Origin of the sequence: Xanthomonas prunicola, assembly GCF_002846205.1 — a bacterium.
GTDB lineage: Bacteria > Pseudomonadota > Gammaproteobacteria > Xanthomonadales > Xanthomonadaceae > Xanthomonas > Xanthomonas prunicola.
The window spans coordinates 739577-784772 of sequence record NZ_PHKV01000002.1 but is presented as its reverse complement, the minus strand read 5'-3'; the positions used below and the strand labels follow the sequence as shown (position 1 = coordinate 784772).

Below are 45196 nucleotides of genomic sequence, written 5' to 3'. Positions count from 1 at the left end.
CCTGGACCAAGTGTGCCACAGCTTGAGGGAGGGAGCTTGCCCAGCGATGCAGCGGCGCGTGATGCCACCGAAGCCAACTGCAACGAGCGCAGCGCGGGAACGACGTGCCAAGGCGAAGCACCGAACTTACCGCAACCAGCAACGGTGATGACTGCTGTCCGGAGCCAACCGTATGCATGCCTGCGAACTCACCGAGGCGGCGACCACTAACGCATTTGCTCCACCACGGCCTAACGCTTGAATTAAGGCGAGTTGCGAAGCAACTTCGACTTGAATGAGTTGTTAGGCAGTGAGTGGCCGCAAAGGTTGTACGGTGCAACCATGCTCCCCAGCACTGCCGCCTGGACCGAGTGTGCCACAGCTTGCGGGATGGAGCTTGCCCAGCGATGTAGCGGCGCGTGATGCTACCGAAGTCAAACGCAATGAGCGCAGCGCAGCGATGACGGACAAGAGCGAAGCGCCGAACTTACCGCAACCAGCAACGGTGATGACTGCTGTCCGGAGCCAACCGCATGCGTGCCTGCGAACTCACCGAAGCGGCAACCACCAACGCATTTGCTCCAACACGGCCTAACGCCTGAATTAAGCCGAGCCGCGAAGCGGCTTCGGCTTGAATGAATTATTAGCCATCAGCCAGCGTGCCCTGAGTGACGACGACTTTAGAACCAACAGGAACGTCTGCTGGTGCAAGCCCGGAGAACCTGAGAAGGACGGGCGTGATAGGTGGGCTCCGTCGGTACTCGACGATAGCTGATGCCTCTATAGAGCTTCCGTCTGGACGGGTCACGTGCACCATCTGGGCAATACCGGGAGGGAATGCCGGCAGGTCCGGAGTGACAGCCACGGCGATGAAGCCAAGCTGGGAGACATGAATGACCTCTACCGCAGAGAACTCCATGGATTAACCTAGATGTCTCGTGTGATGGCTAACGCCTGAATTAAGCCGACCCGCGAAGCGGGTTCGGCTTGAATGAATTGTTAGGCGCCAAGCCCAAGTTTTCCGCGGTAGGGCGCCAAGAGCAGATCGTGCACATTGTTTACGCGAGTCAGAAGACTAGAGATAGAACCACTGCGGATCGAAAGCTCTTCCGAAAGTGCTTGAAGTTCTTCAGAACTGCACGGCTGCCGCCTGAACATCACGAGTGACGCCTGATGGGCCACGTGGTCTCGGTGAGGAATCTCGGCCTGAAGGTCTTTGACAAGCTGTGAGTCTGAGCATGTCTTAGCGAAGACTTTCAGGAGCGTACCAAGCGCTGCGTTGTCGTAGTCGCTGCCTGTGAAACCGAAGTGCAGGTCGATACCTAAGCGATGCTTGGCAATGCTGAAGTAGTTCCGCAAGTAGGTCTTTAGCAGTGCCTCAATGAGCTGATAGCCGCCAAGCGTCAGGTTGGCGATCTCTTGATAGCTCTTTGCTGCGGATGCCCGATCTGTGTCCATGGCGCCTAACGCTTGAATTAAGCCGTGCCGCGAAGCGGCATCGGCTTGAATGAATTGTTAGGCCGCAAGCCTACCCAGCCTGCCCCACGACTGGCGCAACCCCACAAGGTGCACCAGACCAATGGCTAGGCAGATCGATGAGCTCACGACCCAGAAGGAGATGCTGTTGCCCGGAAAGTAGGCCATGACCGGAACGAACGCCACACCGCGAACGATGTAGATGGCTGTGATGGCAGAAAGAACTGTGCGGCGAAGCGGCAGATGCCGAATCACGCCACCAGCTGAAAGTGCATACGCAGCCCAGATTGCCAATACAGCGGCGATCCCGAGCGTCAGCACGGTGGGGTACCAGTGACCTGCAGCGTGTAGTTGCGCGATCTGCTCTCCGGCGCCCAAGAGGCGAAAGAGTGGCGCGCCAACCACCAAGCACGCCAGATGTGCCAGGGCCGCCATGCCACTCAGCACGCCGCCGACGATCAGTAGCTTGTTGCTCGAAGCTGCCACGCTATTCCCCCCGCGGCCTAACGCCTGAATTAAGCCGACCCGCGAAACGGGTTCGGCTTGAATGAATTGTTAGGTACGCGCTGCAGCGAAAACCCAGTGTAGTGACCGACACTGTCACCAAGAATGACCATTAGCACCACAGTTGCGCTCAAGAGAATCCATGACCTCGTCTGCGGTGTACTGCTTTGCACGATATGCGTCAATGTTTGTCTGAACTATTGCACGACAATTCTTGGGCAGACCCGTCTCTCCGTAGATCGGCCTGGCATTCGGGTCGCCTTGGCAGCCGACGAGCGCTGTTGTTGCTATTAGCAGGCTAAGTATGTAGCAAATTTTCATCGCGCACCTAACTTCTATTGGACCACCTAAAAGCGGTGTTGCGCGAAGTATCGACTAAGCCCTGATATCTGTGAAGGGGGAATTCCGATTCCGTAACAATGACTTGCCGGATGGCGACCAATAGTCTCGGCATCGATGCTGCTTGCGTTATCCAATGTTCGAGCAGGCGTATGAGTTACACCCGTGACGATGCAGGCGTAACGACGCGCCTGACCCCGAAGCTGCTGGATCAGGTCCGTGGTCGGCTGCGGCTTCGCCATTACAGTCTGCGGACTGAGCAGGCGTATGTGGGATGGATCCGACGCTTCATTCTGGCCAACGGCAAATGGCATCCAGGACAGATGGGGCTAGTAGAAGTAGAGGCGTTTCTCACCGAACTGGCGACGCGGGGCCAGGTGTCGGCCGGCACGCAGAATCAGGCGCTGGCGGCACTGCTGTTCCTGTATCGCGAGGTTCTGGGCGTAGGGTTGCCCTGGATGGAGAATCTGGTGCGCGCCAAGCGGCCGCGGCGCATTCCCGTGGTGCTCTCGGCCGAGGAAGTCGCGCTTGCTGACGATGCTGGAGGGATGTTGCCGGCTGATGGTGGGGCTGCTGTACGGCAGCGGGATGCGGCTGCTGGAATGCCTGCGCTTGCGCATCAAGGACGTGGATGTAGCTCGCAGCGAGATTGTGGTGCGCGACGGCAAAGGGGGCAAGGATCGGCGGGTGCCGCTGCCGCACAGTCTGCGTGGGGAATTGATGCAGCAGCGCGAACGGGCGTTGCTGTTGCACGCCGCTGATCTCGCCGACGGCGCAGGACGTGTGTTCCTGCCACATGCGCTGGCGCGCAAGTATCCCAATGCCGATGTCGAGCCCGGCTGGCAGTATCTGTTTCCCGCCGCACGCCGCCCTGTGGATCCGCGCAGTGGGCGCGTTAGTCGGCATCACATATCGGAAGAAGTCCTGCAGCGTGCGGTGCAGGCGGCACGGCGACAGGCTGGCATTGCCAAGCCTGCAACCTGCCACACGTTGCGGCATTCATTCGCAACACATTTGCTGGAAGCCGGCCACGATATCCGCACCGTGCAGGAACTGCTCGGCCACAAGGACCTGGCAACCACACAGATCTATACGCATGTGCTGGGACGCAGTGCATCGGCGGTGCGTAGTCCGCTGGACGGGCTCAGCCGTCTTGGTGGCGAGGCGTAACGCGAGGGCAGCGACGCAGTGATCGGATGCTTGCTACCACGCCAGTAAAATCGCTCGTTCTGATACACCAGAGCGTGCGATGAGGACGGCCAATCGCCGCATTGGCTTGCAGTGACTCAGCGTTGTACTGCAAGCAAGTTGGGATGACCAAGTTGAATCATCATGTCCCACCGAATGCGTTGCATTGCGCTGGCCATCCGAAGCCAGCTCGCCACCGCATACCGCTGACCTCAGCCGTCCAGCAACGCCTTATCCCGCACCGCACCCTTATCCGCACTGGTGGCCAGCAACGCATACGCTTTCAACGCAGTGGTGACCTTGCGCGGGCGCACTTCGACCGGCTTCCAGCCGTTGGCTTCCTGCTCGGCGCGGCGGGTGGCAAGTGCTTCATCGGAAATCAGCAGGTTGATTCCACGATTGGGAATGTCGATCAGGATCTTGTCGCCGTCGCGCACCAGGCCGATGGCGCCGCCTGCTGCCGCTTCCGGCGATGCGTGGCCGATCGATAATCCCGAGGTGCCGCCGGAGAAGCGGCCGTCGGTGAGCAGGGCGCATTGTTTGCCCAGGCCCTTGGATTTCAGATAACTGGTGGGGTAGAGCATTTCCTGCATGCCGGGGCCGCCCTTGGGTCCCTCGTAGCGGATCACCACGACATCGCCGGCTTTCACTTCGTCGGCGAGGATGCCCTTGACGGCCGAATCCTGGCTCTCGAACACGCGGGCGGTGCCTTCGAACACGTGAATGGATTCGTCCACGCCCGCGGTTTTCACCACGCAGCCGTCGCGGGCGATATTGCCGTACAGCACGGCCAAGCCGCCCTCTTGTGAGAACGCGTGTGCGACATCGCGGATGCAGCCGTCGCTGCGGTCGGTATCCAGGCTGTCCCAACGCGTCGCCTGGCTGAAGGCGATCTGCGTGGGAATGCCGGCCGGGCCGGCCTTGTAGAACGTGTGCACTGTTTCATCGTCGGTCTGGGTGACATCCCATTGCGCGATGGCATCGGCCAGCGTGCGTGCGTGCACGGTGGCAGCATCGGTATGCAGCAGGCCGCCGCGTGCGAGTTCGCCGAGAATGGCCATGATGCCGCCGGCGCGATGCACGTCTTCGATGTGGTATTTGGGCGTATTCGGCGCGACCTTGCACAGCTGCGGCACGCGCTTGGACAGGCGGTCGATATCCTGCATGCCGAACGGCACGTCGCCTTCCTGCGCGGCAGCGAGCAGATGCAGGATGGTGTTGGTCGAGCCACCCATCGCAATATCCAGCGTCATCGCGTTTTCGAACGCGTCGAAGGTGGCGATGCCGCGCGGCAGGGCCGTGGGGTCTTCGCCGCCGTACCAGCGGTGACACAGTTCCACCGCCACGCGGCCGGCGCGCAGAAACAGTTGTTCGCGGTCCGCGTGCGTGGCCACCACGGTGCCGTTGCCCGGCAGCGACAGGCCCAACGCTTCGGTGAGGCAGTTCATCGAGTTGGCGGTGAACATGCCCGAGCACGAGCCGCAGGTGGGGCAGGCGCTACGCTCGAATTCGGCCACTTTTTCATCGGAAGCGCTGTCGTCGGCGGCGATCACCATCGCATCGATCAGATCGAGCTTGTGTTCGGACAACTTGGTCTTGCCAGCTTCCATCGGCCCGCCGGAGACGAACACGGTGGGGATGTTGAGCCGCAGCGCGGCCATCAACATGCCGGGGGTGATCTTGTCGCAGTTGGAAATGCACACCAGCGCGTCGGCGCAGTGCGCGTTGACCATGTATTCGACCGAATCGGCGATGATCTCGCGGCTGGGCAACGAATACAGCATGCCGTCGTGGCCCATCGCAATGCCGTCGTCCACGGCGATGGTGTCGAACTCCTTGGCCACGCCGCCGACGCGTTCGATCTCGCGGGCGACCAGCTGACCAAGATCCTTCAGGTGCACATGCCCGGGTACGAACTGCGTGAACGAGTTGGCGATGGCGATGATGGGCTTATGGAAATCGCCATCTTGCATACCGGTGGCACGCCACAGGGCGCGGGCGCCGGCCATGTTGCGGCCGTGGGTGGAGGTCTTGGAGCGATACTCGGGCATGGCGAATTCAACGGCTGATTAGCGAGCGTGGCTGGCAATTAGACCGCGTTGCGACTGTTGCTGCTGCAACCGTCGCAGGTGCGTTCCGATGGCTGGGCACGTTAGCACGCGGTGTTGTTCACGGCGGCGCTGACGTCGGGCGAGACAACCCGCTGCGCCGCTACACTAGCGCCATGTCTTCGCCACTTTCCTGCCGCCCGGGCTGCGCTGCCTGCTGCATCGCGCCTTCGATCAGTTCGCCGATTCCTGGTATGCCCAACGGCAAGCCGGCCGGCGTGGCGTGCGTGCAACTGGACGCGCAGTTGGGCTGCCGGTTGTTCGGTTCGCCGCTGCGTCCGGCGGTGTGCGGCAACCTGCGGCCGTCGCCGCAGATGTGCGGAACCTCGCGTGAGCAGGCGCTATCCATGCTTACAGCGCTGGAGCGCGCGACCCAGCCCTGAGCGGCGGCGCGCACCATGACGGCGGTCAGCTGCCGCTGGGCACGCCCAGGTACTGATCCTTGAGCCGCACATAATGTTGCGCGGAGTAATGCAGGCTTTCGATTTCCTTGTCGCTGAGCGTGCGCGCCAGACGTGCGGGATTGCCCAGCCACAACTCGGCTTCGCCGACCACTTTGCCCGGGCCAACTACCGCGCCGGCACCGACAAAGCCATAGCGCTTGACGGTGGCGCCATCGAGCACGCACGCGCCCATGCCGATCAGGCACAAGTCTTCGATGGTGCAGGCATGCAGGATGGTGCCGTGGCCCACGGTGACGTCCTCGCCGATCACGGTGGGGTAGCCAGCCTTGTTGAACGGGCTGTGGTGGCTCACGTGAACGATGGTGCCGTCCTGCACATTGGTGCGCGCGCCGATCTGCACATGATTGACGTCGCCGCGAATCACGGTGCCCGGCCAGACCGAGACATCATCGCCCAGGCTCACCTTGCCGATGATGGTGCAGGCCGGGTCGATGTAGACGCGCGCGCCCAGCTGCGGGGTGTGGTCCAGGAAGGGGCGAATCGGGGTCACGGTATCTCCGGTCAGTCAGCGTGCCGCCAGCTGCGGACACGCTGCGGATGATACCTGCGCTGCGGTTGTCGCTGCGGCAGCGCACCGCGCTGCAGTAACCAACGCACGGATGCAATGCGTGCGAGGTCGTTGGCAGACGTGGCCGGGTGGGTCGACGTTCAGTGGATCGTGTCGTGCCGGTAGATATCCAAAAGCCGCGGACAGCAGGTCACGCGGTGCATCCGAAGACATCGCTGCGCTGGCCAAGCGCAGCGGCGCATTTCCGATAAGCGCACAGCGCTGCGGTCATCGGTCTTGAACCGGCTGTGCAATGGGCTAGCGTGTGCAGGCGGTCGCAAGCCGCTGCGCATCGGTGGATTGCACGCATCGCTGCTCCGCCGCGTAGCCGGTCTCGCACACTGCGCCGTTCAACGGCCACTGCAGCGCCTTCGAACCAACCCTCTCTCACCACAGGATATGCCAATGCCTCAGCACACTGCATCGTTTGGGCATTTCGTGCTGGAGCGTATGACGCCGTTTCAGTGGAGGGCCGTCGCGGTGTGCGTGTTGCTGACGATGCTCGACGGCTTCGACGTGATGGCGATGGCGTTTACAGCACCGCACGTGTCGGCGGACTGGCAGTTGTCGGGCAAGCTGCTGGGCATGCTGTTCAGCGCGGGCCTGATCGGCATGGCGCTTGGCGCACTGGGGTTGGCGCCGCTGGCAGACCGCATCGGCCGTCGCGCGCTGACGCTAGCATGTCTGGTCATCCTGACCGCCGGCATGGGCATGTCCGCAGTGGCCAGCACTGCATGGCAGCTCGGAGCGCTTCGGCTCCTGACCGGTTTGGGTATCGGCGGTATGTTGGCCTGCGTTGCGGTCACGGCAGGGGAGTTTTCCAGCCCCCGTTGGCGCAGCACTGCCATCGTGTTGCAGGTGACCGGCTACCCGGTCGGTGCCACGCTGGGTGGCATGATTGCCGAACTGTTGATGCAGCAGTGGTCGTGGCCCGCGGTGTTCGTACTCGGGGCGGTGGCATCGTTGCTGTGTGTGCCGTTGGTGCTTGCATTCCTGCCCGAGTCGCTGGAGTTCCTGATCATGCGCCGGCCGCCTGATGCCGTCGCGCGCTTCAACGCCGTGCTGGCGCGGATGGGAATGCCGCCGCACGACGCATTGCCGCCGCTACCGCCGCAGTCTGCCACGCAGGCACAAGGCTATTCGGCCCTGTTTGACGCTGCCATGCGGCGGCACACGCTGCTGATCGCGCTTGGCTTTTTCTCGATGATGTTTACCTTCTACTTCGTGATCAGCTGGACGCCGAAGTTGCTGGTGATCGCCGGCTCGTCGGCCACGGACGGCGTCACGGGCGGGGTGCTGTTGAATCTTGGAGGCATCGGCGGCGGCCTGCTGTTCAGTGCGTTGGCATCGTGCATTCCGCTGTCGCGCCTGACGATCGGATCCCTGTTGCTGATGGGCCTGGCGATGCTGGCCTCCGGCCTGTGCAGTACGCAGTTGAACTGGGCGTTCGCCGTCGCCTTGCTCACCGGGGCAGCGATGTTCGCTGCGGTGGGCGGCATGTACGCCATTGTTCCGATCGTCTTCAACGCTGCGGTGCGCTCGACTGCGCTGGGCTGGGCAATCGGTGTGGGGCGCTTCGGTGCGATCTTGTCGCCGTTCTGTGCCGGGGTGCTGCTGGACGCCGGATGGTCGCCGGCCATGTTGTATCTGGCCTGCAGCGTGCCGTTGCTGTTCGCCATCGTCGCTGTGCTGGGGATGCGGCTGCCCAAGCGGTGAGCGGCCCGCTCACAGCCGCGTTCGGCATCACGCCCGGGCCTTTTGCCGACCCGGCCGCTGACCAAAGAAATCGTGCCATGTGCCGATAACCACGCAGACCGCCACGTTGTGGCGGGCCCTCCGTGGACATCGTGCAGACCAGCGCCGGCATGCTCAGAACCATCGACTCAGATCAACTCCGCCCCGGCATGTATGTCTACAAGCTGCTGGGCGCGTGGGTGCACCATCCGTTCTGGAAGACGTCGTTCCTGGTCGATTCCGACGATGTGGACAAGATCCACGACAGCGGCATCGAACAACTGGTGATCGATACCGCGCGCGGGCTGGATGTGGAAGTGCCCGCAAGCGCTGTCACGCACGCCGAACCGGGCGTGCCGTCGAGCCCCGAGCCTGCTCCGGAGCCCTCCGCGCCCGAACCGCCGGAGTCTGCTGCCAAGCCGCGTAGCGTGCGCACCAACAGCGTCACCGCGCAGGTCGGCATCGAAGCCGAGGTCGTGCGCGCACGCCGCATTTTCGAAGACGGCCGCGACATGGTCGAGGCGATGTTCCGCGATGTGCGGCTGGGGCGCACGGTCGACACCGAGGCGGCCTTGCCGCTGGTGGAAGCCATCAACGACTCGGTGCTGCGGCATCCGCAGGCATTGATCAGCGTGGCGCGTCTGAAGACTGCCGACGATTACACCTATCTGCATTCGATGGCGGTGGCCGGCCTGATGAGCGGGCTGGCCCGCCAGCTCGGTCTGCCGGAGGCGCAAGTGGTGGAAGCGGCGATGGGCGGCCTGCTGCACGACATGGGCAAGGCGGTGACGCCGTTGGAGATTCTCAACAAGCCCGGCCGGCTCACCAGCGAAGAAATGGACGTCATGCGCCAGCATCCGCTGGATGGCCATCGGCTGCTGGTGGCCGGCGGCGTGCAGAACGCGGTGGTGCTGGAAATCGCGCTGCATCACCACGAAAAAATGGATGGCAGCGGCTACCCGAATCGATTGGTCGGCGCACATATTTCGTTGATGTCGCGGATGGGGGCGGTGTGCGATGTCTACGACGCCATCAGCTCGGACCGCCCTTACAAACGCGGCTGGGATCCGGCCGAATCGCTCAAGCAGATGGCGTCGTGGAAGGGCCATTTCGATCCGACGATCTTCCAGGCTTTCGTACGTCGGCTGGGCATTTATCCGGTCGGCTCGTTGGTGCGGCTGGAGTCGCAAAAACTCGCGGTGGTGATCGAGCAGACGCCCGATGCGCTGCTCAAGCCCAAGGTGCGCGTGTTCTATTCGGCCAAGTTGCGCAGCCACGTGCTGGTGCAGGACATCGACCTGTCGCGCCCGGACTGCCAGGACCGCATCGCGCAGATGGAAAGCCCCAGCGAGTGGGGCTTCCGCGATCTCGAAAAACTCTGGCTGCCGTAAGCGGGCGGCGTAGGCGAGGGGCTGACAGGCGCCGCAGCGGTGGCATGCCTTGCGCCGTGCACGCCGGCCGTCGTGACACCACCCCAGACAAATAAGACAGCTGCACGCGTTGCGACTTGCTTGCCGCCGCCGCTGTCAGTCCGCAGAGCGCCCCAGCGAGCGAGCGCGACCATGCTGCGCTGCAGCTTGGCAATGTAGTTATGATCAATAACTATTCTGGAACGCAATCACTTGCCGACCGGAACCATGTCCCAGTCCTGCCCGGATCACTGCCGTCTCACCTCAGCCGCCGCGCGATGCCGCCGTTGCAAGGCGCGTGCGCGGAAGGGCGGTGTGGTGGACGCGCGGACAGCGCATGCATCTGCGGCGTGGATGTCCACATCGCCGGGCCTGGCCGCGTCTACAATGCGATGCACGCCGGAAATCGGCGTTGCGGATGGGGCGCATCGTGCGTACCGGTCCGTCCGCTGCCTTTGTCGCGAGAACCGCCATGCCCGTCACCGCCCTTGCTGCGCCCTTGCCCGATGCTGTCACCACGGTGGATCAGGCGCGTCTGCTGCGGTTGCTGGGGTATCGCATCACCCGCACCGAGTTGATGGTGCGGCGGATGTTCCAGGAGTGCGTGGCAGCATTCGAGCTCAAGCCGGTCGACTTCTCGCTGCTGATGCTGGTGGATGGCAACCCGGGTATCAATCAGCGCCAGATCGGCGATGTGCTGCACGTGTCGCCGCCGAATCTGGCGATCGTGGTGGCCAGGCTGGTCAAGCGTCGCCTGCTGCGGCAGGTACGTGGGCGGCAGGACCGGCGCATGCAGCATCTCTCGCTGACCGCAGCCGGTGCCGCGCTATTGACCGCTGCCGAAGCCGAAGTGCTGCGCATGGAGCAGCAACTCAGCGCCGTACTTGGTTCCAGCGAAGCACCGCTGTTGCGTGCCCTGGACCGTCTGGACCGTCTGGACACGCCGTAACCCGCGTCCGTCGGCCTTCCGCCCGGCAGCGATCCTCAACGAACGTTTCGATTGCACGTGCTGTGCGCAGCGCGGGGCATGCGCATGCCTGACGTTCGTGAGGTGGCACATGCCGCTATTGCTTCCCAACACTGGAGATGTCTGCAGTGATTCGATCATCGGTGATGCGTGGTGTCGGTATGGGCGCAGGGTGGCAGGTTCGCGCGCTGCTCGGTGTGTTGGGAGGGGTGGCGGCAGGCACGGCACTGGCGCAGAGTGCGCCGCAGGGCGTGCCGCAGAGCGCGTCGCTGGCCAATGGCATCAACACCGGTGGCACCAGTTTTCTGGATGGGTTCACCAGCACCACACCCGGGTTAGCGGTCATCACTTACTTGCGGCATAACGCATTGGACGCAATTAAGGATGCCCGTGGCAACGATGTACCGGTGTTCGACAACCCGCGTATCGATTCCACCGTGCTGCTGACCCAGTTCGCTTACGTCACGCCCTATCAAGTGTTCGGGGGATCGCTAGGCGTCACTGCACTGGTGCCGCTGGTCAATCTGAATGCCTCGTTCGGCCGCAACAGCATCGCCACGCTGCGCGACAACGGCGCCGGCCTGGGTGATGTGACGTTCGGGCCGTATCTGCAAATGCCGCCGGTGATACGCAACGGGCGACCGGTGTTCTCGCAGCGGTTCGAACTCGATACCGTGGCGCCGGTTGGCAAGTTCGACCGCGACCGCGATCTCAACCAGAGTTCCGGTTATTGGTCGCTCATTCCGAGCTACGCATTCACGGTCCTCCCGACGCCCAATTGGGAAGTCAGCGCACGCATCAACTACATCTACAACTTTCGCAGCGAGCGTCGTCCGAACTTGCCGCCCGGCTTCGACTTCCGGAACGGTCAGGCAGGCGATGCGGGATGGATCAATTTCGCCACGTCCTGGGAAGTGACGCCGAAGCTGCGGCTGGGCGTCAACGCGTATTACCTGACGCAATTCCGCGACAACCGCACCAACGACGAGCGCGTCGCGGACAGCCGTCAGCGCGCGTTCTATGCAGGGCCGGGTGGGGTATGGCGCTTTGATGCCAAAAACATCCTGTTCGCCAACCTCTATCTACCCGTGGAGGTCAGGAACGCGGCATCCGGCACCAACGTGAATTTCGAGTATGTCCATGTGTTCTAGCGCCGGCACAGCTGGCTCCTTCGGAGGATGGCAATGAATTTACAGAACAAGACGATCGTGGTGACCGGTGTGGCGTCGGGCATTGGTGCGGAGGTCGCACGGCTGGCACGGTTCCATGGCGCCAAGGTGATCGGTGTCGATCGCACGCCAGTGCAGATGACACTGCACGGTTTTCACCAGGCGGATCTTGGCGACCCGGCATCCATTGACGCCTTGGTGAAGGCATTGCCGGACCATATCGATGCGCTGGCAAATATTGCCGGGGTGCCGGGCACCGCGCCGCTGGATGTGGTGGCGCGGGTGAATTATCTGGGCCTGCGTCATCTGACCCAGGGACTGCTGCCGCGCATCGTGTCGGGTGGTTCCATCATCAATGTGGCTTCGATCCTGGGCGCGGAATGGCCGCACCGTCTGGACCTGCACAAGCAGCTGGCCGCGACCGACAGCTTCGAAAGCGGCAGCGCATGGCTGGCGACGCATCCGGTGCCCCACGACACCTGCTACCAATACTTCAAGGAAGCGTTGATCGTGTGGACCTTGTTGCAATCGCGGCCCTGGTTCGCCGACCACGGCGTGCGCGTCAACAACGTGTCGCCAGGCCCGGTGTTTACCCCGATCCTGGGTGATTTCGCTGCCATGCTCGGCGAGGAGCGCGTCAAGGCAGACGCCAAGCGCATGACCCGCCCGGCGTATGCCGACGAAGTGGCAGAGGGCATCGTCTTTCTCGCATCCGACGCCGCCCGCTGGATCAACGGCATCACCCTGCCGATCGATGGCGGGCTGGCTTCCACTACGCTGTAATCCCCACACGTTTTTAGCAGGAGGCTAGACCATGAATGCTCTTTCCAGCGCAGCGGCCGCTGCGACCGACACGCCCGCGTGGCACGGCTGTCTCTTCAATGGCGACTGGGTGCCCGGTCACGGCGGCACCTTGCCCGTCCATGAGCCGGCAACCGGTGCCTTGCTGCATGAAGTCGGCAAGGCAGACCTGGCCGATGTCGCTGCCGCGATCGCGCAGGCCAAACAGGCGCAGCGCGCCTGGGCCGCCACGTCGCCGCGCGAACGTGCTGCGGTCTTCCATCGCGCCGCGCACGTGATGCAGGCGCGTAGTGCCGAAGCCACGTTGCTGATTGCGCGCGAAACCGGCGGCATCCTGCCCAAGGCACAGCGCGAGGTGGATGAATCGGTGGTGTTTTACCAGCAGGCTGCTGGAATGCCGCTGCAGGCCAGCGGCCAGATCTTGCCGACATCAGCCGGCCAACTTAGCCTTGCACGCCGTCTGCCATTGGGCGTGATCGGGGTAATTTCGCCGTTTAATTTTCCGTTGATTCTCTCGCTGCGTTCGGTAGCGCCGGCACTGGCCATGGGCAATGCGGTGATACTCAAGCCCGACCCGCGCACGCCGTATACCGGCGGCGTGATCATCGCGCAGGTACTGGAAGAAGCGGGCCTGCCCAAGGGGCTGCTGCATGTGTTGCATGGCGATGCCCAGATCGGCCAGGCGCTGGTGGAATCGCCGGATGTCCCGATGATCGCGTTCACCGGCTCCACGGCCGCCGGCCGCCGCATCGGCGAAATTGCCGGACGCCATCTGAAAAAAGTGTCACTGGAACTGGGTGGCAACAACGCGTTGATCGTGCTGGACGATGCGGATCTGGACAAGGCCGCCTCGGCCGTCGCATTCGGCGCCTACATGCATCAGGGCCAGATCTGCATGGCCACCGGGCGTGTGCTGGTCCAACGCGGCGTAGCGCAGGCGCTGACTCAGCGGCTTGCCGAAAAGGCGCGGCATCTTCCGGTGGGCGACCCGGTGAGCGGCACCGTCGCATTGGGTCCGATCATCGACCAACGGCAGCTGCAGCGCGTCATCGACATCGTCAACGATAGCGTCGCCGCTGGTGCTGTGGTCGAAGCGGGTGCCACCAACGAAGGTCTGTTCTATGCGCCAACGGTGCTGTCCAACGTGCGCCCCGGCATGCGCGCGTTCGACGAAGAAGTGTTCGGTCCGGTGATCAACATCACCGTGTTCGACACCGATGAAGAAGCCGCCGAGTTGGCCAACCAGGGCGAGTACGGGCTGGCGGCAGGCATCCTGTCGGCATCGGTCTCGCGGGCCCTGGCGTTAGGCGAGAAGTTGCACACCGGTCTGCTGCATATCAACGATCAGACGGTGGCCGATGAGGTGGTCAATCCGTTTGGGGGCACCGGTGCATCGGGCAACGGCACCAGCGTCGGCGGCCCCGCCGATTGGGAGCAGTACACGCACTGGCAGTGGCTGACGATCAAGAACGAAGTGCCGCAGTATCCGTTCTGATGGAGGCGGCTCGGCGATGGAGTGGCTGACGTGGCCTCTCCATCCTCGCACGATGACGGTCTGTGCCGATCCTCGTTGACTTCGTTGCTTGTGTAGGCCTTTTACTGCCTTTTAAATGCAGCCGGCAGCACATTCTCCCTATGGCTCGCACAGCGAGTGAGTGACCTCGCTCTTTTGGCCACGTTTACTCCCCGTTGCGAAAGCGCGTCGGCGAGCAGCCGGCGTGCCGGGCGAAGTAGCGACTGAAGTAAGCAGCGTCGAAAAATCCAAGGCTCTCGGCAACCTGTTGCACGCTTAGGCTGGTGTAACGCAGTGTGCGGCGTGCCTCCAGCATGATCCTGCGGTGCAGCAGCTGCAGTGCAGAGGCACCAGCCAAGCGCTGGCACAACGCGTTGAGGTGACCGGGCGTCAACCCAAGGTGATCGGCATAGCGCGAAATCGGCCAGTGGGCGCGGTAGTGCTGATCGATCAAGCCTTGATAGGCGCGGAGATGGCGCAGTGCCGGGTCCGCCTGCGGGCTGATCGCTGCGGCGTCCTGTGCGCGTTCCAGTGCCGTGCGCGCCATCCAGATGACCAGCTGCGCCGCCGCGGCCTGTGCGGCGATGTCATGGCCGATCCGTCGGCGCGCATGGTCCTCGGCAATACTGCCGAACACCACATCCAGCCATCTGCGCACGTTCTGCACCTGCACAACTGCTGGCGTCGTCAGCACCTGTTGCAGCAACGGCGCAGCACTCAAGGTGGCCTTGACCAGTGGCATGCACATGGTGACGACGTGCCCGCGTACTGCCGGATCGAATGCGAAACCATGTACGCAAAGCGGTGGAAGCCACACCACGCTCGTGCCGCGCAGACGTTGCGTGCGCCCATCCAGCTGCAGCGTCGCCGGCCCGCGTTGTACGTAGACCAGTTGCGCCAAATCTTCGTGTCGATGCGGGACGATCTGCCAATCGTGCAGCCGGCTGCGGGCGGCAATCGATTCCCAGTGCAGCAACTCCGCAGCATCGGCGTGTTGCTCGCCATACAGGCCAAAAGCAGGGACTGCAGCAGCGCCGGTCGTAGGTATGGCCATCGTCGAAAAGTCCAAGGACTCCACGCAATCATCCCTTCAATGCGTGGGTTTGGCTACCGACACTGCATGCATCGCCATCCAGGCCAGGAGCAGTGCATGCGAACGCAAGTTGCGATCATCGGCGCCGGCCCCTCCGGCTTGTTGCTAGGTGAACTGTTGCGGCTCGCCGGCATCGATTGCGTCATCGTCGAGCGGCAGACACCCCAGCATGTGCTGTCGCGTATCCGCGCCGGGGTACTGGAGCAGGGGAGTGTGGAACTGCTGCAGCGCGCCGGCGTGGGCGAGCGGTTGCAGCGCGAAGGCCTGCTGCATCACGGTTTCGAATTATCGCTCGACGGCCAGCGCGAACGCATCGATCTGCTGCGCGGCTGTGGCCGCGGTGTCACCGTCTATGGGCAGACCGAGGTCACCGCCGATCTGATGAACGCCCGCCAGCGCAGCGGTGCGCCCACCCATTACAACGCGCAGGACGTGACCCTGTGCGATGTGGAAGGCACTGTGCCCGCCGTGGAGTTCACGCAGGACGGCCAACGCAAGCGGCTGGACTGCGATTACATCGTCGGCTGCGATGGTTATCACGGCATCAGCCGCGCGAGCATCCCCGCCGAGCGCCTGCGTGTGTTCGAGCGCGTGTATCCGTTCGGCTGGCTCGGCGTGCTGGCCGATACGCCACCGGTGCACGAAGAGCTGATCTATGCACGCCACCCGCGCGGATTTGCGCTGTGTTCGATGCGGTCGCCCACCCGTACGCGCTATTACATCCAGGTGCCTGCGAGCGCGCAGGTGGAGGCCTGGAGCGATCAGGCATTCTGGGACGAGTTGCGTGCACGGCTTCCGCCTGCGTTGGCGGCGCAGCTGGTGACCGGCGCATCGATCGAGAAGAGCATCGCACCGCTGCGCAGTTTCGTCGCCGAACCGATGCAGTACGGCCGTCTGTTCCTGGCCGGCGATGCCGCGCATATCGTGCCGCCCACCGGTGCCAAGGGGCTGAATCTGGCACTGGGCGATGTCGGCCTGCTGGCGCAGTTGTTCGAGCGTTGGAAGACGAGCGGCGATGCCAGCGTGCTGCAGCAGTATTCGGGATTGGCCTTGCAGCGCGTGTGGAAGGCCGAACGTTTCTCGTGGTGGATGACCACGCTGTTGCACCGCTTCGACGATGAAGACGCATTCACTGCGCGTCTGCACGGAGCGGAGTTGGATTATCTGCTCGGGAGCGAAGCAGGGCGCGCGACGCTGGCGGAAAATTACGCAGGCCTTCCATTGGCAGCGTTGTCCGAGGCCGCGTAGCGACTGCCCAAGACCGTGGCTGGCGTGGTTGTACGGATTCTATGTCGCCTGGCTCCGTACATGCGATAGGAGCGCACTGCAGCGCTCCCGCAAGACAGCTTGACCGCACACGGCAGTCGCAGATCCGTTGCCGTCGCTGCAGGAATCGCACAATCAACAGCAACATCGGGGCAACCCTACGCGCATTGCAGCACGTCAGTGGCTGCGAGCACACGGGTGATGTTTTTCTCACCACCTGTGCCGCAGGTGCCCAGGTGCACCTGCGGGCGGCTAGCGGGCGAGCGAACGTCACCGGTAGGGTGGCGATGACGCGTAGATCCGGCTGCAAGGACGCGTCATTCCCCCGCTCAACGGAACACCGTGCTGGCATCCCCCCGACGAGCGCAATGCCATCTTCCACCCAGGAGTACCCCATGAAGAAGTTGCTCACCCGTGCCTTGCTGTTGGTCACGCTGCTAGCGCCAGTTGCCGCGTTCGCGCAGACCGCGGTCACTGCAAATCCCAACCATCAGAAGATGCTGCTCGGCTCCACCTGGTATGAAACTGCCAACAAGCGGCTGGTCTACGATTTCTGGCGCACCGTGTTCGAAGCGGGCCAGGTGCAGTACGCACCGATGTACATGGACAAGAACTACATCCAGCACAATCCGAATGTGGCCAATGGGCGAGATGCATTCATCGCCTTTCTAACCGCATTCGTGAAGCCGACGCCGGTCCAGCCGCGCGTGCAGTTGCCACTGGTGGCCATCACGGCTGACGGTGATCTGGTGACCCTGGTGTCGGTACGCACCTTGCCTAATCCCAACAAGCCGGGCACCACGTACACCACCACCTGGTTCGATATGTTTCGGATCGAAAAGGGTCTGATCAAGGAACATTGGGACCCGGATACCATCGCCGGCCGTGCCAGTACCGGCGGCCAGTAAGTAACGCTGCAGGCAGGGCTGCATTGCGTAGCCCTGCTTGGTTCGTCCATGCAGATGATTGGCCAATCACAGCGCCCACCTCATGGTGGGCGCCGTGGTGTCGACGTCAACGATCAGCTGATGCGGAAACCCATCGTCGCGTCCACTGCCTGCTGCCAGCCGGCGTAGAGCTCTTCGCGCTTGTCGTCGGCCATGGCCGGTTCAAAGCGGCGATCCACCGCCCATTGTTTGGCGATCTCCTCGCGGCTGCTCCAGAACCCGGTTGCAAGACCTGCCAGATACGCCGCACCCAGTGCAGTGGTCTCTGCGACTTCCGGGCGGAGCACCGGCACATTGAGCATGTCGCTCTGGAACTGCGCCATGAAGTCGTTGGCGATGGCGCCGCCGTCGGCACGCAGTTCTTTCAGTTCGATTCCGGAATCGCTCTGCATCGCGGTGAGCACGTCGCGGGTCTGGTAGGCCATCGACTCGACTGCCGCACGTACGAAGTGCTCCTTGGTGGTGCCACGCGTCAGCCCGAACACGGCGCCGCGGATGTCGCTGCGCCAGTATGGCGCGCCCAAGCCCACGAAGGCCGGCACGATATACACACCACCGTTGTCGCCGGCACGCTCGGCGTAGGCCTGCGAATCGCTGGCCTTGCCCAACATGCGCAGGCCATCGCGTAGCCACTGCACCACCGAGCCGGCGACGAAGATGGCGCCTTCCAATGCGTATTCGACTTTGCCGTCGATGCCCCAGGCGATCGTGGTCAACAGGCCGGCCTTGGAGATCACCGCCTTGTCGCCTGTATTCATCAGCATGAAACAGCCGGTGCCATAGGTGTTCTTCGCCATGCCCGGCTCGAAACAGGCCTGGCCGAACAATGCCGCCTGCTGGTCGCCGGCGATACCGGCGATGGGCACTTGTTCGCCATAGAAATACTGGGTCTGGGTCATGCCATAGACCTCGCTGGACGAACGGACTTCCGGCAGCATCTGCGCGGGCACGTCCAGCATGGCCAATAGGTCCGCGTCCCATTCCAGCGTGTGGATGTTGAACATCATGGTGCGCGAGGCATTGGTGTAATCGGTGACGTGCACCTTGCCGCCGGTGAGGTTCCAGATCAGCCAGCTATCGATGGTGCCGAATGCCAACTCGCCTTTTTGCGCGCGTTCGCGGGCGCCTTCGACATGGTCGAGGATCCACTTGACCTTGGTGCCGGAGAAATACGCATCGATCAGCAGGCCGGTCTTGTCGCGCACCATCTGCTCATGCCCGGCTTCTTTGAGCTGGGTGCAGATGTCCTTGGTCTGCCGCGATTGCCACACGATGGCGTTATAGATCGGCTGGCCGGTGGCCTTGTCCCACACCACCGCGGTCTCGCGCTGGTTGGTGATGCCGATCCCGGCAATCGCGCGCGCATCGATCTGCGCGTTGTTGAGCAGCTCGGTGATGGTGGTATAGACACTGGTCATGATCTCGCGCGGGTTGTGTTCCACCCAACCCGGCTGCGGAAAGATCTGCCCGAACTCGCGCTGCGCCACGCCGGCCACCTTGCCGTGGCGATCGAACAACATCGCCCGTGAGCTGGTGGTGCCTTGATCGATCGCAAGGACGTATTGCTTTTCCATCGGAGATTCCTCGAACAATGCCGGCGCTGGCGCACGGCGAGAAAGTGGGTAAGGCACGCCGCTGCTCGAAAGGCCGATGCATCCAGGGCCTGCCCGGCAGCGGCGCCGTGCTGTCAGTCGTGCAGCAGTGCGATCAGCGCGGATCGAGCGGTGGTTTGCCGCCCTGCAGGTGCCGCACGCGTGCCGGCAGAAACGGCAGTATCAGCCATTGGTAGGCAAGCGCGCCGATCGGGCCGCCGATCAACGGTCCGACGATCGGGATCCACCAGTAATTGTCCTTGGCCGGCAGCGCTGCCTCGCCCCAGCCGGCGAAGTAAGCGAACAGACGCGGGCCGAAATCGCGCGCCGGGTTCATCGCCCACGCTTCCAGATAGCCCATCGACGCACCCAGCGTTGCCACCAGCAAGCCGATCATCAACGCGCCGGAGTTTGCAGTCGGTGCGGCTTCGTTGAATTGCTCGGTGATGGCGAAGATGCCGAAGATCAGGAACGCGGTCATGATGATCTGGTCGACCAGCGCATGCATCGGCGTGACCGCAAGACCGGGCGCGGTGAAGAACACACCGGCCGCGCCGCCGGCTTCGCGGGTCAGTTGCTGCACCTGGTTGAAATGGTCGATCACCGGCCCGTACAACTGATAGACGATGGCCGCGCCCAGGAAGGCGCCGATGACCTGGGCAATCCAGTACGGCACCACCTTTTTCCACGAGAAATCGCGGAACAGTGCCAGCGCCAGCGTCACCGCCGGGTTGGCATGCGTGCCCGATACCGAGCCGGTGACATAGATGGCCAGCGTCACCGCCAGGCCCCAGGCGATACACACGCCCCAATAGGCGTTTTGATACGGACTGGGGTCGTAGAGGATGTACATCGCCGCGACCGAGTCGCCCAGCGCGATGATGATGAACATCGCGACCGCTTCGGAAATCAACTCACCCACGAGTTGGCGGCTCATGCGCGCATGCTCGCGAGAAAATCATCGCAACGCACAGGCGATTGCGACACGCGCGTCGGCGCGCAGGGGGAATGGGTCGTGCTCATCGGGGGTGCCCTCCACAGGGTGATGCAGGCAGTGCGCCAGGATACGTTGCCGGACGACCCGTCCTCGCCGGCAACGCGGTGTGTTCAAACGGTCGCGAGCTCGGCGGAGTGAAGCGCCTGCGTCTGCAGATACGCTTGCAGCCGCTGCCGTCCGTCCGCATCGAGCCGAAGCCCGAGTTTGCTGCGACGCCACAGGATATCGTCGGCGGTCTGCGCCCATTCGTGTTGACGCAGGTAGTCCACCTCGGCCTGGTACAGATCTGCACCGAAGTGCTCGCCCAGGCCGGCCACATCCTGCGCATCGCCCAGCAGCCGTTCTGCGCAGGTGCCGTAATTGCGCACCAGCCGCTGTGCGGTCGCCGCCGGCAACCAGGGGCGGGCGGTGCGCACGCGTTCGAGCAGGCTGGCGATATCGCGCTGTTCACCGCCCGGCAGCGCATCGCCGCGCGCGGTCCATGCCGGCTTGCGTGCGCCCAGCGCGTAGGTGAGCCGGTCCACCGCTTCTTCGGCGAGCTTGCGGTAGGTGGTCAGCTTGCCGCCGAACACATTGAGCAACGGCGCGCCATCGGTGACCACTTCCAGCTGGTAATCGCGCGTGACCTCGGCGGCATTGTCTTCGGCATCGTCCAGCAGCGGGCGCACGCCGCTGTAGTTCCACACCACATCGGCAGGGCGGATCTGCTGCTGGAAATACAGGTTCACCGCATCGCACAGGTACTGGATCTCGGCCGCATCGATCTTCGGCGCGGCGGGGTCGGCCTCGTAGTCGACGTCGGTGGTGCCGATCAAGGTGAAGTCATGCTCGTACGGAATGGCGAACACGATGCGCCGGTCCGGTTGCTGGAAGATGTAGGCGTGATCGTGATCGAACAGCTTGGGCACCACGATATGGCTGCCCTTGACCAGCCGCAGCGCGTGCTCGTGGGGCACCGCGGCCACGTTGTCCAGGAAGGACACTGCCCAAGGCCCAGCCGCATTGGCCAGCGCGCGTGCCTGCACGGTGCGGCGGCGCCCCTCGCGATCTTCGAGTTCGGCATACCAGAAGCCAGCATCGCGCCAGGCACCGACACAGCGCGTGCGGGTGTGGATCTTGGCGCCGCGTTTAGCCGCGTCCATCGCGTTGAGCACCACCAGCCGCGCGTCCTGCACCCAGGCATCCGAATACACAAAGCCAGTGCGCAGCGATTCCTGCAGCGGCGCGCCGACCGGATGCGTCCGCAGCGATAGCCGGCGCGAGCGCGGTAGGCTGCGCTTGCTGCCGCCGAGGTGGTCATACAGGAACAGTCCGGCGCGGATCATCCAGGCCGGGCGCAGATGCGGCTGATGCGGCAATAGAAAGCGCAGCGGCCAGATGATGTGCGGGGCCAGGCGCAACAGCACCTCGCGCTCGGCCAGCGCCTTGCCGACCAGTGCGAACTCGTATTGCTCCAGATAGCGCAAGCCGCCATGAATCAGCTTGGTGCTGGCGCTGCTGGTATGCGCGGCCAGATCGTCCTGCTCGCACAGACACACCGACAGGCCGCGTCCGGCCGCATCGCGGGCGATACCGACCCCATTGATGCCGCCGCCTACCACCAGAAGATCGTACGTCTCGCCCATCGGTGCCTCCGTCCAGGTGCGCTATGAGCGAACCTAAGTTGTCATGTTCGAACATATTCGAACATCAAACCTTTTCGGGGCGTGAAGAAGCGAATCGCCTGCAAATCAGGGTATCTATAGATGGATCAGGCGATGGATTGGGTAAAATTGATTCAATGCATGAATCGATGCCAGGCATCCAGACGACGTCCAGAGGACGCAAACGTACTTAAACGAACAATCTCAGTTGCCGCCGTCGGCATCTGCCAGGTGGACCCGGGTGCCGGCTTCGGCCAGCACCTTGGCCAGTTCCTGCGGCGGCGGTCGGTCGGTGAACCAGTCGTGCACCTGTGCGATCGCCCCCAGCCGCACCATGGCGTTGCGGCCGAACTTGCTGTGGTCGGCGGCCAGCACCACCTGGCGCGAGTGCTCGATGATGGCCTGGGCCACGCGCACTTCCTGGTAATCGAAGTCCAGCAGGGTGCCGTCCAGGTCGATACCGGAAATGCCGATCACCCCGAAGTCCACCTTGAACTGACGGATCAGCTCCACCGTGGCCTCGCCGGTCACGCCCTGATCGCGCCCGCGCACCACGCCGCCGGCCACGATCACCTCGAAGCTGGGGTTGGCGCTGAGCATCACCGCTACATTGAGGTTGTTGGTGATCACCCGCAGCCCGCGGTGCTGCAGCAACGCACGCGCGACTTCCTCGTTGGTGGTGCCAAGATTGATGAACAGCGAGGCATCGTCGGGAATGAAACGGGCCACATGTGCGGCGATGTGCCGTTTCTCGCGTGCCTGCAGCGCCTTGCGCGCGGTGTAGGCCAGATTCTCCACGCTGGAGGGCATGCTGACGCCGCCGTGATAGCGGCGCAGCACGCCGGCATCGCACAGCAAGGTCAGGTCGCGCCGAATGGTTTGCGGGGTGACCTCAAAGCGCGTGGCCAGGCCTTCCACATCGGCAAAGCCCTGCTGCCGCACCAGCGCCACCAATTGCTCCTGGCGCGGGTTCAATGCCGGCGCCGGGACAGTCCTGTAGTGAGTCGACTCCATGCGCAGATGATCGCGCATACGTGTGAGGATGCAAACACGGTGGTGCGCGCGCAGAGGGCGCTAACGATTGATGGCCAATACCGGCCTGCAGCCATGCACGCTGAGCGAAAATGCCGAGCGCCGCGCTGCGGCTTTCGCGTGCCCGCGCCGCATGCGGCCACTCAGCAAGCTCGGCAAGGTTTCGGTGGAGGCCACCGCCTTCAATGTGCGCGTGCTGAAACGCCAACCAGTGAGTGGCCAGCAATGTGCAACGAAAGCAGTCGGCTAGGTGCCGACGGCACGCAGGCGCCACAACGCACACGCATTACACGCCCAGTCGCAACATCAGCCGCGCCCGCCAGACGACATGCGCGGCCGGCCTGGTTCCGATTCAGCCCAGCTCGCTGCGATAGCCGGTATCGATGCTGATGCTGCCGCCCACCGCGCGCGACACGCAGGCACAGAGCTTGCGATTTTCGCGGCGCTGTTCGTCGCTGAAGAACACATCGCGGTGATCGATATCGGCTGAGCTGTCCAGCACTTCCACTGCACACAAGCCGCATTCGCCACGGCGGCACTCGGCGATCAGCTCCACGCCCGCATCGGCCAGTGCGTCCAGCATCGATTCGTTTTCAGCCACCGGCACTTCCAGACCCAGGCCCGGCAACTTCACCACGAACGCCTGCGCCGGTACCCGCCCGCTGTTGCCGAAGGTTTCGAAGTGCAGCCGTGCACGCGGCCGGCCGGCCGCGTGCCAGTGCTGGCGCACCGCTTCGAGCATGCCCAGCGGCCCGCAGACATACACCTCGGCATTGGGCGACAGGCGTGCCAGTTCGGCAGCCAGATCGGGTGGGCCTGCCCTGTCGTCGCATTGCAGTTGCAGGCGCTCGCCCAGCAGCGCTTCCAGCGTGTCGACATAGGCCATCGCGCTGCGTGAGCGGCCGGCATAGAGCAGGCGAAATGCGGGATGGCGACGGGCCAGCCGTTGCGCCATGCCGATGATTGGGGTGATGCCGATACCACCGGCGATCAGCAAGATTTCCTCGCCACTTTCATCCAGCGGGAAGTTGTTGTTGGGTGGTGACATCTCCACCACATCGCCCGGCGCCAGCGTCCACATGTGCAGCGAGCCGCCACGGCTGTCGGGCATCTGTCGCACTGCAATCTGGAAGTATCCATCGGCGCGGGGTTCGCCCACCAACGAATACGAGCGGACATCGTCGCGACCATGCAGCTGCACGCGAAAATCCACATGGCTACCGACCTCGAAGCTGCGCGCGGCGGTGCCGGGATCGAGCACGATTTCGCGCACGCCAGGACAGGCATCGGCAATGCTGACTACGCGGGCGCGATGCCACTGGGTGTCTTTACGCATGAAAGGCTCCAGGCAATGAGGCGTGCCGGCCGGTGCCGGCAGGAATGGCGCTGCGAGGCGTCGCTGTGATCGATTGGAGGGCTTGGCGCATGCGGTGTGCTCAGCCCACCATGCGCAGCGACAGGTCCTGCGCGCGTTGTTCCTGCGCGATCAAGCGGTCGATCACGCGCCGCGCCCACATGCCGCCGGCATCGACGTTGAGGTTGTAGAAGGCGTGATCCGGGTGCGCGTCGATCGCACGTTGCTGCGCTTCCAGCACCGCCTCGTCTTCGCCGAACACGCCTGTCACCCCCTCGCGCGTGAGCGTGGTCAGCGACTGGTCGTGCAGCGCATAGTTGCGCATGAACGCCCAGAAGTAATGACAGGTGGTGTCGGTCTCGGGGGTGATCGTGTTGAGCACGTAGCCGTTGACGCCCTGGCTGCGATCGCCCTCTGGTGCACCGGTGCCGGTGATGGCCACGCCCACGTCGATGGCGATGGTGCCGGGTGCTTCGAAATGGATGATCTGCCAGCGATCGACCTTGCCGCGGTAATCCAGATGGCGGGCGATCTGGCTGGCCCAGAACGGCGGTGGGTCGATATTGCGCATCCAGCGCGAGACGGTGACGCCGCGATCGCCATGCACCACATCGAACGGGGCTTCGGCCACTTCGTCCTGGCCGATGCTCGAGCCGTGCACGAAGGTCTCGTGGGTCAGGTCCATTAGGTTATCCAACACCAGCCGGTAGTCGCATTTGGCGTAGATGGTGCGGCCATCGCCGGCCCAGGCCGGGTCGTGCGACCAGTGCAGATCGGGAATCAGGCGCGTATCGGCCTTGGCCGGGTCGCCTGGCCAGATCCACACATAGCGGTGCTTTTCGGCAACCGGGAAGCTGCGTACGCATGCCGAGGGGTTGATGGTGTCCTGCGAGGGCATGTGCACGCATCGCCCCTGCGTGTTGTAGACCAGCCCGTGATAGCCACACACCACGTCGTCGCCACGCAGCTTGCCCATCGACAACGGCACCAGCCGGTGCCAGCAGGCGTCCTCAAGCGCGACCACCGCGCCGGCCGTGGTGCGGTAGACCACCACGTCCAGGTTGCAGATCTTGCGTGGGCTGAGCACGTGCTTGATCTCGTGGTCCCAGGCGACGGCATACCACGCGTTGAGGGGAAACAGGGGCTTGGACTGCGACATGACCGTGACTCCTGGGTGTTGAGGCAACCTGGATGCGACGCGGCATGCGCCGGCCGGCAACGAGTTGACGCGCATGGCAACGCTGGCGTCTGCTTGCGAGCGAAGTTATGTATACACCGGAGACAATGTGGACGCGTTATGGGTCTGCCGAAATTGTGCGAATATCGATTTATATCACCGATTATCGGATTGACCGGCCCGCCGGCTGCGCCTACCGTGACTGCACGCTCACTGCGCTGGAAGGGAATGCAATGGCCGACATCGTCACTCTTGCGGACGCCGTGTCGCAGCTGATCGCCGATGGCGATTGCGTGGCGATGGAAGGCTTCACCCACCTGATTCCGCATGCGGCCGGGCACGAGGTGATTCGCCAGCGCAAGCACGACCTGCGTCTGGTGCGCATGACCCCCGACCTGATCTACGACCAGCTGATCGGCGCCGGTTGCGCGGCAGCGCTGCGGTTTTCCTGGGGCGGCAATCCGGGCGTCGGCTCGCTGCACCGGCTGCGCGATGCGGTGGAACACGCCTGGCCGCAGCCGTTGCAGATTCGCGAGCACAGTCATGCCGATATGGCCAATGCCTATGTGGCCGGTGCATCGGGTCTGCCGTTTGCGGTGCTGCGGGGGTACGTCGGCTCGGACCTGCCACGCGTCAACGACAGCATCAAGTTCCTGCAATGCCCGTATACCGGCCAAACGCTGGCCACATCGCCGGCTGTCAACCCCGATGTCACCGTGATTCATGCCCAGCAGGCCGACCGCCGCGGCAACGTGCTGCTCTGGGGCATTCTGGGTGTCCAGAAAGAAGCCGCGCTGGCAGCGCGCAAGGTGATCGTGACGGTGGAACAGATCGTCGACACACTCGACGCGCCGCCCAATGCCTGCATTTTGCCGCGCTGGGTCGTCGATGCGGTTTGCCTTGTTCCCGGTGGCGCGGCGCCGTCGTACGCGCACGGCTATTACGCACGCGACAATCGCTTCTATCTGGCCTGGGATGCGATCGCGCGCGACCGTGCGAAGTTCCAGGCGTGGATCCAGACGCATATCCTGGACACCGACGATTTCGCCGGTTTTCAGCGTGTTTACGCACAGTCGCAGCAGCAGGTGGCCGCATGAGCGCCTACAGCACCAACGAGATGATGACGGTAGCCGCCGCGCGCCGTCTGCCCGATGGCGCGGTGTGTTTTGTCGGCATCGGGTTGCCGTCCACGGCCGCGAATCTGGCCCGGCTCACGCATGCGCCGGACGTCACCTTGATCTACGAATCCGGCCCGATCGGTGCACGCCCGCAGGTGTTGCCCTTGTCGATCGGCGACGGCGAGCTGGCCGAGACCGCCGACACTGTGGTGTCCACGCCAGAGATCTTTCGTTACTGGCTGCAAGGCGGACGCGTGGATGTGGGCTTTCTGGGCGCAGCGCAGATCGATCGCTACGCCAACCTCAACACCACCGTGATTGGCCCGTATGACGCACCGAAAACGCGCCTGCCCGGTGCCGGGGGCGCGCCGGAAATTGCGGCCAGCGCCAAACAGGTGTTCATCATCATTCGCCAATCCAAACGCAGTTTCGTGCCGACGCTGGACTTCATCACCACGGTCGGGCATCTGGACGGTGGCGATGCGCGCGCGTGTGCCGGCCTCCCCGGCGCCGGCCCGACCGTGGTCGTCACCGACCTGTGCGTGATGGAGCCCGACCCCATGACCCGCGAACTCACCGTGACCTCGCTGCATCCTGGAACAACGCGCGAGCAGGTCAGCGCGGCGACCGGTTGGCCGATCCGCTTCGCTGCCGACCTCGCCCAAACCACCCCGCCCAGCACCATCGAGCTGGACGCCTTGCGCGCGCTGCAGGCACGCACCGATGCAGCGCATGGTGCCCAGGCAGCGGGAGCGGAGGCATGAGCGAGGTCTATTTGATCGATGGCATCCGCACGCCGATCGGCCGTTACGGCGGCGCCTTGTCCAGCGTTCGCGCCGACGACCTGGGCGCGGTGCCGATCGCTGCGCTGCTGGCGCGGCAGCCGCAGCTGGAGCCGGCCGCAATCGACGATGTGTACCTGGGCTGCGCCAACCAGGCCGGCGAAGACAATCGCAACGTCGCGCGGATGAGTCTGTTGCTGGCCGGCTTGCCCTCTTCGGTGCCGGCTAGCACGCTCAATCGCCTATGCGGTTCGGGCTTAGACGCGATCGGCACGGTAGCGCGCGGCATTCGTGCCGGCGAACTGGATCTTGCAATTGCCGGTGGTGTCGAATCGATGTCGCGCGCGCCGTGGGTGATGGGCAAGGCCGACAGCGCGTTCGCCCGCACCCAGCAGCTGGAAGACACCACCATGGGCTGGCGCTTCATCAATCCTCGACTGCAAGCCGCCTACGGCACCGAATTGATGGGCGAAACTGCCGAGAACGTCGCACAGCGACATGCCATCGCGCGCGAAGACCAGGATGCGTTTGCACTGCGCAGCCAGCAACGCGTCGCGGCGGCGCAGGCCGCCGGCTTCTTCGATGGCGAAATCACCTCGGTGGCAGTGGCCGCGCGCAAGGGCGGCGATGCCAGCACCGTCGAATACGATGAGGCGCCGCGGCCCAACACCACGGCCGAGATGCTGGCCAAGCTCAAACCGGTGTTTCGCCAGCCCGGCACCGTGACGGCCGGCAATGCCTCCGGTCTCAACGATGGCGCGGCCGCCTTGCTGCTGGCTTCTGCGCAGGCCGTGCAGGCGCATCGGTTGACGCCGCGCGCGCGGGTGCTGGGGTTCGCATCGGCGGGGGTGGAGCCGGCGTTCATGGGCATCGGCCCGGTGCCGGCCACCCAGCGCCTGCTGGCGCGTTTGAACTTGCGCATCGCGCAGTTCGATGCGATCGAACTCAATGAAGCCTTTGCTGCGCAGGCGCTGGCCTGCGCGCGCGCATTCGGGCTGGCCGACGATGCCGAACACGTCAATGCCAACGGTGGCGCGATCGCGCTGGGGCATCCGCTGGGCATGAGCGGCGCGCGGCTGGCGCTGACCTTGTTGCGGCAGCTGGAAGCCAGTAACGGGCGGCTCGGGCTGGCCAGCATGTGCATCGGGGTGGGGCAGGGGGTGGCACTGGCGATCGAGCGCCTGTGAGCCAGCTGTTACAACCTGCCTCGCCTTCCCTCGCACCCATGTCGTTCTAGTCGCCTTGCTGCCGACGGAGATTCAAGATGCGCGACCCAACCTCTGAAGACACTGCTATCGCTGCCGATCCGCTGCTCGGCTACCGCCGCAGCCGGCCTGGTACGCAACCGGCGTATCTGCATCCGGCATACGCCTCCACCAGGCTGCGTGGGCCCACGCGTGATCCGATCGACCTGCCGGTCACGCTGTCGGAGGTCACCGGCCCGCGACTGGATCGGCTCACCTTGGACAGGCACGCCGCCGATCTCACTGCAGGTTTCAGCGGCGCGCCGTTAGGTGAGCGCATCATCGTGTCTGGCCGCGTGCTCGATGAAAACGGCAAGCCGGTCCGCAACAGCGTCGTGGAAGTGTGGCAATGCAACGCGGCTGGTCGCTACCAGCACGCAGGCGATCAGCACGATGCGCCACTGGACCCGAACTTCCGCGGTACCGGACAAGTGCTCACCGACGCGCATGGCCGCTACAGTTTCAAGACCATCAAGCCGGGTGCTTATCCGTGGCGCAATCACTACAACGCTTGGCGACCGGCCCACATCCATTTTTCACTGCATGGCGATGGCATCGGGCAACGGCTGGTCACCCAGATGTATTTCCCCGGTGACCCGTTGCTGGCGCACGATCCTATTTACAACTGTGTCGACGATGCGCTGGCGCGCGAACGCATGGTGTCCAGTTTCGATTGGGAAAATGCGGTCAGCGAATACGCGTTGGCCTATCGCTTCGACATCGTCTTGCGCGGTCGCAAACAAACGGTCTGGGAGTGACACGATGAGCCTGCATGCCACGCCGTCGCAAACCGTCGGCCCGTATTACCGGCTTGGGCTGGAGCCGCTGTATCGCGAACAGATCGCACCCAAGCAGGCCGCAGGCACGCCGGTGCAGATCAGCGGTTGCATTTTCGATGGTGCCGGCGCGCCGGTAGCCGATGCGGTGCTGGAAGTGTGGCAAGCCGATGCAGCCGGCATCTATGCGCATGCGGCCGATGCGCGCTGCCAGGCGCACGACCCCAGCTTCGACGGTTGGGGCCGTATACCGACCGATGCGCACGGGCGTTTTTCCTTCAGCACCATCAAGCCGGGCAGGGTGGCTGGACCGGACGGCAAGCTGCAGGCGGCGCATCTGACCGTCCTGGTGTTCATGCGCGGCCTGTTGCGTGGCGCCTCCACGCGCCTGTATTTCGCCGACGACCCGCAGCTGGGCAGCGACCCGATCCTGGCGCTGGTGCCGGCCGAGCGACGCGCCACCTTGTTTGCCCAACCAGGCGCAGGTGGCGCCTACACCTGGGACATCCACATGCAGGGCGATGCGGAAACGGTGTTCTTCCGCTATTGATCGGTATGTCGATGAGGAACCGCCGTGCGCGTGCCGCAGCAGGGCGCCACGCTGTCTGCACGCTTGTGCATAAAAAGCGGGCGGCAGCCAGCTGCGGAAGTACTTGCTGCTACGAAGGCACCACGGCGTGGGCCGCGGGCGATGGACCGTGGCGCCTCACGCTGACCCACCAATGACAGCGCGCATCGTGGCCAACACGCACACGTGCTCAGTCGTGCGCATGCATCCCATCCCCACCTGGCATCACCCACATCCCCCCGGCAGTGGCAGGCGCGCAAACCGCCTTGCCCTTTCGTCTAGTTGGCACCTTGGCACATCGGTGCGATGCTGCCGGCACGCCTAGAGATGCAATGCATGAGTGCGACATCTTCGCTGTTGGGATCCTTGTTCGGCGAGCCAGCGTGCGACGCCTTGTTTGACGATGCCGCGCGCGTGCAGGCGATGCTGCAGTTCGAATCCGCGCTGGCGCGTGCGCAGGCCCAGTGCGGGGTGATTCCGGCCGAGGCCGCGCAGGCCATTGCCGCTGCCTGCGATGTCCGGCACTACGATCTGGCTGCGTTGGCGCAGGCCACAGCATTGGCCGGCAACCCCGCCATTCCGTTGGTCAAGGCGCTGACCGCCCAGGTGGCCGCGCACGACACCGCTGCCGCGCGCTGGGTGCACTGGGGCGCCACCAGCCAGGACGTCATCGATACCGGCACGGTGTTGCAGGTGCGTGCTGCGCTCGATCTGCTGCTGCCACGTCTGCATGCCCTGTGCGCCGAGCTGGCCGCGCTGGCCGAACGCGAACGCACCACCGGCTTGCCCGGACGCACCTTGTTGCAGCAGGCGGTGCCGGTCACCTTCGGGCTCAAGGTCGCCGGCTGGCTGGATGCACTGCAACGGGCGCATCAGCGCCTGCAGGCCTTGCGGCGCGATGCGCTGGTGTTGCAGTTCGGCGGCGCAGCCGGCACCCTGGCCTCGCTCCAGGAGCGTGGCCTGGAGGTGGCGCAGGCGCTGGCGAGCGCCCTGGAGTTGCCGCTGCCCGCGCTGCCCTGGCACACGGCGCGCGACCGCATCGTCGAGGTCGGCTGCACGTTCGGCCTGTTGGCCGGCACGCTGGGCAAGATCGGTGGTGATGTGGTGTTGCTGATGCAATCGGAAGTGGGCGAAGTGTTCGAGCCTGCCGCTGCCGGCAAGGGCGGTTCGTCGGCAATGCCGCACAAGCGCAATCCGGTCTCCAGCGTGGCAGCCGTTGCCGCGGCCACCCGCGTGCCCGGCCTGGTCGCCACCTTGTTCAGCGCGATGGCGCAGCCGCACGAGCGCGCGGCCGGACAATGGCATGCCGAATGGGACACCTTGCCGCAGATCGTCTGCCTCACCGCCGGCAGCCTGTCGCAGATGCAGCTGTGCCTGTCTGCTCTGGAACTGGACCGCGCGCGCATGCGTGCGCATCTGGACAGCCACGGCGGGCTGCTCTACGCCGAGGCGGCGGTGTTCGCGCTTGCGCCGCAGCTGGGCAAGCCGCAAGCGCACGCCCTGGTGGAACAGGCGGCGCTGCGCGCGCAGGCGCAGCAGCGGCATTTGCGCGAGGTGCTCGGCGAGGATGCGCAGGTGAGCGCCGTGCTCACGCACGCGCAACTGCAAGCAGTGTTCGATAGCGATAGCTGGCGCGGTATGTCCTCGCTCTGGATCGACCGTGTGCTGGCTGGATCTTCTTCCTGTTGACGGTGCTTCGATGGCCTATCTGCAATTGCCCACGCATCGCCTGCATTACCGTGTGGACGGCACCGACGAGCGGCCCTGGCTGACCTTCTGCAATTCGCTCGGCACCGACCTGCATATGTGGGACGTGCAGATCGAGGCTTTCGCCCCGCATTACCGCATCCTGCGCTACGACCGCCGCGGCCACGGCTATTCGGAGACGCCGCCGGGTCCTTACAGCGTCGCCGACCTGGGCCAGGACGTGCTGGCGCTGTGGGACGCGCTGGAGATCGCGCAAAGCGATTTCTGCGGCCTGTCGATCGGCGGCCTCACCGGCCAGTGGTTGGGTCTGCATGCACCGCAGCGCTTGCGACGGCTGGTGGTCTGCGCCACCGCGCAGAAGATTGGCAGCGCCGCCACCTGGGAAACCCGCATCGAACACGTGCACAGCGAAGGCCTGCCGGTGTTGATCGATGCCACGCTGCAACGCTGGTTTACGCCGGCATTCGCCATCAGCCACGCGCAGCGTCTGGACATGATCGCTGCCGCCTTCGTTTCCACCTCGCCGGCCGGCTACATCGCCTGCTGCCAGGCGGTGGCCGAGGCGGATTTCCGCGGTGCACTGGACGGGCTGAGCCTGCCGCTGCTGGCACTGGCCGGCGACGATGACCCGGTATGCCCGCCATCTGATTTGCGCGAGATCGCCTATGCCGCGCCGGATGGTCATTACGCCCAGGTGCCCGGCCGCCACATCTGCAACCTGGAGTCGCCGGCCGCGTTCAACGACGCGGTGCTCGGCTTTCTTCAGGCCGATTGAGCCCCCCACTTTGCAAGGACACACCATGCACGAAGACGAACGTTATCAAGCCGGCATGCGCGAGCGCCGGCGCGTCCTTGGCGATGCGCATGTCGACCGCGCGCTGGCCGCCCGTAGCGAATTCACCGAAGAATTTCAGGACCTGATCACCCGCTACGCCTGGGGCAGCATCTGGACCCGCGACGGCCTGCCGGCGCACACGCGTTCGCTGCTCACTTTGTCGATGATGGTCGCGCTGGGCCACGACGACGAATTCAAACTGCACGTGCGTGCCGCGCGCAACAACGGCGTAACGCCTGCGCAGATCAAGGAAGTGCTGCTGCAAGCGGCAATCTACTGCGGCGTGCCGGCCGCCAATCACGCCTTTGCGCTGGCCAGGCCGATCCTGGAGGAACAAGCCGCTGACACCGGCACAGCGCCAGCGGCGTAACCCGGGTAAGGTCTGCGGTCACCCAGTGCATCCCGAGAGATCGCATGACACGTCGATTCGCATGTCTTCTGCTGTTGTTGTTGCTGACGACAGCAACGCTGCAGGCACAGCCGCGGCCAGGTCCTGGCACTGTGTTGTCGCACGTGCGCGCGGACGATGGCCAGATGCTGGCGGTGTGGTCGCGGGTGCCCGCACAGCCGCGCGGCACGATTGTGCTGGTACACGGCCGCACCTGGAGCGCGTTGCCCAATTTCGATTTGCAGGTGCCCGGCGAACCCGGCGATACGCGCTCTGTGCTGGCGGCGCTTGCGCAGGCCGGCTATGCCGCTTACGCGGTGGATCTGCGCGGCTATGGTGGCAGCGCACGCGATCGCACTGGCTGGAACACGCCCACGCGTGCGGTGGCCGATGTGCGCAACGTGCTGGCCTGGGTCGCGCAGATCCATCCCGGACTGCCTCCGCCGGCATTGCTGGGCTATTCCAATGGCGCGCGCGTTGCGCTGCTGCTTGCACAGCAGCAACCGCAGGCGATGTCTGCACTGGTGTTGTTTGGCTTCCCCGATGATGTGGACGCAGCGCCCGCGCCGGCGTTGCCGGCAGAGCGACCATTGCGGGCACCCACCACGGCCGCTGCGGCCGGCGAGGATTTCATCACTGCCAATGCGGCACCGCCGGGCGTGCGCGCGGCCTATGTCGCGCAGGCGTTGGCAGCGGATCCGGTGCGCACCGACTGGCGCGCGATGGAACAGTTCTCCTTTCACCCCGAGCAGGTCGCGACGCTACCGGTTTTGCTGTTGCGCGGCGTCGACGACCCCATCGCCACCCAGGCAGACAACGCTCATCTGTACGCGCGTTTGCGCAGCGAAGATCGCAGTTGGGTGACCCTGCCGCACGCCGACCACGTGGCGCAGGTCGAAGACAGCCACGCGGCGTGGGTGGATGCGGTGGTGAGCTTTCTGCGCCGGCCGCGCTGACAGCCGCTCACACAACGACTGTGCAGCGCTCAGGCGGGCCCTGTCTGTGCTCGATGCGGCATGTGTTACTCATCACCGCCGTTCCTGCGCGCCGTCCACACCCGGCTGACGACTGCTCGCGACGATGTGTTAGCCGCTCCCAGCCGGCACGCGCGCAACAACAAGTGGCGATCAACCCGGAGGCGGCGGGTCCATGTCTTTTCGGCGCGGCGTGCTGCGCCTTGCGCGCATCTAGCATGCGCAAGGCGTGGCGGCGCTGAGCCTTGACCTTCGCGGCCAGAGCCGCTCTAGCTCAACAAGGTTCCCAGCCGCTGCGCCGCCTGCTTCAGCGGTTCCAGCAACTGCGTTTGCATGGTCTGCAAACTCACCCGCCCGGCCTGGGCGCCGATGTTGAGCGCGGCGATCACCTCCCCGCGCAGGTTGCGCACCGGTACGGCGATGGAGCGCAGGCCGATTTCCAGTTCCTGATCGGTCAGGCACATGCCTTCGCGGCGCGTGCGTGCCAGCACCTCCAGCAACGCCGAGGCCTGGGTCACCGTGCGATCGGTGCGCGGACGCAAGCTGGTGCGTTCCAGATACGCCTGCAAAGTGTCGCCGGGCAGTGCAGCCAGCAACACCCGGCCCATCGAGGTGCAATACGCCGGCAGCCGCGTGCCTGGGCGCAGCCCGATCGACATGATGCGCACCGTCTCCGAACGCGCCACGTACAGCAGATCGTCGCCATCCAGCACGCCCAGCGAGCAGGATTCGTGCAGTTGGTCGCGCAGCCCGTCCAGTACCGGCTGCGCCGCTGCGGTCATCGACGAAGACGCCGCGTACGCGCCGCCGATTCCCAGCACGCGCGGCAGCAACACGTAGCCACGCCCTTGCTCGCCCACATAGCCCAGCTTGGCCAGCGTATGCAGCACCCGCCGCACGGCCGCGCGCGAGATGCCGGTTTCCAGGCTGATCTGCGACATCGTCACTTCGCGCGCGTGCTGGGCGAACACGCTCAGCACCACCAGTCCGCGTCCAAGCGAGGTCATGAAGTCCGGGTCGCCCTGGGCGGCGGCGATCTGCTGCATCAGCTCATGCGGCAGGCCGCGATCGCTACCGGCCGCAGCCACGGCGGCGGGACGTTTACGACGGCTGGAGGCGGGCTCGGGCATAGGAGTGCGGTGCGGACAGGTCCCTGCATGGTAAGCGCTTGCGCCACTGCATGCCCCCGCTCACAGTCTGTGCGCGGGCATGTAAGCGCTTCACCCTGCTTGCCGCATAATTGCCGCTGGTTTGTTCCGGATCGGTGCTCTTAGTCCATGAAAACCCCCAAGGGCCTGCAGCCGCTGATCGACGACGGCGTCATCGACGAAGTGTTGCGACCACTGAAGAGCGGCAAGGAAGCATCCGTCTACGTGGTCAGCGCAGGCGCCGACATCCTGTGCGCCAAGGTCTACAAGGACATGGCGCAGCGCAGTTTCCAGGCGCGCGTGCAATACCAGGAAGGCCGCAAGGTGCGTGGTAGCCGTCAGGCGCGTGCGATGGGCAAGGCCACCAAGTTCGGCCGCAAGGAGGCCGAAACCGCCTGGAAGAACACCGAAGCCGATGCGCTCTACCAACTGGTGGATGCCGGCGTGCACGTGCCGAAACCGCGCGGCTACTTCCACGGCGTGCTGCTGATGGATCTGGTCACCGATGACGCTGGCCACAGCGCACCAAGGCTGGGCGAGGTGGAGCTGGAACCGGAACAGGCGCGCGTCTTCCACACCAGCCTGATCGGCGACGTGGTCAAGATGCTCTCGCTGGGTCTGGTGCACGGCGATCTGTCCGAATACAACGTGCTGGTCTCGCCCGATGGCCCGGTGGTGATCGACTTCCCGCAGGTGGTCAGCGCCGCCGGCAACAATGCCGCGCGCGACATGCTGCTGCGTGACGTGCACAACCTGCGCGACTGCCTCGGCCGCTTTGCACCGGAGTTGCTGGAGACCCACTACGGCGAAGAAATGTGGGCGCTGTTCGAAAAGGGCGAACTGCGTCCGGACAGCGTGCTCACCGGACGCTTCAAGTTCGACACCCGCCGCGCCGACGTGCGCGCCATCCGTGCCTCGATCGAAGATGCGCGCCAGGAAAACCTGATCCGCCAGCAGGGCCGCGAAGCGGCTGCGGAAGACGAGGACTAAAAGCGCCCAAAAGCCGACTGTGCCCACTGTCAGGTGCGCAGTCGGCAGCGCATTCGCTGCGGTGCAGTGCAGCAAATATCCAGCCGGCGGGACGTTGCGCAGGCACCGGCGCTCGTCCGCCAACGTGTGCCGTCGAGGCCATATCGCACAGGAATTGTGGGGTTTTGCGGTCGTTCGCGGCAGTCCGACCAAGTCGTGAAGTACTAGTTCACGATTTAAATAGTGATGATTCATAACAATCTGGCAAGCTCGACAACTGGTTATCGGAGAGTTCGTCATGTCGTTTGATCCTGATGTCGTGCGCCTGTTCGCCCAGCTTCAACAGGCGGCGCAGCCGCCCATGGAGACCCTGCCGATCGAAGGCGCACGCGCGATGATGCGCGCGGTAGGCGCGCAGTTCGGTTTCCCGCGCATAGAAATGGCCGAGGTGCGCGATCTGCAGGCCGATGCCGCCACCGGTGCAGTGCCGTTGCGCTTGTATCGCCCCACGGGGCTGGCGGCCGGCCCAGCTCCGACCTGCCTGTTCGTGCACGGCGGCGGCGGTCTGGTCGGCGATCTGGAGTCGCATGACGATGTGTGCCGGCAACTGGCGGCGCGTGCTGGTTGTCAGGTGCTGGCGATCCACTACCGTCTCGCCCCCGAGCACCCGGCGCCGGCCGGCGTAGAAGATGTCATCGCGACGTTGCATTGGCTGGTGGCCCACCCCGACACGGTCGGCGCCGATGTGCAGCGGCTTGCCATCATCGGCGACAGTATCGGCGGCGCCATGGCCGCGGTTGCCGCGTTGGCTGCACGCGATGCCGGAATTGCCTTGCGTTGCCAGCTACTGGTCTATCCGCTCACCGACGCACGCCAGGACAGCGGCGTGTATCCATCGCGCTCGCTCAACGCCGGGCTGCCGCCGTTGACTGCGGCGGCAGTGGACTTCTTCAATCGCCATCTGCTGCCCGATATGGCGGTGGCCAACGACTGGCGTGTCTCACCGATGCTGGCGCCGGATGTCGCCGGCGTTGCGCCGGCATTGGTCGTGGTCTGCGACCGCGACATGCTCTACGACGAAGGCTGCGCCTATGCCGACCGCCTGCGCGCTGCGGGTGTGGAAGTCACCCTGCATAGCTTCCCGGGCATGATCCACGGCTTCATCAACATGGGCAGCGTCTTGCGCGCTGCCGGCGAAACGTTGGACCTGGCGGCGTTGACGCTACGCCAGCGCCTGCTGCCCGCGATCGAACGCAGGGCCGCTTGATGACCTGCGGCAGCCGTGCCAATGCACGTGCTGCCGCAGCAGTGGCGGGTGGATCTGCGCGATGCGTCTTTCACTCAGCGCAGGCATGTTCGGCAAGACACGCCATGCAGGCATGCCGCCGGTCTGCGTGCCGGCGGCAATCGCGCATTGAGCGCCACGTATTGCACGACGTTTATCGGCGATGCGGATCCATTTTCTTGAATACGTCGCATCGGCTAGTCCAACCCCATCAGCGTTGCCTAAACGCACTGCTTTCAGTCCGCCTGTGCAACGCCATACAAGCAAGTGATGCTTAGAAGTTGGAGCGGAACGTGGTCATCAACACGTGGTTTTCCCGATCCACTGCGCGCGTGTTGACGAACTGATTGAGGTAACCGACGTCGGCATTGGCAATGGCATTGAATTTCCAGTTGATGCCGACGAAGACGCGATGCTGATCCAGACCGCGTCGCGCACCCCATTGCGTCTGATCCGGATTGACGAACACTTCGTTGAACGCCACCCACGACAGTTGCGGGCTGACGCCGCTCGGGCGCACCGCGCCGAGCATCTGCCGCACGCGGTAACCCTCATCGCTGAAGTCTTCACTGTGGCGCTGTTCCAGACGCGTACGGCTGGTAATGGTAATGGTGATGGTGGCGATCGGATCGAACTGGTACTGAAATTGCCCCCACCAGCGATTTTCGCGATTGGAGGACTGGCCTGCCGGATGGCTGATGATGGTGTCGTAGCCCATCCAGACGCTGGCCTTGGGGTTAAGGCGATAGAAGAAACACCGCAGGGCGCAAGATCAGTTGATCGAACTGTTCGCCTTCTTCGCGCCAGCGCGGATGTACATCCATGCTCCAGTACACATTTTCGACCGGCAGCTTTCCTTGCGCATACATGCTCAGCCAGTAACGCCCATCTTCGTCGGTGTTGGCACGGGCTGGCGAAATAGCGGCCCGTGTCAGCAGCAGAGCAGGCCGGCAATGCGAGCCATTGCCGACAGTAAGGTGCTGGAAGCGGTCATGTGCTGACATGTGTCGGCGTTGGCAAAACATGGCAACCTGGTTTGCGCTGCCTCGGGCGGCTCTTCGGCCAATCGCTCCGGTTTTTCTGCCTATCGCTTCGCTCACCGGGATGCGCCATCGTTTCACCGTGGCGCGCAACGGCGACCGAGGCTCTCAGAACGATGTGTTAGCCGCTGATCGCCGACCATTGCCCGCGATCGTTGCCTCGCTCACGCCACCCGACTACGCCGTGCGCGCTCCAGATGCACCAGCAGCAGTGAGATCGCTGCCGGGGTCATGCCCGGGATGCGTTGTGCCTGGCCGATGTGTTGCGGTCGTACGCGTTCGAGTTTCTGTTGCACTTCGATCGACAGGCCGCGCACGCTGGCGTAATCGAAGCCTTCGGGGATCGGCGTGGTTTCGTGACGTTGCTGACGCGCGATGTCGTCGCGCTGGCGATCCAGATAGCCGGCGTACTTGACGCTGATCTCGACCTGCTCGGCCACCTGCGTATCGTCCACGCCCGGCCCCAGGGTCGGCACCCGCATCAAGGCGGCGTAGGTGAGTTCGGGGCGCTTGATCAGATCCAGCACGTTGGTTTCTCGGCTGACCGCCACGCCCAGCGCATCGGCCACTTCACGGCCCAGCGCATTGCCCGGTGTGGCCCAGAGCGCCGACAACCGCGCGGTTTCGCGCTGCACGGCCTCCTGTTTGGCTGAGAAGCGCGCCCAGCGCACGTCGTCGACCAGACCCATCTCGCGACCGACACCGGTCAGCCGCGCATCGGCATTGTCCTCGCGCAGTTGCAGCCGATATTCGGCGCGGCTGGTGAACATGCGATACGGCTCGGTGGTGCCGTGGGTGATCAGATCGTCGACCAGCACGCCCAGGTAGGCTTGGTCGCGGCGCGGCGACCAGGCCGGCAGGCCCTGCACATGACGGGCGGCATTGAGCCCGGCCAGCAGACCCTGTGCGGCGGCCTCTTCGTAACCGGTGGTGCCGTTGATCTGCCCGGCGAAGAACAGCCCGCCCACCGCCTTGGTTTCCAGCGAGGCCTTGAGCCCGCGCGGGTCGAAGAAGTCGTATTCGATGGCATAGCCGGGGCGGGTGATATGCGCCTGCGCAAACCCGTGGATCGAGCGCACCAGCGCCAGCTGCACATCGAACGGCAGCGAGGTGGAGATGCCATTGGGGTAGATCTCGGCCACTTCCAGGCCTTCGGGCTCGACGAAGATCTGGTGGCTGGTCTTCTCGGCGAAGCGCACCACCTTGTCTTCGATCGACGGGCAATAGCGCGGGCCGATGCCTTCGATCTGCCCGGAATACAGCGGCGAGCGATGCAGCGCGTTGCGAATGATGTCGTGGGTGTGCTCGGTGGTCTGGGTGATCCAGCAGCTGACCTGGCGCGGATGGTCGCTGACTTGGCCCATGAACGACATCACCGGCAGCGGGTCGTCGCCCGGCTGCTCGGCCATTACGTCGTAGTCGAGCGTGCGCCCATCGATGCGCGGCGGCGTCCCGGTCTTGAGCCGGTCGATCGCGAACGGCCGCTCGCGCAGGCGCGCGGCCAGCGTGGTGGCCGGCGGGTCGCCCATGCGCCCGGCCGCGTACTGGGTCTCGCCAACGTGGATCTTGCCGGCCAAGAAGGTGCCGGCGGTCAGCACGACCGACGGCGCTTCGAAGCGCAACCCGGTCTGGGTGATGACCCCGCGCACGCTGTCTGCTTCGGACGTGCCGTTGTGGATGATCAGATCGTCCACCGCCGCCTGGAACACGGTCAGGTTGGGCTGGGCCTCGACGATGCAACGGATGGCGTTGCGATAGAGGTTGCGATCGGCCTGGCAGCGCGTGGCCCGCACCGCAGGCCCCTTGGACGCATTGAGCGTGCGCCACTGGATGCCGGCCAGATCCGCCGCGCGCGCCATGGCGCCTCCCAGGGCATCGATCTCCTTGACCAGGTGCCCCTTACCGATTCCGCCAATGGCCGGATTGCAGCTCATCGCGCCCACCGTCTCGATGTTGTGGGTCAGCAGCAAGGTGCGGGCACCGGCGCGCGCGGACGCCAGCGCGGCCTCGGTGCCGGCATGGCCGCCGCCGATCACGATGACGTCGTAACGATAGAAAGAGTCGGACATGGGCCTGGACTGATCAGCAAAGAGAAGGAAGCGGCTGCGGAAGTATCGGCTGAAGCGGTCTCATGGTCACTAAATCGAAAAATATGTGATATGAGTCACATTATTGAATCGTGGCCCTCAAGTTGGCATGTTTCGTGCGGATATCCCTACTGCACCCGTCGCGGCATTGCGACATGGGCGCAAAGGCTGGAATTGGAACAGGGGCTAGCCGCGCGTGCGATGGGGTAGCGTAAGGGTCGGTAGTCGGGGGACTGCCGACCCTTATTTTTTGCGCTTTCTGCGCATAGGTGTCTGCTTTCTTCTGCAGCAGCGCCTGTCCAGCACGATCGAAACAAAAACAAAAAGCCCCGGCATGCCGGGGCTTTCTGCGTCGTAGGCGCCGATATCCGACAGGGCCGGAACAGGGGGGATCCAGATTTCCCTGTCGGACATCGACATAAGTCGGTCCGTGGGACGGGCCGGGTCAGAAGATGACGTGGCGGGTCACACAGAGTGCCTAGCTTGCGGCCAATCGTCAGCTGAACGCAAGCCCCCAATATCGTCAATTGTGGGCTCTGTCGCAGTCAGGGACTCAGGGAATCTGTTCGCGGGTGTTGCGCGGTGCGGTTTGCCGTTGAATCTCGCGCATCACCCGTGGCGGTGCGCTGATACGCGGCGGCTGTGCGCCGCTTGCCGGCGGGCGGTTGGGTTGTTGCGGACGCGAGCCGCTGGGGCGCTGCCCATTGTTGAACGACCCGTTCGGGCGTGGCGGGCGGTACTGCGGACGACGATCGTACGGCCTGTAGTAATAGCCGCCGCCGCGGTAGACCGGGTACACCGGATAGTCGTACAGGCCGATCGAACCGGCACCGTAGCCGTACGGCATCCCGTATGGGTTGCCGTAGTAATAAGGGGAATAGCCGGGCGGATAGCGATACTGCACGGCAGGTGCGCCGCGGTAATAGCCGCCCGACCCAGCGCCGGTGTAGTCGTAGGTTGCGCAGCCGCCCAGGGCCAACAGCCCGGCGGCGAAGATCAGACGGAATTTCATGAATGGTGCCCTCCTGCAACCATGGTGTCACTTTCGAGCCGATGCATTGAATCGGTCCTTAATTGTGCGGCAACGCGGCGCTTTTTCATCGATCCAGCATGCGCGGCGGCCGTGCGTGCGACCCGTGAAGAGGAGGCGATACGTTAATCTTGCAGGCATGATCGAGACGGTCCCTCTTGCCCATTCCGATGTCCTGCAGGCCGCTGCGCGGATCGCGCCGCACTGCGCGCCGACACCATTGCTGACATCGCACAGCCTGGATGCGCTCAGCGGTGCGCAGCTCGTCTTCAAAGCCGAGCATCTGCAGCGCAGCGGGGCATTCAAGTTCCGCGGTGCCTGCAATGCCGTGTGGTCGCTGCCGGATGAATTGGCTGCGCGCGGTGTGGTGACGCATTCGTCCGGTAATCACGGCGCGGCGCTGGCGCTGGCCGCACGCACGCGCGGCATCGGCTGCCATGTGGTGGTGCCCGAAGGCGCCGTGGCCGCCAAGCTGGCCAATATCTCCCGGCACGGCGCCACCTTGTGGCGCTGCGCACCGACCATCGCCGCGCGTGAACAACTCTGCGCCGAGGTGCAGGCCAGTAGTGGTGCCACGCTGGTACACCCGTATACCAATGTCGCGGTGATTGCCGGGCAGGGGACGGCCACCCTGGAGCTGCTGCATCAAAGCGGTGGGCTGGACGTGCTGGTGGCACCGGTCGGCGGCGGCGGGCTGGCGGCCGGTGCCGCCCTGGCGCTGCGATCCGCACCCAACTGCGCGCTGGTGCTGGCCGAGCCGGCCGGCGCAGCCGATACCGCGCGTTCGCTGGCGGCCGGGCAGCGGCTGGTCGATTTCGTGCCGGACACGGTGTGCGACGGTCTGCGCGGCACCTTGGGCGCGCCCAACTTCGCGCTGCTGCAGCACGCTGGTGCGCAGGTGATCACGGTCGACGATGCCGCCGTGGTGCAGGCGATGCGGCTGGTCTGGCAGATGCTCAAGCAAGTGGTTGAGCCGTCTTCGGCAATCACGCTGGCGGCGGTGCTGGCCGAACCGGCGCGGTTCGCCGGGCGGCGGGTGGGCTTGATCCTGTCCGGCGGCAATGTCGATCTGGACGCCTTGCCATGGGCCGCGGCGTGACCAGGCGCGTGCGCAGGCTCGGCCTGTGGGGCTGGGGCTGGCGATTGTGCATGCTGGCGTTGATCTGGCTGGTGGCGGTGGCGGGCTGGATCGTGTGGATCGGCGATCGCGATCAGGCCGCGCCGGCGGATGTGATCATCGTGCTGGGTGCGGCAGCCTACGATGCGCGGCCTTCGCCGGTGTTCGAAGAACGCATCCGGCATGCGCTGGACCTGTATGCGCAGGGCTATGCGCCGCACCTGTTGTTTACCGGCGGCTTCGGCAACGGCGCGCGCTTTGCCGAATCGCAGGTGGCCCGACGCTATGCGCTGCGCCATGGCATCCCGCCCGACGCCATCGTGATCGAAACCACATCGCGCACCACCCGGCAGAATCTGCAGCAGGCGCGCGCGCTGATGGAGCGGCACGGCATGCATCGGGCGATCATCGTCAGCGACCCGCTGCACATGGCGCGCGCGCTGCGGCTGAGTCAGGAGCTGGGCATTGACGCGCTGGCCTCGTCCACGCCAAGCACGCGCTTTCGCAGCTTCCACACCAGCTGGCGCTTCCTGTTGCAGGAGGTGTATTACTTCCACCGCGATCTGGTGGTGCAAGGGCCGTGACTGCGGGCCTATGATGCGGCTTTCCCAGCGGCAGGTTCGAGCATGAGCGAGACCCATCGGCAACACGCCATCGGCCTGGTCCAGGCCTACTACGCAGCATTCAACCGTGGCGACTGGGACGGCATGTTGGCGTTTCTGGCCGACGACGTCGCCCACGACCTCAATCAGGGTGCGCGCGAAATCGGCCGCGCCGAATTTGCCGCCTTCCTGCAACGCATGAACGACAGTTACCGCGAGCAATTGCGCGATGTCGTCGTCATCGCCAACGACGATGGCACCCGCGTCGGCGCCGAGTACGTGGTGCATGGCGTCTATCACACCACCGACGAGGGCCTGCCGGAGGCAACCGGGCAGACCTACGTGCTGCCGGGTGGTGCGTTCTTCGACGTGCAGGGCGACAAGATCACCCGCGTCACCAACTACTACAACCTGCAGGAATGGATCGCGCAGGTGTCGCGCTGACTGCGTGGCCCGCGCGCGCTGCTCGGTAGGTCGAATCGATCCTTATGCAGCATCCGATAGGCGCGATGCGGCGTGGATCGTACGCTGCATCGCGCGCCTTCGCGCTTCTACGGGCGCTTGCCTGATCACTGCAGGCGTTACAGCAACACCACTGCGACCACTACCAGCACGAAGATGCTCCACTTGAGCACCTGGTACAGCGGGTTGTTGCGTTCCTTCAGTGCCTTGGCCTTGAGGCGCGCGGCATAGAAATAGCGGAACACGCGGTTGATGCCGCCGGTCTTGTCGCCTTCCTGATTGGGCGAGGCACCGGCCGAGAGCAGGCTGCGGCCGACGAAGCGGTTCACCGCCGCCGCCCAACGCCAGCGCATCGGGCGTTCGATGTCGCAGAACAGGATGATGCGGTCCTGGTCGGTGTCGTTGCGCGCGTGGTGGATATAGGTCTCGTCGAACATGGTCCACTCGCCGTCGCGCCAGCTATGGCGCTGGCCGTCGACGTCGATGAAGCAGCGGTCGTCGTTGGGCGTGGCCAGGCCAAGGTGCAGGCGCATGGACCCGGCGAACGGGTCGCGGTGCGGGCGCAGCTCGCTACCCGGCGGTAGTTCGGCAAACATCGCCGCCTTTACCGTGGGGATGGACTTCAGCAACGCGGTGGTCTGCGGGCACAACTCGGCCGCCGACGGGTGCGCGGTGCCGTACCACTTCAGATAGAAGCGCTTCCAGCCGCGGCGGAAAAACGAGTTGAAGCCGATATCGGTATAGCCGTCGGCGGCGCGGATCTTTTGCATCTGCTGCAACGCCACCGCTTCGTCGCGGATCACCGGCCAATTGGCGCGCAGCGGCGCCAGCTCGGGGAATTCCTTGCCCGGATCGATGAACGGCGTGGTCGGCACCCGCGAACACAGGTACATCAGCGTGTTGATCGGGGCCATGAAGGTGGAATGGTCCAGCAACTGCCGGCTGAGCCGGTGCCGTACGCGACCGCGATAATGGATGTAGAGCGCCGATGCGACGAACAGCGCGATGAGGAGCCACTTCAACATGGGGCAGGCCGATTGGGGGCGGGGGGCCGCAAACGTGAGAGAGGCTGCCAACAAGCGCACGCAGCAATGCTGCGCCGTGTCGGTAGCCACCATCGAACAAGGTGAGCCGCAGCAGGGACGTGCGGCCGGTAACTTCAGAATTCTAGCAAGTGTGGCCGCCGAGCCTCACAGGTGCGCGTTCGCATGGACGCAATACGCTGTGTCTCACCGGCAGTGGCTGCGCAACTTCTAGCGTTCTGTACCGCCGCTCAGTCGATGCGGCGACGGATCGGGATTGCGCTGACCGCAACGCTGGCGACGTCGTGCCCGTGTTCGCGGATGGGTGCGCCCGGTGCCGGTGCCCAGGCGTGGGCGTAGATCACTTCCCAAGAACTGGGCAGGGTGCCGTCCGGCCGCCGCAACGGTTCGTAGGCAGCGCTGGCGGCGGCAAACCGGCCGCGTCCGGTGAGCGTGGCGCGGCGATTGCTGAGTGCATTGGTCGCGCCCATCGCACGGAGTTCGCGCATCAACGCGGGCAGGTCGTTGTAGGTCAGGGTGAACAGGTCGCGGTCCAGCACCGGATCGCGGAAACCGGACATCAGCAGGGCATCGCCGAATTGGGCAATCGGCGGAAAGCGGCTGACGTGCGGGGCCGGGTCGGTTTGCGCGAAGGCCTCGCGCAATTCGATCAGCGTTTCCGGGCCGAAGGTAGAGCAAAGCAGCAGCCCGCCCGGGCGCAGCGCACGGCGGAACCCGGCGAA

Annotated in this window: 41 protein-coding genes, 1 other RNA gene and 3 pseudogenes (1 of these 45 only partly in view); 25 read left to right on the top strand and 20 right to left on the bottom strand. The window is 64.5% G+C overall.

What is annotated here, in order from left to right; genetic code table 11:
* Positions 1–622 precede the first annotated feature (622 nt).
* The 3 genes from XpruCFBP8353_RS24095 to XpruCFBP8353_RS09955 all read right to left on the bottom strand — a co-directional run bounded on the left by XpruCFBP8353_RS24095 (position 623) and on the right by XpruCFBP8353_RS09955 (position 1941).
* Complete coding sequence (locus tag XpruCFBP8353_RS24095; protein ID WP_101363054.1) at positions 623–898, bottom strand: hypothetical protein; 276 nt, start codon at positions 896–898, stop codon at positions 623–625.
* An 80-nt stretch (positions 899–978) separates the two neighbouring features.
* Positions 979–1437 carry a hypothetical protein gene (locus XpruCFBP8353_RS09960; protein WP_029819656.1) on the bottom strand — a complete coding sequence of 153 codons (459 nt, stop codon included), beginning with the start codon at positions 1435–1437 and terminating at the stop codon, positions 979–981.
* A gap of 57 nt (positions 1438–1494) precedes the next feature.
* On the bottom strand, positions 1495–1941 hold the full coding sequence (locus tag XpruCFBP8353_RS09955; RefSeq protein WP_101363053.1) for a hypothetical protein: 447 nt from the start codon (positions 1939–1941) through the stop codon (positions 1495–1497).
* Positions 1942–2450: 509 nt separating this feature from the next.
* Between XpruCFBP8353_RS09955 and XpruCFBP8353_RS24460 the strand changes: the two are divergent.
* Positions 2451–3468, top strand: a pseudogene (locus tag XpruCFBP8353_RS24460) (integron integrase).
* 230 nt (positions 3469–3698) lie between these two features.
* Here XpruCFBP8353_RS24460 and ilvD read toward each other — a convergent pair.
* Positions 3699–5537 (bottom strand): dihydroxy-acid dehydratase, encoded by a 1839-nt coding sequence (ilvD, locus tag XpruCFBP8353_RS09940; RefSeq protein WP_101363051.1) that lies wholly within the window; start codon positions 5535–5537, stop codon positions 3699–3701.
* 173 nt (positions 5538–5710) lie between these two features.
* On the opposite strand from ilvD, the gene XpruCFBP8353_RS09935 reads away from it, so the two are divergent.
* The gene (locus tag XpruCFBP8353_RS09935) at positions 5711–5977 is read left to right on the top strand and encodes a YkgJ family cysteine cluster protein (RefSeq protein WP_101363050.1); all 267 of its coding nucleotides are present in this window, start codon (positions 5711–5713) and stop codon (positions 5975–5977) included.
* A 25-nt stretch (positions 5978–6002) separates the two neighbouring features.
* Here the strand turns inward: XpruCFBP8353_RS09935 and XpruCFBP8353_RS09930 are convergent, their stop codons facing one another.
* Positions 6003–6548, bottom strand: coding sequence for a gamma carbonic anhydrase family protein (locus tag XpruCFBP8353_RS09930; RefSeq protein WP_101363049.1), 546 nt, complete (start codon positions 6546–6548; stop codon positions 6003–6005).
* An 11-nt stretch (positions 6549–6559) separates the two neighbouring features.
* Positions 6560–6769 (bottom strand): annotated as a pseudogene (locus XpruCFBP8353_RS09925) (hypothetical protein).
* Between the two features lie 241 nt (positions 6770–7010).
* On the opposite strand from XpruCFBP8353_RS09925, the gene XpruCFBP8353_RS09920 reads away from it, so the two are divergent.
* The 6 genes from XpruCFBP8353_RS09920 to XpruCFBP8353_RS09895 all read left to right on the top strand — a co-directional run bounded on the left by XpruCFBP8353_RS09920 (position 7011) and on the right by XpruCFBP8353_RS09895 (position 14180).
* The gene (locus XpruCFBP8353_RS09920) at positions 7011–8321 is read left to right on the top strand and encodes an MFS transporter (RefSeq protein WP_101363048.1); all 1311 of its coding nucleotides are present in this window, start codon (positions 7011–7013) and stop codon (positions 8319–8321) included.
* Between the two features lie 149 nt (positions 8322–8470).
* Positions 8471–9730 carry an HD-GYP domain-containing protein gene (locus XpruCFBP8353_RS09915; protein WP_101363113.1) on the top strand — a complete coding sequence of 420 codons (1260 nt, stop codon included), beginning with the start codon at positions 8471–8473 and terminating at the stop codon, positions 9728–9730.
* 436 nt (positions 9731–10166) lie between these two features.
* Entirely contained in the window at positions 10167–10697 is a 531-nt protein-coding gene (locus XpruCFBP8353_RS09910) for a MarR family winged helix-turn-helix transcriptional regulator (RefSeq protein ID WP_101363047.1), read from the top strand.
* Positions 10698–10861: 164 nt separating this feature from the next.
* Positions 10862–11866, top strand: a complete 1005-nt coding sequence (locus tag XpruCFBP8353_RS09905; protein ID WP_101363046.1) for a SphA family protein — start codon at positions 10862–10864, stop codon at positions 11864–11866.
* Between the two features lie 33 nt (positions 11867–11899).
* Positions 11900–12667 carry a coniferyl-alcohol dehydrogenase gene (locus XpruCFBP8353_RS09900; protein ID WP_101363045.1) on the top strand — a complete coding sequence of 256 codons (768 nt, stop codon included), beginning with the start codon at positions 11900–11902 and terminating at the stop codon, positions 12665–12667.
* Between the two features lie 31 nt (positions 12668–12698).
* Positions 12699–14180 carry a benzaldehyde dehydrogenase gene (locus XpruCFBP8353_RS09895; RefSeq protein WP_101363044.1) on the top strand — a complete coding sequence of 494 codons (1482 nt, stop codon included), beginning with the start codon at positions 12699–12701 and terminating at the stop codon, positions 14178–14180.
* Between the two features lie 184 nt (positions 14181–14364).
* Here the strand turns inward: XpruCFBP8353_RS09895 and XpruCFBP8353_RS09890 are convergent, their stop codons facing one another.
* Positions 14365–15252: a helix-turn-helix domain-containing protein gene (locus tag XpruCFBP8353_RS09890; RefSeq protein ID WP_101363043.1), complete on the bottom strand. Its 888-nt coding sequence runs from the start codon at positions 15250–15252 to the stop codon at positions 14365–14367.
* 96 nt (positions 15253–15348) lie between these two features.
* Here XpruCFBP8353_RS09890 and pobA point away from each other — a divergent pair, with 96 nt between their 5' ends.
* Together pobA and XpruCFBP8353_RS09880 are read left to right on the top strand one after the other, a co-directional pair.
* Positions 15349–16539, top strand: coding sequence for a 4-hydroxybenzoate 3-monooxygenase (gene pobA / locus XpruCFBP8353_RS09885; RefSeq protein WP_101363042.1), 1191 nt, complete (start codon positions 15349–15351; stop codon positions 16537–16539).
* 413 nt (positions 16540–16952) lie between these two features.
* Positions 16953–17465 (top strand): nuclear transport factor 2 family protein, encoded by a 513-nt coding sequence (locus XpruCFBP8353_RS09880; protein WP_162301000.1) that lies wholly within the window; start codon positions 16953–16955, stop codon positions 17463–17465.
* Between the two features lie 113 nt (positions 17466–17578).
* Here the strand turns inward: XpruCFBP8353_RS09880 and glpK are convergent, their stop codons facing one another.
* From glpK to XpruCFBP8353_RS09845, 6 genes are all read right to left on the bottom strand, one after another.
* Entirely contained in the window at positions 17579–19078 is a 1500-nt protein-coding gene (gene glpK, locus XpruCFBP8353_RS09875) for a glycerol kinase GlpK (protein WP_101363041.1), read from the bottom strand.
* A gap of 133 nt (positions 19079–19211) precedes the next feature.
* Positions 19212–20033, bottom strand: coding sequence for an MIP/aquaporin family protein (locus XpruCFBP8353_RS09870; RefSeq protein WP_101363040.1), 822 nt, complete (start codon positions 20031–20033; stop codon positions 19212–19214).
* A 170-nt stretch (positions 20034–20203) separates the two neighbouring features.
* Positions 20204–21718 carry a glycerol-3-phosphate dehydrogenase gene (gene glpD / locus XpruCFBP8353_RS09865; RefSeq protein WP_101363039.1) on the bottom strand — a complete coding sequence of 505 codons (1515 nt, stop codon included), beginning with the start codon at positions 21716–21718 and terminating at the stop codon, positions 20204–20206.
* 222 nt (positions 21719–21940) lie between these two features.
* Positions 21941–22768, bottom strand: a complete 828-nt coding sequence (locus XpruCFBP8353_RS09860; protein ID WP_101363038.1) for a DeoR/GlpR family DNA-binding transcription regulator — start codon at positions 22766–22768, stop codon at positions 21941–21943.
* Positions 22769–23120: 352 nt separating this feature from the next.
* Positions 23121–24104 carry a PDR/VanB family oxidoreductase gene (locus XpruCFBP8353_RS09850; protein ID WP_101363036.1) on the bottom strand — a complete coding sequence of 328 codons (984 nt, stop codon included), beginning with the start codon at positions 24102–24104 and terminating at the stop codon, positions 23121–23123.
* 100 nt (positions 24105–24204) lie between these two features.
* Entirely contained in the window at positions 24205–25281 is a 1077-nt protein-coding gene (locus XpruCFBP8353_RS09845) for an aromatic ring-hydroxylating dioxygenase subunit alpha (protein ID WP_101363035.1), read from the bottom strand.
* 251 nt (positions 25282–25532) lie between these two features.
* Here XpruCFBP8353_RS09845 and XpruCFBP8353_RS09840 point away from each other — a divergent pair, with 251 nt between their 5' ends.
* The 10 genes from XpruCFBP8353_RS09840 to XpruCFBP8353_RS09790 all read left to right on the top strand — a co-directional run bounded on the left by XpruCFBP8353_RS09840 (position 25533) and on the right by XpruCFBP8353_RS09790 (position 33808).
* On the top strand, positions 25533–26396 hold the full coding sequence (locus XpruCFBP8353_RS09840) for a CoA transferase subunit A (RefSeq protein ID WP_101363034.1): 864 nt from the start codon (positions 25533–25535) through the stop codon (positions 26394–26396).
* The gene (locus tag XpruCFBP8353_RS09835; RefSeq protein ID WP_101363033.1) at positions 26393–27181 is read left to right on the top strand and encodes a CoA-transferase subunit beta; all 789 of its coding nucleotides are present in this window, start codon (positions 26393–26395) and stop codon (positions 27179–27181) included. The genes XpruCFBP8353_RS09840 and XpruCFBP8353_RS09835 overlap by 4 nt, the downstream gene beginning before the upstream one ends.
* Positions 27178–28386, top strand: a complete 1209-nt coding sequence (gene pcaF / locus XpruCFBP8353_RS09830; RefSeq protein WP_101363032.1) for a 3-oxoadipyl-CoA thiolase — start codon at positions 27178–27180, stop codon at positions 28384–28386. Before XpruCFBP8353_RS09835 ends, pcaF begins: the two co-directional genes overlap by 4 nt.
* Before the next feature lie 77 nt (positions 28387–28463).
* Positions 28464–29201 (top strand): protocatechuate 3,4-dioxygenase subunit beta, encoded by a 738-nt coding sequence (gene pcaH / locus XpruCFBP8353_RS09825; protein WP_101363031.1) that lies wholly within the window; start codon positions 28464–28466, stop codon positions 29199–29201.
* A gap of 4 nt (positions 29202–29205) precedes the next feature.
* Entirely contained in the window at positions 29206–29769 is a 564-nt protein-coding gene (pcaG, locus tag XpruCFBP8353_RS09820) for a protocatechuate 3,4-dioxygenase subunit alpha (RefSeq protein ID WP_101363030.1), read from the top strand.
* A 354-nt stretch (positions 29770–30123) separates the two neighbouring features.
* Positions 30124–31476 (top strand): 3-carboxy-cis,cis-muconate cycloisomerase, encoded by a 1353-nt coding sequence (locus XpruCFBP8353_RS09810; RefSeq protein ID WP_101363028.1) that lies wholly within the window; start codon positions 30124–30126, stop codon positions 31474–31476.
* Between the two features lie 10 nt (positions 31477–31486).
* The gene (gene pcaD, locus XpruCFBP8353_RS09805) at positions 31487–32269 is read left to right on the top strand and encodes a 3-oxoadipate enol-lactonase (RefSeq protein ID WP_101363027.1); all 783 of its coding nucleotides are present in this window, start codon (positions 31487–31489) and stop codon (positions 32267–32269) included.
* Positions 32270–32294: 25 nt separating this feature from the next.
* Complete coding sequence (gene pcaC, locus XpruCFBP8353_RS09800) at positions 32295–32699, top strand: 4-carboxymuconolactone decarboxylase (protein WP_101363026.1); 405 nt, start codon at positions 32295–32297, stop codon at positions 32697–32699.
* Between the two features lie 44 nt (positions 32700–32743).
* The gene (locus XpruCFBP8353_RS09795; protein ID WP_101363025.1) at positions 32744–33673 is read left to right on the top strand and encodes an alpha/beta hydrolase; all 930 of its coding nucleotides are present in this window, start codon (positions 32744–32746) and stop codon (positions 33671–33673) included.
* A gap of 60 nt (positions 33674–33733) precedes the next feature.
* Positions 33734–33808: non-coding RNA, sX9 sRNA (locus tag XpruCFBP8353_RS09790), on the top strand.
* A gap of 152 nt (positions 33809–33960) precedes the next feature.
* Here the strand turns inward: XpruCFBP8353_RS09790 and XpruCFBP8353_RS09785 are convergent.
* On the bottom strand, positions 33961–34821 hold the full coding sequence (locus XpruCFBP8353_RS09785; RefSeq protein ID WP_101363024.1) for an IclR family transcriptional regulator domain-containing protein: 861 nt from the start codon (positions 34819–34821) through the stop codon (positions 33961–33963).
* 147 nt (positions 34822–34968) lie between these two features.
* On the opposite strand from XpruCFBP8353_RS09785, the gene XpruCFBP8353_RS09780 reads away from it, so the two are divergent.
* Positions 34969–35829, top strand: a complete 861-nt coding sequence (locus XpruCFBP8353_RS09780) for a PA4780 family RIO1-like protein kinase (RefSeq protein ID WP_101363023.1) — start codon at positions 34969–34971, stop codon at positions 35827–35829.
* Between the two features lie 277 nt (positions 35830–36106).
* On the top strand, positions 36107–37075 hold the full coding sequence (locus tag XpruCFBP8353_RS09775; RefSeq protein ID WP_101363022.1) for an alpha/beta hydrolase: 969 nt from the start codon (positions 36107–36109) through the stop codon (positions 37073–37075).
* Positions 37076–37367: 292 nt separating this feature from the next.
* On the opposite strand, the pseudogene XpruCFBP8353_RS09765 reads toward XpruCFBP8353_RS09775, so the two are convergent.
* The 4 genes and pseudogenes from XpruCFBP8353_RS09765 to XpruCFBP8353_RS09755 form a co-directional block, all read right to left on the bottom strand.
* Positions 37368–38087, bottom strand: a pseudogene (locus XpruCFBP8353_RS09765) (DUF2490 domain-containing protein).
* 210 nt (positions 38088–38297) lie between these two features.
* Positions 38298–40202, bottom strand: coding sequence for a tRNA uridine-5-carboxymethylaminomethyl(34) synthesis enzyme MnmG (gene mnmG / locus XpruCFBP8353_RS09760; RefSeq protein WP_101363020.1), 1905 nt, complete (start codon positions 40200–40202; stop codon positions 38298–38300).
* Between the two features lie 261 nt (positions 40203–40463).
* Positions 40464–40640 (bottom strand): hypothetical protein, encoded by a 177-nt coding sequence (locus XpruCFBP8353_RS23930; RefSeq protein ID WP_165786157.1) that lies wholly within the window; start codon positions 40638–40640, stop codon positions 40464–40466.
* A 133-nt stretch (positions 40641–40773) separates the two neighbouring features.
* Entirely contained in the window at positions 40774–41232 is a 459-nt protein-coding gene (locus XpruCFBP8353_RS09755; protein WP_101363019.1) for a hypothetical protein, read from the bottom strand.
* Between the two features lie 157 nt (positions 41233–41389).
* On the opposite strand from XpruCFBP8353_RS09755, the gene XpruCFBP8353_RS09750 reads away from it, so the two are divergent.
* Genes XpruCFBP8353_RS09750 through XpruCFBP8353_RS09740 form a run of 3 tightly spaced genes read left to right on the top strand, consistent with a single transcriptional unit; the run spans position 41390 to position 43413 of the window.
* Positions 41390–42349 carry a pyridoxal-phosphate dependent enzyme gene (locus XpruCFBP8353_RS09750; RefSeq protein WP_101363018.1) on the top strand — a complete coding sequence of 320 codons (960 nt, stop codon included), beginning with the start codon at positions 41390–41392 and terminating at the stop codon, positions 42347–42349.
* The gene (locus tag XpruCFBP8353_RS09745) at positions 42334–42951 is read left to right on the top strand and encodes a YdcF family protein (RefSeq protein ID WP_101363017.1); all 618 of its coding nucleotides are present in this window, start codon (positions 42334–42336) and stop codon (positions 42949–42951) included. The genes XpruCFBP8353_RS09750 and XpruCFBP8353_RS09745 overlap by 16 nt, the downstream gene beginning before the upstream one ends.
* A 42-nt stretch (positions 42952–42993) precedes the next feature.
* Positions 42994–43413: a nuclear transport factor 2 family protein gene (locus XpruCFBP8353_RS09740; RefSeq protein ID WP_101363016.1), complete on the top strand. Its 420-nt coding sequence runs from the start codon at positions 42994–42996 to the stop codon at positions 43411–43413.
* 137 nt (positions 43414–43550) lie between these two features.
* On the opposite strand, the gene lpxO is transcribed toward XpruCFBP8353_RS09740, so the two are convergent.
* Together lpxO and bioC are read right to left on the bottom strand one after the other, a co-directional pair.
* Positions 43551–44456, bottom strand: a complete 906-nt coding sequence (lpxO, locus tag XpruCFBP8353_RS09735) for a lipid A hydroxylase LpxO (protein WP_101363015.1) — start codon at positions 44454–44456, stop codon at positions 43551–43553.
* Positions 44457–44704: 248 nt separating this feature from the next.
* Positions 44705–45196, bottom strand: partial view of a malonyl-ACP O-methyltransferase BioC gene (gene bioC, locus XpruCFBP8353_RS09725; protein ID WP_101363013.1) — the 3' portion only. It continues 393 nt past the right edge of the window; the window shows 492 of its 885 coding nt (coding positions 394–885); its start codon lies off the right edge, out of view — the gene reads right to left on this strand; its stop codon occupies positions 44705–44707.

Coding starts and splice junctions, on each gene's coding strand:
- XpruCFBP8353_RS24095 (WP_101363054.1), bottom strand. CDS start 898: ATGGAGTTCTCTGCGGTAGAGGTCATTCATGTCTCCCAGCTTGGCTTC.
- XpruCFBP8353_RS09960 (WP_029819656.1), bottom strand. CDS start 1,437: ATGGACACAGATCGGGCATCCGCAGCAAAGAGCTATCAAGAGATCGCC.
- ilvD (WP_101363051.1), bottom strand. CDS start 5,537: ATGCCCGAGTATCGCTCCAAGACCTCCACCCACGGCCGCAACATGGCC.
- XpruCFBP8353_RS09935 (WP_101363050.1), top strand. CDS start 5,711: ATGTCTTCGCCACTTTCCTGCCGCCCGGGCTGCGCTGCCTGCTGCATC.
- XpruCFBP8353_RS09920 (WP_101363048.1), top strand. CDS start 7,011: ATGCCTCAGCACACTGCATCGTTTGGGCATTTCGTGCTGGAGCGTATG.
- XpruCFBP8353_RS09915 (WP_101363113.1), top strand. CDS start 8,471: ATGCTCAGAACCATCGACTCAGATCAACTCCGCCCCGGCATGTATGTC.
- XpruCFBP8353_RS09910 (WP_101363047.1), top strand. CDS start 10,167: ATGGGGCGCATCGTGCGTACCGGTCCGTCCGCTGCCTTTGTCGCGAGA.
- XpruCFBP8353_RS09905 (WP_101363046.1), top strand. CDS start 10,862: ATGCGTGGTGTCGGTATGGGCGCAGGGTGGCAGGTTCGCGCGCTGCTC.
- XpruCFBP8353_RS09900 (WP_101363045.1), top strand. CDS start 11,900: ATGAATTTACAGAACAAGACGATCGTGGTGACCGGTGTGGCGTCGGGC.
- XpruCFBP8353_RS09895 (WP_101363044.1), top strand. CDS start 12,699: ATGAATGCTCTTTCCAGCGCAGCGGCCGCTGCGACCGACACGCCCGCG.
- XpruCFBP8353_RS09890 (WP_101363043.1), bottom strand. CDS start 15,252: ATGGCCATACCTACGACCGGCGCTGCTGCAGTCCCTGCTTTTGGCCTG.
- pobA (WP_101363042.1), top strand. CDS start 15,349: ATGCGAACGCAAGTTGCGATCATCGGCGCCGGCCCCTCCGGCTTGTTG.
- XpruCFBP8353_RS09880 (WP_162301000.1), top strand. CDS start 16,953: ATGAAGAAGTTGCTCACCCGTGCCTTGCTGTTGGTCACGCTGCTAGCG.
- glpK (WP_101363041.1), bottom strand. CDS start 19,078: ATGGAAAAGCAATACGTCCTTGCGATCGATCAAGGCACCACCAGCTCA.
- XpruCFBP8353_RS09870 (WP_101363040.1), bottom strand. CDS start 20,033: ATGAGCCGCCAACTCGTGGGTGAGTTGATTTCCGAAGCGGTCGCGATG.
- glpD (WP_101363039.1), bottom strand. CDS start 21,718: ATGGGCGAGACGTACGATCTTCTGGTGGTAGGCGGCGGCATCAATGGG.
- XpruCFBP8353_RS09860 (WP_101363038.1), bottom strand. CDS start 22,768: ATGCGCGATCATCTGCGCATGGAGTCGACTCACTACAGGACTGTCCCG.
- XpruCFBP8353_RS09850 (WP_101363036.1), bottom strand. CDS start 24,104: ATGCGTAAAGACACCCAGTGGCATCGCGCCCGCGTAGTCAGCATTGCC.
- XpruCFBP8353_RS09845 (WP_101363035.1), bottom strand. CDS start 25,281: ATGTCGCAGTCCAAGCCCCTGTTTCCCCTCAACGCGTGGTATGCCGTC.
- XpruCFBP8353_RS09840 (WP_101363034.1), top strand. CDS start 25,533: ATGGCCGACATCGTCACTCTTGCGGACGCCGTGTCGCAGCTGATCGCC.
- XpruCFBP8353_RS09835 (WP_101363033.1), top strand. CDS start 26,393: ATGAGCGCCTACAGCACCAACGAGATGATGACGGTAGCCGCCGCGCGC.
- pcaF (WP_101363032.1), top strand. CDS start 27,178: ATGAGCGAGGTCTATTTGATCGATGGCATCCGCACGCCGATCGGCCGT.
- pcaH (WP_101363031.1), top strand. CDS start 28,464: ATGCGCGACCCAACCTCTGAAGACACTGCTATCGCTGCCGATCCGCTG.
- pcaG (WP_101363030.1), top strand. CDS start 29,206: ATGAGCCTGCATGCCACGCCGTCGCAAACCGTCGGCCCGTATTACCGG.
- XpruCFBP8353_RS09810 (WP_101363028.1), top strand. CDS start 30,124: ATGAGTGCGACATCTTCGCTGTTGGGATCCTTGTTCGGCGAGCCAGCG.
- pcaD (WP_101363027.1), top strand. CDS start 31,487: ATGGCCTATCTGCAATTGCCCACGCATCGCCTGCATTACCGTGTGGAC.
- pcaC (WP_101363026.1), top strand. CDS start 32,295: ATGCACGAAGACGAACGTTATCAAGCCGGCATGCGCGAGCGCCGGCGC.
- XpruCFBP8353_RS09795 (WP_101363025.1), top strand. CDS start 32,744: ATGACACGTCGATTCGCATGTCTTCTGCTGTTGTTGTTGCTGACGACA.
- XpruCFBP8353_RS09785 (WP_101363024.1), bottom strand. CDS start 34,821: ATGCCCGAGCCCGCCTCCAGCCGTCGTAAACGTCCCGCCGCCGTGGCT.
- XpruCFBP8353_RS09780 (WP_101363023.1), top strand. CDS start 34,969: ATGAAAACCCCCAAGGGCCTGCAGCCGCTGATCGACGACGGCGTCATC.
- XpruCFBP8353_RS09775 (WP_101363022.1), top strand. CDS start 36,107: ATGTCGTTTGATCCTGATGTCGTGCGCCTGTTCGCCCAGCTTCAACAG.
- mnmG (WP_101363020.1), bottom strand. CDS start 40,202: ATGTCCGACTCTTTCTATCGTTACGACGTCATCGTGATCGGCGGCGGC.
- XpruCFBP8353_RS23930 (WP_165786157.1), bottom strand. CDS start 40,640: ATGTCGATGTCCGACAGGGAAATCTGGATCCCCCCTGTTCCGGCCCTG.
- XpruCFBP8353_RS09755 (WP_101363019.1), bottom strand. CDS start 41,232: ATGAAATTCCGTCTGATCTTCGCCGCCGGGCTGTTGGCCCTGGGCGGC.
- XpruCFBP8353_RS09750 (WP_101363018.1), top strand. CDS start 41,390: ATGATCGAGACGGTCCCTCTTGCCCATTCCGATGTCCTGCAGGCCGCT.
- XpruCFBP8353_RS09745 (WP_101363017.1), top strand. CDS start 42,334: ATGGGCCGCGGCGTGACCAGGCGCGTGCGCAGGCTCGGCCTGTGGGGC.
- XpruCFBP8353_RS09740 (WP_101363016.1), top strand. CDS start 42,994: ATGAGCGAGACCCATCGGCAACACGCCATCGGCCTGGTCCAGGCCTAC.
- lpxO (WP_101363015.1), bottom strand. CDS start 44,456: ATGTTGAAGTGGCTCCTCATCGCGCTGTTCGTCGCATCGGCGCTCTAC.